Source organism: Cohnella xylanilytica, from assembly GCF_014212175.1.
Classification (GTDB): domain Bacteria; phylum Bacillota; class Bacilli; order Paenibacillales; family Paenibacillaceae; genus Cohnella; species Cohnella xylanilytica.
The window spans coordinates 1-55,990 of record NZ_JACJVR010000069.1; the positions used below are offsets into that span (position 1 = coordinate 1).

39 protein-coding genes are annotated in these 55,990 nt (G+C 51.6%); all 39 read right to left on the bottom strand.

Annotation, left to right across the window (positions count from 1 at the left end):
- Positions 1-688 (bottom strand): hypothetical protein (locus H7B90_RS17670; protein WP_376701737.1); only part of this gene is annotated, 688 nt, incomplete at its 3' end.
- A gap of 210 nt (positions 689-898) precedes the next feature.
- Entirely contained in the window at positions 899-1,666 is a 768-nt protein-coding gene (locus H7B90_RS17675) for a hypothetical protein (RefSeq protein WP_185137221.1), read from the bottom strand.
- A gap of 532 nt (positions 1,667-2,198) precedes the next feature.
- A complete protein-coding gene (locus tag H7B90_RS17680; protein ID WP_185137222.1) occupies positions 2,199-2,921 on the bottom strand; it encodes a response regulator in 723 nt (240 codons plus the stop codon).
- Positions 2,896-4,089, bottom strand: coding sequence for a sensor histidine kinase (locus H7B90_RS17685; RefSeq protein ID WP_185137223.1), 1,194 nt, complete (start codon positions 4,087-4,089; stop codon positions 2,896-2,898). Before H7B90_RS17685 ends, H7B90_RS17680 begins: the two co-directional genes overlap by 26 nt.
- A 159-nt stretch (positions 4,090-4,248) precedes the next feature.
- On the bottom strand, positions 4,249-6,942 hold the full coding sequence (locus H7B90_RS17690; RefSeq protein WP_260411095.1) for a stalk domain-containing protein: 2,694 nt from the start codon (positions 6,940-6,942) through the stop codon (positions 4,249-4,251).
- 218 nt (positions 6,943-7,160) lie between these two features.
- The gene (locus H7B90_RS17695; RefSeq protein ID WP_185137224.1) at positions 7,161-8,495 is read right to left on the bottom strand and encodes a sugar phosphate nucleotidyltransferase; all 1,335 of its coding nucleotides are present in this window, start codon (positions 8,493-8,495) and stop codon (positions 7,161-7,163) included.
- Positions 8,496-8,649: 154 nt separating this feature from the next.
- Positions 8,650-9,618 carry a copper amine oxidase N-terminal domain-containing protein gene (locus H7B90_RS17700; RefSeq protein WP_185137225.1) on the bottom strand — a complete coding sequence of 323 codons (969 nt, stop codon included), beginning with the start codon at positions 9,616-9,618 and terminating at the stop codon, positions 8,650-8,652.
- A gap of 9 nt (positions 9,619-9,627) precedes the next feature.
- Positions 9,628-10,161, bottom strand: coding sequence for a VanZ family protein (locus H7B90_RS17705; RefSeq protein ID WP_185137226.1), 534 nt, complete (start codon positions 10,159-10,161; stop codon positions 9,628-9,630).
- Positions 10,162-10,331: 170 nt separating this feature from the next.
- The gene (gene glf / locus H7B90_RS17710) at positions 10,332-11,498 is read right to left on the bottom strand and encodes a UDP-galactopyranose mutase (protein ID WP_185137227.1); all 1,167 of its coding nucleotides are present in this window, start codon (positions 11,496-11,498) and stop codon (positions 10,332-10,334) included.
- 102 nt (positions 11,499-11,600) lie between these two features.
- Positions 11,601-12,635, bottom strand: coding sequence for a hypothetical protein (locus H7B90_RS17715; protein ID WP_185137228.1), 1,035 nt, complete (start codon positions 12,633-12,635; stop codon positions 11,601-11,603).
- Positions 12,636-12,774: 139 nt separating this feature from the next.
- Positions 12,775-13,053 (bottom strand): acyltransferase, encoded by a 279-nt coding sequence (locus tag H7B90_RS33455; protein ID WP_185137229.1) that lies wholly within the window; start codon positions 13,051-13,053, stop codon positions 12,775-12,777.
- Between the two features lie 277 nt (positions 13,054-13,330).
- A complete protein-coding gene (locus H7B90_RS17725) occupies positions 13,331-14,626 on the bottom strand; it encodes a flippase (protein ID WP_185137230.1) in 1,296 nt (431 codons plus the stop codon).
- A gap of 37 nt (positions 14,627-14,663) precedes the next feature.
- The gene (locus tag H7B90_RS17730) at positions 14,664-15,581 is read right to left on the bottom strand and encodes a glycosyltransferase (RefSeq protein ID WP_185137231.1); all 918 of its coding nucleotides are present in this window, start codon (positions 15,579-15,581) and stop codon (positions 14,664-14,666) included.
- An 18-nt stretch (positions 15,582-15,599) separates the two neighbouring features.
- Entirely contained in the window at positions 15,600-16,637 is a 1,038-nt protein-coding gene (locus H7B90_RS17735; protein WP_185137232.1) for a glycosyltransferase, read from the bottom strand.
- Between the two features lie 15 nt (positions 16,638-16,652).
- On the bottom strand, positions 16,653-17,393 hold the full coding sequence (locus H7B90_RS17740; RefSeq protein WP_185137233.1) for a glycosyltransferase family 2 protein: 741 nt from the start codon (positions 17,391-17,393) through the stop codon (positions 16,653-16,655).
- Positions 17,394-18,848 carry a hypothetical protein gene (locus H7B90_RS17745; RefSeq protein ID WP_185137234.1) on the bottom strand — a complete coding sequence of 485 codons (1,455 nt, stop codon included), beginning with the start codon at positions 18,846-18,848 and terminating at the stop codon, positions 17,394-17,396. It lies immediately after the preceding gene.
- Complete coding sequence (locus tag H7B90_RS17750) at positions 18,820-19,941, bottom strand: glycosyltransferase (protein WP_185137235.1); 1,122 nt, start codon at positions 19,939-19,941, stop codon at positions 18,820-18,822. The genes H7B90_RS17745 and H7B90_RS17750 overlap by 29 nt, the downstream gene beginning before the upstream one ends.
- 33 nt (positions 19,942-19,974) lie before the next feature.
- Entirely contained in the window at positions 19,975-21,120 is a 1,146-nt protein-coding gene (locus tag H7B90_RS17755; protein WP_185137236.1) for a glycosyltransferase, read from the bottom strand.
- Between the two features lie 19 nt (positions 21,121-21,139).
- Positions 21,140-21,814 (bottom strand): sugar transferase, encoded by a 675-nt coding sequence (locus H7B90_RS17760; protein WP_185137237.1) that lies wholly within the window; start codon positions 21,812-21,814, stop codon positions 21,140-21,142.
- Between the two features lie 18 nt (positions 21,815-21,832).
- On the bottom strand, positions 21,833-22,516 hold the full coding sequence (locus tag H7B90_RS17765; RefSeq protein WP_185137238.1) for a CpsD/CapB family tyrosine-protein kinase: 684 nt from the start codon (positions 22,514-22,516) through the stop codon (positions 21,833-21,835).
- Positions 22,497-23,270, bottom strand: a complete 774-nt coding sequence (locus H7B90_RS17770) for a YveK family protein (protein ID WP_185137239.1) — start codon at positions 23,268-23,270, stop codon at positions 22,497-22,499. Before H7B90_RS17770 ends, H7B90_RS17765 begins: the two co-directional genes overlap by 20 nt.
- A 126-nt stretch (positions 23,271-23,396) precedes the next feature.
- Positions 23,397-25,553: an S-layer homology domain-containing protein gene (locus H7B90_RS17775; RefSeq protein ID WP_185137240.1), complete on the bottom strand. Its 2,157-nt coding sequence runs from the start codon at positions 25,551-25,553 to the stop codon at positions 23,397-23,399.
- A 95-nt stretch (positions 25,554-25,648) separates the two neighbouring features.
- Positions 25,649-26,431: a tyrosine-protein phosphatase gene (locus tag H7B90_RS17780; protein WP_185137241.1), complete on the bottom strand. Its 783-nt coding sequence runs from the start codon at positions 26,429-26,431 to the stop codon at positions 25,649-25,651.
- A 65-nt stretch (positions 26,432-26,496) separates the two neighbouring features.
- Positions 26,497-30,183, bottom strand: coding sequence for a SwmB domain-containing protein (locus tag H7B90_RS17785; RefSeq protein ID WP_185137242.1), 3,687 nt, complete (start codon positions 30,181-30,183; stop codon positions 26,497-26,499).
- A 185-nt stretch (positions 30,184-30,368) separates the two neighbouring features.
- Positions 30,369-31,571 (bottom strand): methionine adenosyltransferase, encoded by a 1,203-nt coding sequence (gene metK / locus H7B90_RS17790; RefSeq protein ID WP_185137243.1) that lies wholly within the window; start codon positions 31,569-31,571, stop codon positions 30,369-30,371.
- Between the two features lie 129 nt (positions 31,572-31,700).
- Complete coding sequence (locus tag H7B90_RS17795) at positions 31,701-31,973, bottom strand: alpha/beta-type small acid-soluble spore protein (protein ID WP_185137244.1); 273 nt, start codon at positions 31,971-31,973, stop codon at positions 31,701-31,703.
- Between the two features lie 120 nt (positions 31,974-32,093).
- Positions 32,094-32,591 carry a coiled-coil domain-containing protein gene (locus H7B90_RS17800; RefSeq protein ID WP_185137245.1) on the bottom strand — a complete coding sequence of 166 codons (498 nt, stop codon included), beginning with the start codon at positions 32,589-32,591 and terminating at the stop codon, positions 32,094-32,096.
- A gap of 69 nt (positions 32,592-32,660) precedes the next feature.
- Positions 32,661-33,500, bottom strand: coding sequence for a dTDP-4-dehydrorhamnose reductase (gene rfbD, locus H7B90_RS17805; RefSeq protein WP_185137246.1), 840 nt, complete (start codon positions 33,498-33,500; stop codon positions 32,661-32,663).
- A gap of 7 nt (positions 33,501-33,507) precedes the next feature.
- On the bottom strand, positions 33,508-34,494 hold the full coding sequence (gene rfbB / locus H7B90_RS17810) for a dTDP-glucose 4,6-dehydratase (RefSeq protein ID WP_185137247.1): 987 nt from the start codon (positions 34,492-34,494) through the stop codon (positions 33,508-33,510).
- Positions 34,495-34,514: 20 nt separating this feature from the next.
- On the bottom strand, positions 34,515-35,066 hold the full coding sequence (gene rfbC / locus H7B90_RS17815) for a dTDP-4-dehydrorhamnose 3,5-epimerase (protein WP_185137248.1): 552 nt from the start codon (positions 35,064-35,066) through the stop codon (positions 34,515-34,517).
- A 206-nt stretch (positions 35,067-35,272) separates the two neighbouring features.
- Positions 35,273-39,130 carry a fibronectin type III domain-containing protein gene (locus H7B90_RS17820; protein ID WP_185137249.1) on the bottom strand — a complete coding sequence of 1,286 codons (3,858 nt, stop codon included), beginning with the start codon at positions 39,128-39,130 and terminating at the stop codon, positions 35,273-35,275.
- Between the two features lie 198 nt (positions 39,131-39,328).
- Positions 39,329-39,802 (bottom strand): hypothetical protein, encoded by a 474-nt coding sequence (locus H7B90_RS17825; RefSeq protein WP_185137250.1) that lies wholly within the window; start codon positions 39,800-39,802, stop codon positions 39,329-39,331.
- A gap of 24 nt (positions 39,803-39,826) precedes the next feature.
- Complete coding sequence (locus tag H7B90_RS17830; protein WP_185137251.1) at positions 39,827-41,824, bottom strand: hypothetical protein; 1,998 nt, start codon at positions 41,822-41,824, stop codon at positions 39,827-39,829.
- A gap of 402 nt (positions 41,825-42,226) precedes the next feature.
- Complete coding sequence (locus tag H7B90_RS17835) at positions 42,227-44,659, bottom strand: fibronectin type III domain-containing protein (RefSeq protein ID WP_311772751.1); 2,433 nt, start codon at positions 44,657-44,659, stop codon at positions 42,227-42,229.
- A gap of 1,307 nt (positions 44,660-45,966) precedes the next feature.
- Positions 45,967-48,813 carry an S-layer homology domain-containing protein gene (locus H7B90_RS17840; RefSeq protein ID WP_185137253.1) on the bottom strand — a complete coding sequence of 949 codons (2,847 nt, stop codon included), beginning with the start codon at positions 48,811-48,813 and terminating at the stop codon, positions 45,967-45,969.
- Positions 48,814-49,319: 506 nt separating this feature from the next.
- Positions 49,320-53,042 (bottom strand): S-layer homology domain-containing protein, encoded by a 3,723-nt coding sequence (locus H7B90_RS17845; RefSeq protein WP_185137254.1) that lies wholly within the window; start codon positions 53,040-53,042, stop codon positions 49,320-49,322.
- A gap of 286 nt (positions 53,043-53,328) precedes the next feature.
- A complete protein-coding gene (locus tag H7B90_RS17850) occupies positions 53,329-54,459 on the bottom strand; it encodes an MraY family glycosyltransferase (RefSeq protein ID WP_185137258.1) in 1,131 nt (376 codons plus the stop codon).
- Positions 54,460-54,606: 147 nt separating this feature from the next.
- A complete protein-coding gene (locus tag H7B90_RS17855; protein WP_512699115.1) occupies positions 54,607-55,374 on the bottom strand; it encodes a WecB/TagA/CpsF family glycosyltransferase in 768 nt (255 codons plus the stop codon).
- A 6-nt stretch (positions 55,375-55,380) separates the two neighbouring features.
- Positions 55,381-55,990, bottom strand: a 610-nt coding sequence (locus H7B90_RS17860) for a polysaccharide pyruvyl transferase family protein (protein ID WP_185137256.1), incomplete at its 5' end; no start/stop codon positions are given.

A 55,990-nucleotide genomic window follows, 5' to 3' on the forward strand; every position in this document is an offset into this window, starting at 1 on the left:
GCAGTTGGCCGCGCAGCGCGGCCAACTGCAGCGCGCGAAGCGCCGCGGGCTCTTCGCGCAGCGAAGGCGCCGCCGCCTCGAACAAGGCGGCGATCTCCTCGCGAAGCAGCGAGCGGCCTTGCAGGCAGGCCGCTGCTTGCTCCGCCTCCCGAACAAGCGCCTCCGCCGCTATCCCCGCTCCGGCAGCCCACGCTGCCCCTACTCCCATACCGCCGCTTTCCCCCCAATGCCTCCCCGATTCCAGGGCGCCATTTCTTGCCTCGTCCCGGCCGGCTCCCTTCAGCCGGACCCCATCGACCGCCCACCCTCGTGCTGCACGATCCCCCGCTTCCTGTGCCGCCCCAGCTTCCCGGCCCCTCGTATCTGCCACTCCGAAGAACCGCTCTCTCCGCGGCTTGATCCTCCTCTCCCCCTTCAGCTCGCCTGCCGTAATCCACGCCAATTCCACGGCGCGAACCAGCTCTCGTTCGACGCTTTCCGCCGTCCACTCCCCCGCCTTCGGGTTCCGCAGCTCGGCCGCCAGCTCCTCCGCCGCGACTTCCGCCAAGCCGAGCGGCAACGGTTGACGGATCCGGCAGATCCGCCGTCCGCCTCTTCGCTCCCAGAAGTCGACGTCGACTTCCCAGGCGATGGAGAAGCGCGCGCCCCATCCCTCCCTGGTCTCCACCGCGTATACGACCGCCTTCATCCCAATCCCCTCCCGTACGTTCCAAACCCCGCCTTTTTAACTCCACCGCCCGCCACGCAACCAGACAACAGAAAAAGCACACCCGCGACCGCCCCTCGGGCAGCCGGCGAATGTGCTTCATTCGTCGCAACTATTTGTTTCCATTATACGCCAACCGCCAGAAGCAGACAAGCCCCATCTCTCGCCCGCTTCCCGTTCACGTCACATCCTTCATATAGGCAGCCGTTTCAAATCTTCCTCCTTGGACAGTTCCACCCACACCGTCTGCGTTCGATCCCGGCTATCGTTCTCCGCTCCAACTCTCCGCTCCGCTCTCCAACGGCCGTTCGAGTCCGTACCCTCGTCATGCGTGGCGCTTCGTCCCTCGCCGGAATCAGCGCCCAACTGATGATCGCCCTTCCTATTGGCATTCGCAACGAATTCCGCAGGTTCACCCGTGCTTTCCGCTTGACTCTCTTTGCCGGCCCTCGCCACTCCTGCATTCCCTGCCGTGCTCTCTGTCCCGTCCCCCACGATCCCCGCACTCTCATCCGAGCTTTCCGCCAATCCATTTATTCCTTCCCGTTCCATCCCGACGCTCTCATCCCGTTCCTCTATCCCATCTCGCGATGCCCCCGCCCCCTTGCGGAAGCCCGCCACGCCTCTATAACTCCGTTCCAGCCCCGCGGCAGCCTCCAAATTCTCGCGGCCGCCCCGTTGCCAAGCGATCCCGCTATCCCAGCCGCGGGCAAACTTCTCGACGATCGCCCCGGTGCCGTCGCCCGACTCCTCCAGCACGACCGTTACCCTAACGTCCGTGCCCGACCTGCGGGAATACGATTGGAGCGCTCTCATATACCATTCGATCCGATCCTCATGATTGCCGGCCACGAGCACATAGTGCTGCTCCAACGCCTCGCTCCGGCGCCGGGCCACCCCGTGGGCGCAAACAACGGCGAACGCGTAAACGGCCGCGATGCACAACAATTCGGCAAGCACGGAGGCCACCTCCTCTGACGGTCCGCGATGAAGCGACGAATCCATCTGCTGTTGTGACAATATATGCCGGCCCCGGGATGTTCGTTCCGGTATCCGCCTGTCCGCGCTCTCCGCTTATCCCTCTTCTCCCATCGCCGGCCGGTCTTTGTTCGCCGCCTTGGCTGCCTGTTAATCTCCATTTGCCCGCGACGCCGCCCCGCTCTCCGCTTATCCCTCTTCTCCCCGTCGCCGGCCGGTCTTCGTTCGCCGCCTTGGCTGCTTGTTAATCGCATTTGCCCGCGACGCGGCCCTGCTCTCCGCCTGTCCGCGCCGCCCCGCCGCCTCATCCTTCCGTTCCCGTCGCTTCCCTTTCCCCGTAACCCGCGTTGCCGTCCTGCTTACTCCCCCTCTCCGCCGCCGGCCACCTTTTCCCATTCCAACCAAAAACAAATCGCGGCTCCAACCGCCGAAATCGGCAACCTTGGAACCGCGAATGCTGTCTAATCCTATGTATGGGTCTTGCGTATTGCCTTCCTAACTCTGCAGCCTTGCCTTACAGAGTCACCCAGCCGAACTTGATCGAGTTGATGACCGCTTGCGTGCGATCGTCGACTTCCATCTTCTGCAGGATGCTGCTGACGTGGTTCTTGACCGTCTTCTCGCTGATGAACAGGTGCTCGCCGATCGTCTTGTTGCTCTTGCCCTCGGCCATCAGGCGCAGCACTTCGGCTTCCCGGCGGGTGAGCGGGTTGTTGCCGTTCGGGATGAACTTCGTGATCGTCTCGCGGCTGGCCGCGGCGCCGGAGGCGGCTCCGATCTCGTCGAGGTACGTCATCCGCCGCAGCTGGTTGATGAGCTTGCCCGTCACCTTCGGGTGAATGTAAGCGTGGCCGAGCGCGACCGTACGAATCGCGTTGATGAGCGCCTCCGCTTCCATATCCTTCAACAGGTAGCCGGTAGCCCCTTTGCGAAGCGTCTCGAACACGTAGCTCTCGTCGTCATGAATCGATAGAATAATGACCTTGATATCCGGGAAAATATCGCGAAGCCGCTCGGTAGCCACCACGCCGTTCTCGATCGGCATATTGATGTCCAGCAGCACGACGTCCGGCTTGATCCGGTTGCAGAATTCCAGCACCTGAATGCCGTCGCCGCACTCCCCGATGACCTCCAAGTCGGACTCCATATTCAGAATACGCTTCAATCCTTCTCTGAAAAGCTGATGATCATCGGCCAGCAGCACTTTGATCTTACGATTTGACGTCTTGTTCTCCATAATGTCCCAACTCCTTTCGCAGCTCAGCGTTAATAGGAACTTGTATGATAATGGTAGTCCCTTGACCGACGCCCGATTCGAATTCGATCGTTCCCTGCAGCAGGTCCACCCGTTCCCTCATTCCGATCAGCCCGAACTTCGAATACTTCTTCGATTGGGCCCCCACGGCATCTACCTGGAAGCCTACGCCGTTGTCCCGGATGACGAGCTGAATCGTCTCTTCCAAGAAAATAATGTCGAGAGAGACGAACGTCGCTTCCGAGTGCTTCTGGACGTTGTTGAACGCTTCCTGAACGAGCCGGAACATCGCCGCTTCGAGAGCCGACGTCATCCGCTTCTCCTTGCCGATGGCTTCGAACTTCGCGCGGATCGAGGTTCTCTCCTCGAAGTCCTGGACGAACTTGCGCAGCGTCGGAACGAGTCCGAGGTCATCCAGGGCCATGGGCCGGAGGTTGAAAATAATTTTGCGGATCTCGCCGAGATCGAACCGGATCTGGGTCTTCAAATCAATTAATTCGCTTCGAACGACCTCCAATTCCTGCGTCCCTAACATCCTTTCGGCGATTTCCGTTCGGAGCACGAGGTTCGCCAGAGACTGCGCCGGCCCGTCGTGAATCTCCCGGGCGATGCGCTTGCGCTCTTCCTCCTGCGCCAGGATAATCTTGAGCCCGATCATCTGCCGGTTCTTGGTCGACTCCAGAATCCGCGTCACTTGGGTCAAGTCGCCCGACAGGTAGTCGAGCACGACGTTCATCTGGGAACCGATCGACTCCGCGCGTTCGATCGACCTCTCCACGTTCCTCGCGCGGCTCTGGAGCTCGTCGCGGCGGGCCTTCAGATACCCTTCCTTCTCCCGGTAAACCATCAGATCCAGTTGGAGTGCGGTGGCCTTCTCGTAGGCAGCCTTGATGTCCTTCTCCGAATATCGCACGAAGTCGCGGCTCACTTCGGTAAGCCGGATGCGGGCCAGGCGGTAATCCCTCTCGATGCGGTCGACCTTGTCGATCGTCTCGCTCGTCTCCTGCAGGACCCTATCCAGCTCTTGGGTCAAGGATAGAAGCTCCCTGCGGGCCGCCTCGCATATCTCGAATACTTGCATCTTGCTGTCTTCCATGACCTTGACGGCATTCTGGATGACGCGATCGATCTGGTCCACACGGTATTCCACGCGTACGATTCCCCTTCTCCCATGCGCGTTCGTGCTTGCGACCGCACTCGCCCGCTTCCATAATCCGCCGGAAAGGCCTTCTTATGGAGCGGGCCGTTGCTTCCATCATACCATATTTGAGTGCGCCGTGTACCCGAGGTTAGGACTTATGAACGAAGATTAATAGATTGTAATCGACTTCTTCTTCGGGTCCCAGACGACCGTAAGGCCTAGCTGCTCCGAGACGACCCGAAGCGGAACGAGCACCCGTTCGCTCTTCACGAGCGGAGCCGCGGGAGACGGAACGCGCACTCCCGTCGCGATCAGCTCCGACTGGCCCGGCCGCAGCTCCAGCATCTTGTCGCCGCGGAGCACGGTGACCTTCTTCTCCTTCGGATCCCAGACCGTGTCGCCGCCGAGCGCGTCGGAGACGAAGCGCAGCGGCACGTACGTCGTCTGGTTCTGCACGAGCGGAGCCGTATCGAGCTTCGCCGCCTGGCCGCCGATCGTCGCGTTCTTGCTGCCGACCGTTAGCACCACGTTCGTGTTCGTGATCGCGACGTTCTGCGGAGGCACCTGCAACTTCAGATTGTCGAACGCGATCTGGCCCTGCAGCGCCCGCTCGTCCTGATCCTGGGCGAGGTTGACGACGTACAGCTTCGTCAGCTTCGCCGGATACGCGATGTTCGCGGAGGAGAGATCGACGCGCAGCGTCTTCCAGCCCGACCAGTCGATCGGATCGGCGAGCGTGACGTAGGCGAGCTTGCCGTTCGCGTCCTTGAACTCCGCCCGCAGCCAGTTGCTGCTGTTGTCGCCGGACACGTCCAGCGTCAGCGCGCTCGGGCTGCCGTCGACGGCGATGCCGTTGCCGCCGTTCAAGACCGCGTACGCGAACCGGTCGCCCGTTCCGTTCGTGAAGTCGTAATCAAGCTGCAGCGCCTTCGAAGTCTCGCGGCCCGGCAGACCGGTGACGATCGCGGCTTGCCCTTTGGTCTCGGCCGGCAAGCCCGTGAAGCCGACGTTGTACGAGACGTTCTCGAAGTTCTCGAGCGGCTTCTCGCTGCCCGGCGCCAGGACGAACATCGTCGAGAAGCCGTCGTAGCGCGCGATGGCGTAGCCGACCGTCGCGTTCGGGCTCACGCTCTGAACCGTAATCTTCCCGTCGGCCGAATTCGCCGTGAAGCCCTTGAACTCCCACTGGATCGACGAAGCCGGAACGGTCAGCTCCCGGCCGTCCTTCAGCCGCGCCTTCACCGGCACCGAGATGGAGGCCCCGGCTTCGAGAACCGTCGTGTTCGGCGAGACCGTCAGCTGATCGATCTGGTCGGCCCCGACAACTTCGATCTCGACCGAATCGCTCGCGCTGCCCGACTTGACCGTCAGCTTGGCCGTTCCCGTCTTCGAAGCCGTGAACACGCCGCCCTTGAACGCGCCGATCGGCTTGTCGATGCTCCACTGCGGAGTGAGGCCGCTCGGATCGATCGGGTTGTAGTACGTATCGTACGCCTTGAGCGCGTATGAAGCCTGCTGCCCGATGAACAGCGTCTTCGTCCCGCTCGCCACGATGCCCTTGATCGTGCCTTGAGGCGCCGTCGTGTACACCCCGATGCCGTTCGCCACTTGGCGCTGCGTCGTGCCGTAGGACGTCGGGTGAGCGAGCGTCACCGAGAAGTCCCCGAGCGGACGCGCCACCATCGTCGTCGATCCGCCGCCGTCGAGGTTGACGCCTTTGTAGACGCCGAGCTGGATCATGATCTGCTGCAGTTCCTTCAGCGGAACGCCCTTCAGCCCGCCGCTCTCCTCGACCGTAATCAGGTAGACGGTTTTGCCGTCCTTCGAATACCCGACGGCCGTGCGGGCCCGGGCGGCCGCCCCGCTCAGCCCGCTGATGTCGCGGGAGAACTTCGCCGCCGCTCCACCGTCGACGAGAATCGTATGCCCGCTCACCATCATCTGGAACGAGGTCGGGTCGTACGTCTTCCCGTTCGTCAGCGAGACGAGCTGATAGTTCGCCGAGACCTTCTGGCCGACCGCGAGATGATTCTTGATGAAGTCGGCCGCTTCCTTGTGGCCGCGCAGAATGTATCCGTTCTCCGGAACGGGCGTCGCAATCTCGCCGCTCGGGACGATCTCCGTCACGACGCCGTCCACGACGAACGCCTCCGTCGGCAGCGTGCCGCTGTTCATCGGGCGCTGCGGCGCCGTCCAATTGTCCGTATACATGTACAGCTTGTTGACGTGGCTGTACGCGCCATCCGGCTCGAACTTATACGCGCTCTTGTTGATGCCTTCGAGCTCGAAGGCCGTGCCGTCCTCCGCCGTGACGGTGCCGGAGAAGCCGAATTGGTCGACGATCGGCTGGCGGTCCGCCGTCACGCCGAACGAGTACATCCCTTGCAGCCGGGACGTGCTCGTCAGCACCTCGCCGGAGCGAATCTCCGCGCCGAGGGGCGCCCCTTCGCTCGTGCTCGTCGACGTGTTGAACACGTCGCCGTTGATGCCGGCGACCGCTCCCGTCTCCTTCGCCATCGCGCCCACGGATTGGCGCGCGGTGACGCTTCCAGCCTTGCCGCTCATCGCGTTCAGCTGGACATAGGGATTCGTGAGATCGATCTGGAGGACGTGAACGAGCTGGGTCGTTTTCGAAGAGTTCGAGGATACCCATTGGTAGTCGACCTGCTTGGCTCCGGAGGTGACGATAGATTCGCCTTGCTTCACGAGCTTGTAGCTGACGGCCGTCGCGGCCGCGGCGACAGGGGGATGCGCGAACGGCCAGCCCGCTCCGGTTACCGAACCGAGCAGCACGGCCCCCGCGACGATCGGGACGAGGCACTTGCGGCAGAATCCGTTCATGATATGCAATTTACGAGGCATTGTTATCTCCCATGATAAGTATGTATAGTCGGAGACGATGGGAGTTCTCTCCCAGATGTTCCTATTAAATAAGACTCAAAAACAATCAAAAAGTTACATACCGAAGCGAATTCTATGAAATTTTTCATTTTGAAAAACAGAAAAGCCAGCCCCTCTTGAGCCTTCCGACTCTGGGCCAGCCTATCTGGCAGGTTCTCGGTTCGTCCCGATTCCCCTCTCTATTCTTCCCGCTCCCAAATATCCTCGTCCGTCACTTCCGAGCCTGTTTGCACTTCGACTAGCTCCAATTCGGATACAGCACGGATCCCGTGCCGCACGAGCGGCGCGATCGTTACGACGTCTCCCGCCCGAACCGCTCTCGTCTCTCCGCCGACCGTCACTTCCCCTTCGCCGAACAGAATCGTCCACACCTCTTGGCGCCTCTTGTGATAGTGGGAGCGAATTTTCCGGCCGGCCGCAATGCTCACCCGCTTCGTCAGCATCTCCGTCTCTTCGCCGTATCGCTTGTAGTCGAGCACCCGATACCAGCCCCACGGGCATTCCTCGTACATCAGCCTCTGGTCAAACGTCAGCACTTCCTTCAGCCGCGGACTCGCCGCCTTGTCGGAGACGAGCACGCCGTCCGGACTGACCGCGACGACAGCATTCGGCACGCCGAGGATGGCCACGGGAATATCCAACTCGTTGATGAGGTGCGTGTTCTCGCTGTCGACCGAGATCGTGCCTTTGCCGATGAGCGGGGTGTCCATCTCCTCCGTCAACGTGTTCCAGGTGCCGAGATCCTTCCAGGAGCCGTCGTACGGCAGAACGGCGATATTCCCGGTTTTCTCCACAATCTGTTGGTCGAAGCTGATCTTGGGCAGCTCTTCGTAGCGGCCTTTAAGTTCGGAATAATCCGTCGGAAATTGAAGCTGCTCGATCTGCCGAACCAGCCAGCCGATCCGAAACGCGAACACGCCGCAGTTCCACAGCGCTCCCCGCGCGATCAACTCCGCCGCCACCGTCTCCACCGGCTTCTCGTGGAAATGGCTCACCTTCCGGAACTCCGCCGTCTTGTCGCCGCCTTCTTCCGGAACGATATAACCGTACTTCGCCGAGGGGAACGTCGGCTCGACTCCGATCAGCGCCAGGTCGGCCCCGCCTCCTTCGACCATCCGCTGCAATTGCAGCACCTTGGAGAAAAAGTGATCCTCCACGTAAGAGTCGACCGGCAGAACGGCGACCGCCTCGTTCTCGCCAGCCTTCAGCTCGCTATGTATGTAAGACACCGCCAGCGCGATGGCCGGGAACGTATCTCTGCGTTCCGGCTCCATCACGACAGGAACGTCGTGCCCGATCTGGTTGTGAAGAATATCAACCTGGGAGCGGCTCGTCGCCACGATCGCGCTCGATTGCAGGCCAACTTGTTCAAGCTGTCTCCACACTCGTTGAACCATCGATTCCAGCCGATCTTCCGGCCCCGCGAGCACCTTCAAGAACTGCTTCGACCTCGAATCGTTGGACAACGGCCACAGCCTCTTGCCCGAGCCTCCGGACAGTAGAATTAATTTCATAGGTCCTCCCTCATGTATGCCTAAACATTAGTCCCTTAACATAATTACTCTATTCTAATCCATTCGTTCCTAGAACCTATCAAAAAATGATAACTTTCAATATGACGCCATAAAAGTGGCTGCCCGCCGAAAGGCAAAGCAGCCATCATTGTTATTACAGTTTAATCCCTAGATATTGCTCCGCAAGTTCTCGCCATTTCTTGATCTCGGCGTTGTAGGTGTCGCGATAGCCTTGAATGATCGTTTGAACCTCGGTATCGGTCGCACCAGCAGCTTTCAGCTTGGTCTCTGCACTCTTAACCGTCGATTCAAACTTAGTCTGGCAAGCGTTGAGCTTCTTGTTGGCCTGTTCGATCAACTTATCGCCTTCATAAACACCGACCAGGTCGATGATCGATTCTATACAGCTGTCACGCATCACTTCCAGCGTCTTTTCCGTCTGAGCCGCGATCTCATCGACCGTCTTCGGCGTTGCCGCTCCTCCACCGCCCGCAGAGGTACCGCCTCCTTCGCCGGTCGTTCCGCCTCCAGTGCCGTTTCCTGAACCAGAATTGCCATCCGTACCGTTGTACCCCTTCGATTGGCCGATGACCGAGCCCGTCTTCGAATCCCAGTTAATTGCCGTTCCGGCCGATTCGGAGATGAACCGTACCGGCACATAGATCGTTCCGTTGAGGCTGAATGCCTGCTGTCCTTCCGGAAGCTTCTTCTCCGAACCGTCGAACAAGAACTTCACGTTCACTGGCGTGACTTTGATCTTGCCGGTCGCGGCCGACTTACCGCCGTTTGCCTTCGCCGTCGCGGCAGAATTCATCAGATACTCCTTCAATATGACAGCTTGGGATGACGTCGGCTCCGCTATTGTCACCGTCGACTTCGTTCCATCCCATACGACGTTCTTCTGCAGAGCGTAGGAAACGAATCTCAGAGGAATATAGACTCTAGATTGATAAGTGAAAGCTGCTTGTCCAGTCGGAAGAGCAAGCGTCTGACCGTCAAATTTCATCGTAACGGCTTGAGTATCGACTGTAACCGCTTTGGCTGCGGCGGCAGCCGACAGAGGCGCTACGGCCAGAAGCAACGACAACGCGATTCCCGGCAATGTGAATTTGCTTTTTCTCATAGGCGTTGATTACTTCCTCTCTTGTTTATTCGACATTCTCCTGTCCATTTTACCCCATACCAATCTCTTAACCAACAAAAACAGAGAAATCGCAACTATCGCCCCAGCCAGATCGACCCCAACGTCCTGAATCGCCGAAGTCCGTTCCGCAACATAGGACTGATTCCACTCATCTGCCAGAGCGGCCGTGGCAACGAGAACGAGCGCCGCCCCAAACCGCCACACCCGCTTCTTAATCAGAAACAGCAACAGATAACAAAGGATCCCTAGCATGCCATACTCAAAAAGATGAGCGCACTTCCGGATGATGAATTCCATGAATCCGTAAGGGTCTTGTTCTCCTGACACGATTCCGTTATGATAACGGAACGTAATGTCCGGGACGATCCGCTCAGCCGCGATCTCCGTAATGAACCTTCTTAATGTCGGTCGAAGGTTCTGCTTTTGGTATGGTTGCGAAGAGAACCCGAAAACAACAAACAACCAACCGATTAATACTACAAGTATTGCCCATCTCCAACTCCTAGCCCTGCTTACATTCAATTAGAACCTTCTTTCCATGCGGAATTGATCTGAGTTAACGCCTAGTGGCTTAAATCAAAGCTCACGATCAACCTCGCATCTTCAAACCCTTGTTTGGCATCGTCAGAGCCCAGTTAAGCTCTTAAGTCGGGAGAGTCACTAAGTTAGCTAGAACTTAGTGTTATAAGTTACTACTCCATTTTTCCTTCTGGTAAAATTTTTTCATCAAAAATTTTTAATGCTTTTGCAATTACCATGTCCATATCATAGTATTGATACTCAGCAAGCCGACCAATTAATATAATGTTGTTCATATTTCTAACTTCATCTTTATATTTTCTATAAAGTTCTTGATTTGAATCGTTCTTTATCGGATAGTATGGTTCATTTTTTCCCGGCACATAATCTTGAGAAAACTCTTTAACTATTGTTGTTGATGAAGCAACTTGACGAGTTAAGTGCTTAAACTCCGTGACTCTTGTATAATTATAGTCACTTGGGTAATTTATTGTTCCTACCTCTTGAATCAAGTCGGAGTCAAATTGTTCGAATAGAAATTGCAACGAACGATACGGTAACTTCCCGTATTTATAATCTAAGAAGTAATCGAGTGCTCCAGTGTATATTAATTTCCCTTTAAAAATATTATTAAACAACTTTATCTCGCCAGTATCAAAATCAATCTTGATTACCTCTTTATAGTCAGTATTTAACATTACTTTAATATTTTTGTTGAACAACATGTTTTCAAATATTTTAGTGTAACCTTCCTTTGGCATTCCTTGATAGGGATCCTGGAAATATCGATTATCCTTACTAATATATACAGGCACTCTCCCCGTAACAGATGGATCTAGTTCCTCTGGCGTTATACCCCACTGTTTAAGTGTATACCCTAAGAAAACTTTGTCATATATATATTCAGCTAGAAATTTTAAATCCTCATCATCTGATTCTTTCAGCTTTAATATAGGAACCTTTTTATTATAACCAAACGTATTAATTAATTTTTTTTCTAACGTTTCAGCAATCGTCCCTGGAAAAACCTGATGGATTGAGTTGATATTGAATGGAATCGGTACTTTCTGGCCATCGATTAATCCCAGAACTTCATGATGATAATTAATCCACGATGTAAATTTAGATAAATAATCCCATACTTTTTCCATTTTCGTATGGAATATGTGTGGGCCATAATTGTGAATTAATATTCCTTTTTGATCAAATGAATCAAACGCATTCCCTCCAATATGATTTCTCTTTTCTATAACAAGTACTTTCCTTTGAGTTTGAGATGCAATCCTTTCAGCCAAAACGCTTCCAGCAAAGCCAGCCCCGACAACAATATAATCAAACATTCGACTTCCTCCAAAACGCATTTAATATTTGGTGTTCGATAAGACAAACAAATGTAAACTTAGTACTTTTCTAGATATACGGATTAGTAAATTTATAAAACCTTATTTCGATGATGTTTTCCATACCGATAGAATTTGAGAAAGAGCTGTACTCCTTGCTTTATTTTTGCTTTGTTCATATTGCGTTTTGAAGGTATCCAACCCTGAGACATCTAAACTTGAGGCTTCATATTCTTTTTGCGCTTCGGATAATATCTTTTCAAATTGTTGATCAGTCTTTGATTCAGCGTCTGTAATATCAGATAAGAAATTCGCTTGCAAATCTGAAATAGTTACCTCTTTTCCTTCTTCTCGTGATTTAAAAATATAATCCTTTACTGCTTCCGTTAAACTATCAACTTCAATCTGAGAATTTTTCTGCAAATTACTGAATTTTTCTGTATACTTAGCATCTAATTTCTTCTTTAATAATTCTTGTTCATTTGTCTCCGCATTTTTCTGAGGTGGCTTTTCAGAAGGAACTGGCTGCGTAGGTTCAGCAGTTGAAGCATTTTCTTTGGCTTGATCTAACTTCTTTTCTTCCAATTCTTTAAGAATTCTCTCTCTTTCCTTTTCATCTTGAACACCTACCAGCTCTATTGGGTAGTTCGGGTCCAATATAACTAGGTACTTCCCGTATTGGGAAGTTATTGAGCGTAAGGCTTCTATTTCTTTAGGAGACAATTTTTTTAATAATAGATCCCTGATCTTTTGCTTTTCTTCTGTTGTTAGATCGCTTGTTGAATTACCAGTCAAATATGACATCTCTTTTAAACTTAATCCCGAATTCATTAAGATAGCTGCAACATCTATTGCATCTTCCGAATCTATCTGCTTATCAGTGAGCGAATTAGCTTTTTCTAAAGGCTTCTCGAGTAAATTAGGGATGTTAGAATCCTGATCCTTTTTCGAGTCTGAATCATCTTCTATATTTGCAGCAGTATTGACATTATGCTTAGCAATAATTTCATCCAGATCTACCGTCTTAACCCTATATATGAAGAATATAACTAAAAAAAGAAAAATCAAAGCTATTAAACCACTTATTCCAAACGTCCATTTTTTCCAAGTTTTTAATCTTAACCATCTTTGAATCATCTAGATCAGTCCTTTGCCTCTTATATACACTATGGGCCGTGAGGATAAAATTAACACAGTGCATATAATAATAACGATCCGAAAGTATAAAAATGTTGCACTTCATTATTTCATCTTATCGGATCTACTGTCCAAAAATTTATCTAACCAACTCATCATCAATATTAAATACAGAACTTTCAGGATCTCTATATCGTATTAATCGCGCTGGATTGCCAGCATAGATACCAAATGGCTCCGTATTTTTATTGACTATTGAACCCGCTCCCACAATACAACCTTCCTCTATTATAACACCAGGTAAAATAGTAACATTGCAAGCAATCCAACATTTGTCTTTTATAATAATAGGTAAAGAATAAGCTTTATAATTATCTGTCCTGTGAGTGCCTGTAATAAACTTAACGTCATTTGCCACAAAGCTATTACATCCTATATTGATGCCAGCGAAATTCGAAAACGTGCAACCTTTTCCAATAAAAGTAGAGTTTCCAATGGTTATATTTCTTTTTTCTGGAAAGAATATGAGTACTTCTGAAGCTATATATGCAGAAGGAGGTAACTTCGAAAAAAAAGATTTCAACAATAATGACTTATATCTAGCGGTGGCTTGTGGGTATCCCTCATCCCACAATACGTCTCCAATTAGCCTTATTATCTTATATGATATACGTACGACAATTAGAATCACTATTTTATATAAAATCTTTAGATGCCTTATTTCTAATCACCTCAACTACATTATTTATATGCCACGGAGTTAAGCGCATCTTAAATAAATAGATTGCCGAGGAAACAACCACAAAGAATTCAGATATAATAACAGTCCAGGCCATCCCCTGTTCCTGAAACATTTTAGCAAACACAACCGCAACAATAATGTTCAAAACACCTGCACCAATAGTTATATTATTCAATTGTCTATCTAAACCTAAAGGTAACATCCACTGAGTACCTATACCTAGAGCTACAGAAACTATGAGCGTTAAAAATCCGAAAATCCTCAAAATCGGTACTGCATCCTTGAATTCTGCACCTAAAAGAATATTAATAATTGTTGGAGCAAAAATAACAAGCACAGTTCCCATTGTTAGCCCAACTAAACTAATTAATATGATTCCATGAAATGCAGCTTTACCTCCGTTTTCTGTATCTTGATACATAAGCTTATTAATCTTTGGATATAATACCTGGTTTATTGGGTTTAGAAGACTAATAACAGCTTTATAAATCTTTTCAGCGCCGGCATAATACCCAACATTAACAGGATTTGTGAACATACCCAGTATTAAAGCATTGCTTGTAGTGTATAGACTTATAGCCGCTGTCATTATAAACAGGCTAAAACCTGATTTTAGTTGATCAGTAACAGCTTTATAACTTGGAACTTTAATGTGTATTAATTTTTTGACAACAATGAACGATATAATTAATGAAGCAAAAGAGGTTATACACTGAATTAATAAAACAATGATCCCATCATTAGGGTGGCGTACAAAAACAAAAGTTAAGATTGTTGAAAAAAACCGCGAAATAATATCCACAATACTAATAAACCTAAGCCTTTCAATCCCTTGAAAATACCAAGTAATATTAAGTCCTTGAATTATTGAAGCAATTGTCGCCATCCAAAGCAAACTTGGCGTTTCCTTTAATAAAGGGAATAATAACTGAACAACTATAGTAATTAGAATTACAAATATTGAAAGTAGACCTTTTGCCCCCATAATTGAAGAAAATATATCCGAAGACTTACGATTGTCGTTAGATAATATAGCTATCTGTCGAACACCGGATAAACGAAAGCCATATTCAATTATCAGGATTATATACGCACCATATGCTTGAACAATTGCGAGATGCCCCCAATTCTGACTCCCGAGTACTCGAGTTAAATATGGGATTGTAATCAAAGGAAGAGCATATCCCGTTAGTTGAATTAAATATAAAAGATAAACATTTTGAAGTAATATACTATATTTTTTTTTCATTCGAACCGACCTTTAATGATAACTATTGTTTTGCCTTCTAAGGTGAAACAGTCTTGCCCCTTATATTTGTCAGGCCGTCTTTAAAAGCTTTAAGTAACAGTATATATTCTCTAAAACGCAGACGATTAATTCGTTTTAATAATCTTATATTTAGTTTCATAAATTGAACAAATGTACGTGAAACAAATATATAATTTCCGCCATATCTCCTATCTAACTCAATTCTATTTCTTACCATATAGTAATCTTTCCAATCAAAGATTTGTTTCTTATTATTATGCAATGAAAATCTACGAAGAATGGCATTTCTTGCTACAACCGCTTTAAAACCTTTGCGATTTGCACGAATAGCATAGTCAGCGTCATCACAAATAATAAAATAAGTGTCATCAACCTCACCGATATTAGTTATAACTTCGCGATGAATCATTGGTCCTTCAAAGGGAAATGAAACAATTGGGTGATAATCTGCACTTATTTGATTGGGATTGATTTCCTTCACAGTTTCTAATTTAAAGGGGTTTTTAAAATTAAATTGAGTTGTATATTTAAAAGGTTCATTAGAATCCATATCAACTCTATTAGCTTGGATTATTTTATATTTACCTTGTGTTATTTCTGTAATCTCTAGTAATTTTTCAAGACAATTCTGATCAGCGAGAACGTCATCATCCATAAGCCAAACCCACTCATGTCCCAAATCATATGCTTGTTTCAGTCCGAAGCGGAAGCCCCCCGCTCCACCAGTGTTAGTTTCTAGTTTAAAGTACTCTATCGCTTCATGATCAATTAATCCTAATTGCTTGATATGTTCAAAAGTTCCATCATTCGATGCATTATCAACTATAATTATTTTTGCTAATGGGACTGTTTGATCTAATAAAGATTGCAACGCTTGCGAAAGCAGATTTTTACGGTTGTATGTAACAACAACTGCAGCAACAGATTTTGACATCTCACACCTCTTCATGCTTTAAATCGCTCTTTTTATATTCGCACAAACTTCTTCGTAGATAACTTTTGTATCTTGGGCAATTTTTCTCCAATTATAATTCTTAATTATGTGTTCCTTTAAGCGACTATTCCCTTTCGACTCCCATGCTCTTTTAATTTTTTCTTTTATATCCATTTCATCATTTGGGTCTATGTACCATGCAAAATCACCGAAATAGTCTTCGGCCCCTCCAACCTTTGTAACAACTACCTTCGCTCCTGCAGCAGCTGCTTCTAACGCGCTCAATCCAGGGGTTTCGTAAAAACTCGGTAAAACAAATAAACTAGATGCAGTATATGCAGATGCCAACTCAGCTGAGCTATGAGGAATACTCTCAATAAACCTTGTATTTTCTGAGGCTAAATTTTTGCATTTTTTAACATAGTCTGCATATTCATGATTGAAGCTACCTACAATCACAAGGGGTATTTTAAGTTCTTCTGCTGCGTAGATTAATTTATCCGTATTTTTTCTTGGTTCTATTCTCCCAACGTACAACATGAAGTTATTACTAATACCATATTTATCTCTAAAAATCCTGGCATCTCCATTGCTAAACCGTTCTTCGACTCCATTAGCGATTATCTTACAGTCATTTTCAGAGACATTAAATATATGTTTAAGCATTCTTTTTTCAACAGTGGTATTAGGAGCTATTATATCTGCTAATTTTATAATTTCCCTTTTATCAACAATATGATTTCTAAACAGTTTATGACTTGGCCAAAACTTAGAGACTAGCCTCCAGAGATTAGGTGATTGCAATGGATAAAAGACGGAGCTTAATACAATTTTCAGACCCATGTTTTTGGCAAACCTTATGAGCCTTATATTTTCTGGATCCAATCCAAAGACATGTACAACATCAACTGCTTTGAGATCTGTCTCCCATTCATTATAAAGTTGCACATCTAGCCCGAGGTTTTCTAATTCATGCATAGTACGTATCATTTGGAGTTCCCTTCCACCGAACTGGGCCTTTGCAAGCGTAGAATTACCAACCATTACAACTCTCATAAATGCCTCCCCCCCTTATTTTAAGTTCTCTCGTTCAAGTAATTTAGCAACAATCAAATAATCATAGAGTACTAGAAATATTGAACTAGTTAATCCTAACCACCCATTTCGGTAACCCTTCTTAAAAAAGTACTCATGAATAAACTTCAACATTGGCCTAACTAACAAATGGTAGAGGAGGAATTTTGGAACCTTCTTCCCTTGGATCTCAAGTGTTGTATATTTATTCACTTTGAATAAATAATCATGTAAATCTTTGTATGTAAAATGATTAATAACTCCTTTTAACATTCCAATTTCTCCATTTATATTTACCCGTTCATGAACAGCACCATGAAAATAAGCTCCTTCTCTTTTAAAAAGCCTTAATTGATAGTTAGGGGTAAATCTCTTTGACTTCAGCCACTGATCTCCTATATAATTTTTCATCGAGATCATATAGCCTGCATTGGTTGCTCCACTATTTAACAGACTTCGAATTTCTCTTATTAAATCTTCAGTTAGTTCCTCATCAGCATCAATAACAAGAATCCAATCACAAGTGGATTTCTTGAGCGCTTTGTTTCTCTGCTCTGCATAGTTTGACCATTCTTCTATATAAATGTTATTTGTATATTCTTTGCAAATACTTATAGTGCTGTCTGTCGAGCCTGAGTCAATAATAATGATTTCATTAGTCCAACTTACACTATCTAAGCATCTTTTTATATTACTTTCTTCATTCTTTGTGATGATGTTCACACTCAAGGTTTCCATTTAATCACTCACCTGTCTATTTCCCATTTGCAAACCAATTATTACTGCTAATAACCCAGTAGCATTGGCCTGCAAAGCAGCTTCTGAAAATAAGCTTGCAAGAAAAATCCCAACGATAGCAAAAATAAAGTAGTAATAAACTACATTATTATTAATTTGTTTAAGCAATTGAGCATTTAATTTAATTAACGTGTATAAGAAATACAAAAATAGTGCTAAACCCAATATTCCCATTTGTCCAACTATAACTCCCAATAGACTCTCGCTGAGCTGAGGCAGTCCACTTTGAATACTAACGGTATTTGCTAAATTCCCAACCGATCCCAGTCCTCTTCCTACTGGATAACTTGGAAGATATCTAAAGTTATCGATTAATCCAGAAATATGATTCGACGCTCCTGCAATATCTAAGGAGAATGGAATTAGACAAATAATAAAAACTATTATCAGAAAAGTCATAGTCTTATAATTTAGTTTAAGTTTGAAAAAGTATTGTGCAGAGAAAATTGTAAAGGCGAGTATTAATCCTGTTTTCCCAAAAGTAAAAAAGCAGCCAATTAAATTTAAAATAACTAAACTCTTTTTCTTCGTTATTAATGAAATAAGTATAAATATCGCAAATAACATTGACATTGCGACTGGATCTAATAATAGACTTGAATTTCTAACAACACCCCCCATTAAAGGGAATTCAGTAAAAAAGTTTCCAGGTAAATTTTCTATTATCTGCGATGATTCAGTTCCATAAATCCCTTCATTGGCTAATTGCATGAGATTAATGTAACGAATAAAACCCGCATCAATAATTAAACTTCGACCATTAACGTAAAACCAGACAATCTCAATTAGTGAAGAAATCACGAAAAGCACACTAATCAATAACATTCTATTGTATAATTTCGGCATACGCTTTTCAATTAACCATTGTCCCGAATATAAGGTTCCAACTATAAACAAAATTACAAAGTCAAAAATTTGTTTAAAAGATCCTATCTTTACAGCTAACGAAGCACTTCCGATTGGCAGAATAAGATAGGCAATTCCCAAAGCCAGAAAATACCAAGCAGCTTTGTTTTTAGAAATAATTAACGGTTTTCTATTCATGAGATGATCAAATATGGTTAAACCTAAGAAAAAGTAAATTGCACCCTGTCGACATACTGTATATATTAATTTATAAAAGGCAGCGTGCTCCATTGGATAGTATAATGAAATTAATGCAAAGAGAAAATTTAATAAAATTATGTTTAAGAGAAGGATTATAAGTCCAAACTTCTTTTTAAATGTAAGAGTGATTATTGAGAATAGAGTCAAGGGAAAAATTATAATAATCTTATAATTCGCAGTCAAGGTTAAGCCTAAACCTATTCCCATAATAATTGCAATTGAAAAAATTAGTAGTTTACGTGTTCCTAATAAATTATATTTACTTATAAAGCCGTCCATAAATCTCAATCACGTCCTCCCACTGCTCTGCCCCATATGAATTAGAACTGCTTCTACCATAATACTCATTTAGCGCATCTATCATACCGGAAATATCAGAAGGAGCAACAAAATAAGAATTTCTATTTGAATCATAACCTTTTTCATTGTTTTCAAGTGTAGTTGTAACAATAAAAGTACCTTCATTCATTATTGCCTTTAAAGATCCATTCTTAGTTGAATACCCAGAAATAAATGGTAATACAAAAGCGCCGCATGACCGTATGGCAACAGGAACTTCTTCTTCTTCCAAATAACCTGTTACGGTAATTCTCTCTTTTAAATTTTCGTTTTCAATTCGCTCAAGAATTCTTTTTCTGTAGACATTATCAGGAACAATTTCACCAACATATAATAAGTTGTAATTTGTTTTTTTGACAACCTCAATAAGATCCTCAAAGCCCTTTTCTTTGAAAAGAAAACCAAAAAAGCCAATCCATTTACCGCTATTCATTTTGAATTTACTTTTAAAGTTTTCGATCTCTTTATTTGACACTTCTCTTTTATTGATATTCGAAGGAATATCAATTTTTTCAATTTTCTCCCTCACCCTCCTTGACATTAGCTTGCTATACGTATCATCCACAACTACTACCGAATGTATTTTTTTGTGAAAAGCTTTGTACAATAATCCAGCACACCAGTCGATAGGAATTCGAATAATATTTACTAAACTAATATCCTTCCTTTTAAGAGCCTTTAAGCCAATAGTCCAGTTCGGATACTGATGATAGGTCAAAATAATTTTTCTATTATTTGATTTCGAATAATATGGCAACAAATCATAAGAAAGACCATTTTTGATTATTTTATGCGGGGAGTATGCAATATGAAAGTGTAATACATCCGGGTTAATTTTTTTTATTAAATCCTTCAAATATTTTCTTTTTGCTTTTGTGTCTACCGCAAAAACTGTTGTATTGTCGGCTTGTCCATTAATCATTCCAACATATGAACGAATTCCACTTTTTCTCTCGTACGTGATCAACTTTGAAACATAATCACCAACTCCACAATGAAACGGAGGATAGTTTTCAGTTATATGCAATACTGTTGTCCCCATTTTGCTCCTCCAGAACAAATACTACAAACACTGTTATAATAAAGTATCGATCTCGGCATCAATTTGTGCTACGCAATGTTTCCATGAATACTTTTCGGCAGCAACTTTTGCTTGTAGCGATATCTTTCTTGAAAGTTCTTTATCTTCCACTACCATATTCATAGCTATTGCAAATTCTTCAGGTGTGTCTTTACATAGAATCCCAGTCTCCCCGTTTTCCAGTATTTCGACTGGTCCTCCTCTTGCGGTTGCAATCACAACTTTACCTACTGCCATCCCCTCAACTACTGCAATACCAAAATCCTCATTTGGTGGAGTAAATAGTATTGCTACTGAGTTTTGGTATAGTTGAAGTAGTTCTTTATCGCTTGGATTTATAACAAAATCAATTTCTTCTTCACCCTCAGAAATTCTTTTTAAAAATTCCAGATAAGAGCCACTTTTTTCATCAACCATTCCTGCAATTTTTAATTTATATCCTTTAATTGACAGATTGGAATGAATAAATGCCTTTATTCCTAGCTCAATGTTTTTTGTCCACATGATACGACCAGCAATGAGAAAGTACTTTTCAGAAGTATTAGGTAAATATTCATTGAAAAACTTTGAACTAACTCCTGGATGAATTACTTTTGACTTCCCTTTATATAGACCAGCATTAAATATACGTCTTTGCACTTCTTTGCTATTACAAAGCACTTTATCAAATCGCTTCCAAGCATGCCTATCTACTATATTAAATATACCTGTAAAGAACTTGAAAAGGAATCGACTAATTTCCCCATGAGTTTCCATCCAACGTTCTTTTGTTTGCTCATCATGGACCACCTTAAGGGGTGTATGGCAATAAGCCATTATGGGCTTAGCATTATTTCTAAGTCCCACCAAATCCCCCAAGCCTTCACTTGAAATCAACAACACATCGACATCTTCTAGAGGTAAACGTTGTGTTAAGATTTTTAGAGCACCAATTCCCGAAGAAAAAAAGTTTCTTCTCACCGAAACCCTGTTGATCTCAATAACATCAAGGGTTGAAAATTCATCAAATGTGTTTTCTTTGTCAAAATGGTTTGTGATTATTTTCCACTCATGTCTACTTGAAGTAATAACTTCATAAATAAATCTTTCAGCTCCGCCTTTTAGATAAATCCAAGGGTGATAAAGTGCTACTTTAGCCATAACTTCCTCACGATTAATATTAGAATGCATCCTTAGAACCGAATAAAACTCTTACCGTTTTAAACATAATTTTGATATCTAATCTAATAGATCGTTCTGAGATGTACTTTAGATCAAGCCCCACCATTTGATTAAAGTCCAAGTTGTTCCTCCCGCTAATTTGCCATAAACCTGTGCACCCGGGAGTGACCGATAAGCGCTGCATATGATAATCAGTATAATCTCGAACCTCTCGTTCTAACGGGGGTCTAGGTCCAACTAGACTCATTTCTCCTATAAGTACGTTCCATAATTGGGGTAATTCATCTAAACTAGTCTTTCTTATAAACCTACCAACATTTGTAATTCTAGGATCATTTCTCATTTTAAACATTGCGCCTTCAACTTCGTTTTGACTCAATAATCCATCTAAAAGTTCTTCTGCGTTAGTTACCATTGATCTAAATTTATACATTTTAAATTTTTTGCCGTCTTTCCCAACTCTTATTTGACTAAAAAAGATTGGGCCTCTAGGATCTTCTAATTTGATAAGAGCCGAGATCACAATCATTATAGGCAAAAGTAAAATGAGACCGGGAATCACAAGAAAAATATCCATTAGCCTTTTTGATACCTGATATTTAGTTTTAACCTTTTCAAGGTTTTCAACTTCAGCCCTCTGGAGATTTATGGCATTTTCATTAAAAGGAGACATCTACTATCACCTTTCTATTCAAGAATTCCCGTAATAATAATAGTAGCCTTCGTTCTTTTGACGTTTAATATTATTTAATACAACGCCAAGTATTCTTGCCCCAACCTTATCTAGCCCCGATTTGGCCTTACGAGCAATATCTCGTTTCACCTTACCTTGATCCATAACAAAAATAACTCCATCAACTTTGGTAGAGATAATTTGAGCATCCGTAACTGCAAGTAAAGGGGGAGAGTCAATCAAAACAATATCAAATCTATTCTTCAAATCCTGTAGCAGCGTTTCCATTCTCTTTGATGCCATCATCTCCGCTGGATTTGGCGGAATAGGTCCAGATGTTATGATGGATAGATTTTCTATATTGGTTGCCTGAATTGCATTATCCAAAGAACTTTGTTGAGAAAGAATAGATGACAACCCTATACGATTAGAAACATCAAATGTGTGATGTTCTGTTGGTTTTCGCATATCGGCATCTATTAGAACTACTTTTCGTTCGGATTGAGCATAAGTTACTGCCAAGTTGCCAATCGTTGTCGACTTTCCTTCGCCAGGGCCAGCCGAAGTTACAAGAATAACCTGGATTTTTTCATCAATAGACGAAAAGTCTATATTCGTTCTTAACGATCGATATGCTTCCGAAATCGGAGAACGAGGATCAGCAACTGATATTAAAAACCTCTTATTTTCTTGTCGTGACATGGGAAAGTTCACCTGCTTTGCTTGAAGTGATTGACGTTTTATAATTCTCTCTCGTTTCTTTCATATCCACCTTTGAAATCATCGCTAAAGTCGGAAGTTCAAGATAACGTTCTACATCTTGTTCCGTTTTTATTGTGTCATCCAGATATTCTATTAAGAAAGTGATACCGATAGCTATAACTAATGAAACGATAAATGCGATTAATACGTTTAACTTTGCATTGGGCGATACAGGTTTCGGCTCATTAATATTGTCAATTTTGGCTTTATTGAGTATAGAAACATTCTGCACGTTAAATAATCCGGGGATTTCCTGTTTAAAAGTTTCTGATACAGCATTTGCTATTTCTGCGGCAAGTTTGTATGAATCATCTCTTACCACTACCGTCATCACTTGAGTGTCGTTCACTGAGCTAACGGCGACTTTTTCCATGAGCTGTTCTGCCGTTTGCCCAAATTCAGGATGTTGTTCGACGACCTTATCTAATATTGCCGGAGTTTTGATAATTTCTTTGTACGTATTAATCATTCGAATATTTGTATTTACTTCTTCACTATTTAATTGTTGGACCCCATTATTAACTTCCGCAGAACGATTTACAATAATTTTTGTCGAAGCTTCATAAATAGGCTCTTTAAAGAATTTACTATAAACGCCACTTACAATAGTCACAAGCATTACGAAGCCAACAATCAACCATACACGTTTTTTAATGATTAAAAAATAGTCCCTGAGTTCCAATTCATTGGACACTTAATTTACCTCCAAAGTTGACACAGTCAAGAGAGTAAGTTTTACCATTTTTTGAGGCTAAAGTAGAACATCCTCCTCCCATCTAGATGAGAGGAGGATGATTCTTTTTTTCACTGCGACTCTAGATTACTTTACGTTGATAGCGCGATAGATGATGACTGCCGCTTCTGCGCGGGTAGCGTTGTCGTTCGGACGGAACTTGCCGCCGTCACCGATAACGATGTTCTTGCTTGCTGCCAGAGCTGCACCGGCTTTGAGCGAGGAGATAATCTTGCCTGCATCGCTGAATCCAGCAAGAGCAACATCGACGTCCTTAACGTCTTCGATACCTTTAACCGTCTTAAGCGCGCGAGCGATCATCGTAGACAGTTCTGCGCGAGTGATCGTAGCCGTCGGATCGAACGTCGTAGCGGAGCGGCCGTTGATAATGCCCTTCTCAGCGGCTACTGCAACGTAAGGAGCGAACCAATCGGTCGACTTCACGTCGGAGAACTTGTCAGAAGTTGCATCGGCGTTGTCCAGGTTCAGAGCCGTTACGAGGATCTTCGCGAATTCACCACGCGTGATGTTATCCTTCGGCGCGAATACTCCAGCAGCCTTGCCTTGGATAGCACCCTTCGCAGCGATGACTTCGATTTGGCGACCTGCCCAGGATTGAACGCTAGCGATGTCGTTGAAGCTAACTTTGTTCTCAACTACTACGTAGGAAGAGAAGCTATAGCGAGGCTCAACGATAACCGAACCATTGACATCGCCGCCTTGGAAGGACAGAGATCCGTTGGATTCGATACGTGCGACAGACAGCAATTCGCTGTCCAGACCTTCCGCATTAACCGGGAATTGGATAACGACCGGCTGTGCGAACTTCTCGACGTCAACGCCACCCAACTTCAAGGAGAAGTTGTACACGTCCGAAGCAGCCTTCAGCCCCTTCGTTTGCTCAGCGGTCGCAGCGGACTTGCTAACATTGAACTCGATGCCCTTAGCGAATTCTCCGCCAACCGGCAGAGTAGCCGTCAAACCATTAACAACGAATGCTACATGACCGACACCAACATCAGCAAGTTGCTTAAGAACAGCTTCGGCTGCGTTAACGGCTACATTGGATTGAGTCACCGTTCCAAGATTGAAGCTTGCGTCAGCAATAACCAGACCTTCGGAAGTTCCAATTGCATCAACCAACGCTTGCTTAACGTCTTTAATCGATTGTACATAGCTAGAGATTGCCGACTCCGGGATCGTTACCGTTGCTTTATCTCCATCCACCGAGATCAGAGCAGACACATCAAGAGCGGCAGCCTTAGCAAGAGCAGCGGATGCATCCTTCAATGCTTGAGCAATCAGTTGTTGCTTCTCTTCTGCAGTTGCAGTAGCCAACTTCTCCTTCAATGCGGAAAGCGAGCTGATGAAGTCGGAGACTGTTCCGGTAGAGACCGAACCACCGCCAACTCCTCCACCGCCGCCGCCGATAGGCTTGTTAGCTGCCCAGTAAGCAATAGCCAGCTTAGAAGCCACTTCAACCTTAGCTGCCTTCAGATCATCAGGCAAATGGCCGTTGACGTTGTTGTACACAAGCTTCAAAGTATCTTTGAGTTCTTGCTTGTTGGCGAAGTATGCCGGCACAAGCGCGCTGTACAGAGCTTGAGCTTCAGTGGAAGAAGTCCGATCAAACTCGGCGTCGACCGCTTCTTCAACTACTTTCTTTAACGCATCCTGATTTTTGACGATGTCTTTAATCAGTGTATTGCTAAGTTTACTGTTCACTCGGTTCAAGACATTCACTGCAAACTTAGCCGTAGCTTCTACCGTAACGTCCACTTTTGCCGTTTTCTCAATTTGCTTAATGATATATGCTACGTCTTCATTTTTAAGCAATTCGACATATTTGCTCGTTACGATCGGGAATTCGAAATCCCCCCAAGTAGCATAAACCAAATCTAGAAGAGCGATCTTCTGATTCTCATCGAGCTCAATTGCGCCTTCCAGCTTGTCAGTCAGCGGTTTAATAGCATCAAGCTTCTCTTGCTTGGTGATCCCATTCGTGTAGAAATCGTTAAATGCGTCAATTTTAGCTTTGACGCCCGCTTTATCTTCTACAGCCTTCCATACAGCTTCTGCTCTGTCAGCAAGCTTGTCCAGGCTAGGAGTCGTGGAAGCAGCCGAAGCTACGCCTACGCCCAACTTCTCTGCCAAGCCTTTGCTGCTGAGCGGGAGACCTGCGAATGCGGTTACCGCCAAGCTGGTTGCGAGAGTACCGACGAGAACTTTTTTCTTCAACGTCATTAGAGTCACCTCATATGTAAAATTTAAAAAATAGAAAAGCCATAGAAATAATTCAGTATATCATGTGATATCTTACCACTTCTATACCACAAGAGTCAACATTTTCGGAAAAGAGTTGAAAATTTATCCCATAGACTGACATTTTTTGTGCTTTTTTCAACCAATTCGATGACATCATTAAACAGGACCGCGGTCGCATTTTGTCTAAAGATTTCCTCAAATCTTCCGCCTAGCTGCTGGCCGATCCTTCGATAGGCTTCTTGCAGGCGAAACCCTCTCAACTCGACGTGATGAGCGTCGGAAGAGACGATATGAATGAGCCCTTGCTTGCACAGCGACCACGACGATTGCTCGATCTTGCTCCCGAAGCCTCCAAGGAGGGAGTGAGTCGTTACCTGGGCGTACGCCCCTGCTTCGATCAAGGCGGCGAGGCGCTCCGGATGACGGGCGACTTCCGCGTTCCGCTCCGGATGCGCGATGATCGCCGTCAGCCCCATGAGACGCAGCTCGTGGAGGAGATCCCAGATGCCGGAAGGGATCCGGGAGGACGGCATCTCCAGCAGAACGTAGCGCGAATCCGCCAGGGACAGCAGCTCCTGCCGCCCCCAGGCATCCAGAAGATCGTCGTGAATCCGGATCTCCTGCCCCGTCTTCACGACGAGAGGAATGCCCTCCGTCGCCATGCGCTCGTTGAAGCGAGCGACGGCCTCCTTGACGACAGCGGCCTCGTTGAGATAGGTGCCGTTGGCGTGATGAGGGGTGGCGATGATCGTCTCGATCCCTTCCGCCACCGCCGCCTTCGCCATGGCGATCGCCTGATCCCAGTCAGGCGCGCCGTCATCCAGACCAGGAAGAATATGGGTATGAATGTCGATCATATTTTTTTATCCCTCTTTTACTTGGAAGGCCGCCTCCTCCCCCCAATCCTGCTTGCCCGCCAAGATCATCCTTCGAACAGCTCGACGTACTCCAGGAATCTCTTCACCATAGCCGCCGCTTCGGCTCTCGAGGCGTTGGCCTTCGGCTTGAACTCGCTGGAGGAGACGCCGTTCATAATCCCGGCTTGTACGTTGGCGGCTACGGCGCTGCTCGCCCAGCTGCTCACCTTGCCGCGGTCGGAGAACCGGGACAGCGAGGAACTGGAGCCGGACGGTTGAACGCCCGCATAGGTCATCGCCCTCAGCATCATCGTCGCCATCTCTTCGCGGGTAATCGAAGCCTTCGGGTTGAACTTGCCGGACGAGTCGCCTTGAACGATGCCGGCTTGGCTGACGGCTCCGATATAGGCGACTGAAGTGCCGAGTCCGGCGACATCCTTGTACTTCGCGGCCGAGCTGCTGTCCCCGTTCAAGCCCAATCCGCGGGCCAGGAATTCGGCGAATTCCGCCCGGGTGATGCTCTTGTCGGGAGCGAAGGTCGACTGGGTCGGCCCCGTGACGATAAACTTGGTGGCCAGCGCCGACACGTCGGACTTGGCCCAATGCTTCGTCATGTCGCTATACGTCTGCTGGTTCTTGCGAACGGCCGCGTACACGCTGTTGCTCTTCCGCTTGAAGTTGACGTACAAGGTGCCGTTCGTCGTCTCCGTCGTCGTCGGAACGTATGAGACGTCGCGGTACTCGGGGTCGTAACGGACGACCGAGATCTCCGAAGGCGACGCGGTGCCGGCGGTCAGAGCGAACGTTCTCGTCACGTAGGAGTTGAAGCTCTTCACTTCCCGCTCTCGCCCGCTGGACAGAATCGACACGGTGAAGTTTGCCGGAGACCCCAGCAGCTGCGCCCCCTTCGAGCTCAAGGCCGCGTTAAGGGAAGCATCCGCTACCTTCTCGATCGCGAGATAGAGCTGGGCGGAGGAGGTATCTCCCCCTAGCAGCGACAGCTCCTGGCTGTAGTTGATCGCCGTTAACGGAAGCGTGAACGATACGGTGCCGTACTCCAGACGGAACGTGCCGTTCGAGGCGACCGTAGCCGCATTCAGCACGGAGGAGATCGGAATCGAGACGAGCGCTCCCGCTTCGGTAGTTGGCACGGAGAAGCTGACTTGCGGCTCCGCCGTAGACCCCGAATTCTTGATCAGGGCATAGGCCTGCACGAACTTCTCTCCGCTGATGACGTAGCGCTTGGCCGGTTGACCGGAAGGCGTCGTCGCGGCGGCGATCGTAGCTCCTGCGGGATCGAGCACTCCCAAGACGTCGCTGCCGGGATTGGACGGATTCGTCGTGCCGTTCGATTGATTGGAGACGGCGATTCCGTCCAGCGCGCCTACTTGCTGATTCGACGAATCCAGAAGCGGCGTACCGGAGCTGTAGTAAGTCAACGTGACCGTCTGGCCTGGTTGAACCGCGGCCCCCAGCATCAGCGTCACCTTGGAACCGGAGATGGAGACGCCATTGACGTTGATGTAGCCATTGTCCGCCTTAACGACGAACTGCATCGCGTAAGGAACCGAGTTCGCGTTCAAGGTCGAAGAATAGGTCAACGTCAAGGTCGTGCCGGACACGACGGCCGACGACAGCGTCGCCGCGCTGCTCGAACCGGATACGACTTGATAGTTGCTGACCGATGCGGCCGCGTTGCCTGCCAGGTCGCTGATCGGCGGATACCCCTGGATGTACGTCACCAGCACGACGCTGCCCGACGCGACCGAAGCCGACAAGGTCAATTCCACCTTGTTGTTCGTGACGGCCACGGAAGACACCGTGCCGGCCTTGCCGTTGATCAGCACGGAGAAGCTCGACTTCAACGGAACCTTGGAAGCGTCAAGGCCTTCGTTGTAATTGAGCGTCACCTTGCTGCCCGAGACCGTCGCGGACGAGAGAGACGGAGGCGTCGTATCGCTCGAGTTCTGCACGTAGAATTCGGCGAAAGCCGCCACCCCGTTGCCGCTCAGATCCAGCAGCGGGTACGAGCCCGGCGTGTAGCTGACGGAGACGGACTGACCGGTCGTCACGTTCGAAGACAGCCGGATGACGGCATCCGTTCCGCTGATCGTGACGCCGCTGATGCCGCGCGAGGAGCCGTTCACTTTGACCGTAAATTGGGACGATGCATTCGAAGAGATCGTCTGCAATGTCTTATTGAACTTCAAAGTGATCGTGCTGCCGGATACCGTGCCGCTCGTCGGCTTCGGCAGCGTCGTGCTGGTCGTGTTCGAGACCGCCCGGTTCGAGAAAGCGACGACCTTGTTCCCCGACTTGTCCTGCAGCGGCCTGTCGCCGACCGAGTAAGACAGCTTAACCGTCTGACCTACGGCGACGCCCGCCAGAAGAGTCAGTCGGACTTGCGTGCCGCTAACCGCCACCTCGCTGACCTGTCTCGGCGTATCGTTGACCGTGACGTAGTAATTCGACGCGTAAGGAACCGAATTCTCGTCGAGCTCCTCGTTGTACGTGAGCTGAATGACAGCCCCGTCCATCGTCGCGTTCGACAGCGAAGGCGCCGTCGTATCCGAGCCGATCGTCTGCAGCGTCCAGCGATAGTCGTTCAGAATGCCGGGGAAGTTGTTCCCCGCCGCATCGGCGATGGCGTTCGCCGGCACGTGGATGATGTACTGAAGCGACTTCGAGAACGACTTGGTCGGATACAAGGTGACGACTCTGGGATCCGGATCGGACGCGTCGTCCGGTCCGATCGTCAGGGGAACCGATCCGGTCGCGCCGGTCTTGGGAATCGCTTCTCCCATCGCCCCGGGCGCGATCTTCACCGGTTCGCTGAACGTCATCTTGAGTACCGCGCCGGTCAGCGGCAGATAATTCGAGCCGGACGCCGGAGACGTGCTCACGAGCTCGGGCGGAGTCGTATCCGTCGTCGTCGTGAATCTCCAGGTCGAGATGTCCGTCGAAGCGATCCCCTTGTACAGATTGCCGGAGAGGTCGGAGAAGGCGTTCTCATCGATCGTCACGGCGTAGACCATGTTCGGCTTGAAGCTCTGGTAATGGCTGATCGTGATCGTATCGGTGCCCGCTCCGGACACGTCGCTCGAATCCGCCGGGATCGTCTGCAGCGGCACGCCCGCGGACAGATCCCGGATCACGATGTTGCCGTCTCCCGGAATGACCGGTTCGCTGAATTTCAAGACGAGATCGCTGCCCAGATCGGAGACGTTCGCGCCCTTCGCCGGCGAATACGAGATGGCGGTCGGCTTCGTCGTATCCTTGGAGCTCGTATGGAAGTTCCAGGATTGGGTGTCGCCGATGCCCGCGTACGGTTCCCCGCCGCTGGCTCCGACGAACGCGCCCGCATCGATCTGAACGTAATAATCCGCGCCGGACTTGTAGTCGGTCGTTGCCGGAGGCTCGATGACGACATTCCTCGACTGGCTGAGGCGAACGTTTGACTCGTCCCTTACTTCATACGCAGCAACGGTCGAGAAAGTTTTGGAATCCTTGATAATAATATTTCCATTGCCGACTTTGACGTCGTCTTTGAAGCGGATAAAGAGCTTGCTGTTCACCGGAACGGACCGGGCGTCGTCCGCTGGAACGAACAGCTTCGCTTCGGGAGCGGAAGACGCCGCCGCGATCCGCACTTCGGTTCCGGATGCCGAAGCCGCGAACGCTCCGGCGGCGCTGACGGACTGCATGACGAGCAAGGCGGCCAAGGCCCCTGTCAACTTGTGAAAACGGCGCAAAACAATTCCTCCCACAGATATCGGTTAGAAGACACACTTGTACCTTATATGTCGGTCGGGGGTCGGTATATTTTTAGGGACTAAACTCACAGATGGCCCAAATAACGCACAAAAAAGCCGCCCCTTCGGTCCGGAAACCGAAAAAGAGCGGCTGCTTATCTTGTTGCCTCTTGTTGCCGTGCGGATTAAGCCAGCGCGCCTTGCTTGAGAGCTTCGACGCGGTCGAGGCGTTCCCAAGGCAGGTCCAGATCGCTGCGGCCGAAGTGGCCGTACGCGGCCGTCTGCTTGTAGATCGGACGGCGCAGATCCAGCATCTTGATGATGCCGGCCGGACGCAGGTCGAAGTTGCTGCGGATCAGCTCGACGAGCTTCTCTTCCGCGACTTTGCCCGTGCCGTACGTATCGACGTTGATCGATACCGGGTTGGCGACGCCGATGGCGTAAGCGAGCTGAATCTCGCACTTGTCGGCCAGGCCGGCGGCGACGATGTTCTTCGCCACGTAGCGGGCGGCGTAAGCGGCGGAACGGTCGACCTTCGTCGGGTCCTTGCCGGAGAACGCGCCGCCGCCGTGACGGGCGTAACCGCCGTACGTGTCGACGATGATCTTGCGGCCCGTCAGGCCCGCGTCGCCTTGCGGTCCGCCGATGACGAAGCGGCCGGTCGGGTTGATGAAGAACTTGGTGTCCGCATCCAGCCATTCCGACGGAACGACCGGCCGGATGACATGATTGCGAATGTCGTCCTGGATTTGCTCCAGCGTGATCTCTTCCGAATGCTGCGTGGACACGACGATCGTATCGACGCGGGTCGGCTTGCCGTCGACGTACTCGATGGTCACTTGCGTCTTGCCGTCCGGGCGCAGGTAACCGAGCGTTCCGTTCTTGCGCACTTCGGACAGGCGGCGGGACAGACGGTGCGCCAGAGCGATCGGCAGCGGCATCAATTCCGGCGTCTCGTTTGTGGCGAAGCCGAACATGAGGCCTTGGTCGCCGGCGCCGATGTCGGCGTTCTCCTGCAGGACGTCCTTGCCGTCGCGGCTCTCGAGAGCGGCGTTGACGCCTTGGGCGATGTCGGCGGATTGTTCGTTAAGCGAAGTCAGGACGGCGCAAGTGCTGGCGTCGAAGCCGTACTTGGCGCGCGTATATCCGATCTCCCGGATCGTGCTGCGGACGATGGCGGGAATATCTACGTAATCCGCGCGGCTGCTGATCTCGCCGATAACCAGAACGAGACCGGTCGCGACGGAGACTTCGCAGGCTACGCGGGCATGAGGATCCACTTCCAGAAAGGCGTCGAGCACCGCGTCGGAAATTTGGTCGCAAATCTTGTCCGGATGTCCTTCCGTGACCGATTCGGACGTAAAGAGGTGTCTTCCTTGAATCGACAACTCCCCAGCCTCCCCTACACAAAAAATGAACCTTTTCCGGTAGGAAAAGGTTGTCAGACAGACCTTCAGATGATAATGATACCGGAATTGTCGAGGAGTGTCAATGGACCTTCGCCTATTCGAAATGCGTTACAACAGCGTCTGCTGGGCCTGCTGAACGAGCCGCTTCGTGATGCCTCCGCCGACTGCTCCCGCTTCCCTGGCCGTGATGTTCCCCAGGTAAGGCGTGCCTCCCGCCGCTCCCGGAACGCTGCCCAGTTCGCCGGCAAATTCCGCGTCCAGCGATCCCGTCCCCGGCTGCCCGAACGGCACTCCAAGCTCCGAAGCGATCTCGTACTTCATCTGATCCAGCGCCTTCTGACATTCCGGCACCAGCTTGCGGTTCCTGCTTCTGCTTGCCATCTTCCTCAGGCACCTCCTTTGAATGTTGACGGTCTTAGTATGCTCGGGACCGGTTCATCGGAGGCGTATGACATTATGGAACCATGGGGAAAATGTAGAAGCTGCGGCGCCGCCGCCCGTTCAGCCGGCGCTCTTGGCGTTCTTGTCGCTGAGCTTCTCGAACTCGACTTCCAGCTTGAAGACGCGCTTGTTCAAGGTCTGGACTTCGTACTCCTTCTCCTGGGTGTTCGCGTCGACCCGCTTCAGCAAGGCAATGACGTCGTCATTCTGATGTTCTTCGATGCGGCGAACGACCTGCAGAACCTCGCGCTGGCCTTGCTCGAGCGTCAGCTGTCCCGCCTCCAGATGGCCGAGCCGGGCGATCACCCGCTGCTGGCTCGCTTCTAATTCGGACATGCGCCCGACCATCTGCTGCTGCCCCTCCTCCAGGCCGGCGACCCGCTCCTTCAGATCGGCTACATCCGATTTTAATCCGCCTACTTCTGCCTTTAAACCAGCTACATCCGTCTTTAATCCCGCTACATCCGTCTTGAGCCCCGCCACGTCCGTCTTCAAGTCCTTGATGTCCGCCTGAATCGTTCCTAGCGAGCCCATGATCTGCTTCAGAACTTCCTCCACGTGTTCATCTCCCGTCTCGACTTGTTTGCTTGTCTTTATTGTAGCATAAGTCGGCGGGAACATACATTCCTATTTTCTAGGTTTTAAAAAATCTTCCAGAGCCGCGCGCCAGTGCCGCAGCTCCTTGAAACCGTTGCGAAGCAGCGCCCGCTGCCCCAATACGGAGTAGGCGGGCCGAGGCGCCGGACGCGGGAATTCCTCCGTCGTGCAAGGGATCAACCGCACATCGATGCCGCTTATCTCGAAGATCGCCTTGGCGAACTCGTACCAGGTGCATTCTCCCCCGTTCGAAGCGTGGTACACGCCGTAACGCTCCGTCCCAGCCAGCTCCGTCAAGAAGCAAGCCAGGTCGTATGTGTACGTCGGCGATCCCCTCTGATCGTCGACGACCCTCAATACCGAATGCTGGCTCGCCAGCTGAAGCATCGTCCGGACGAAGTTCGCTCCATGCGCGCCGTACACCCACGACGTTCTCGCGATGAACGTCCGCGAGCAAGCTTCCAGCGCCAGACGCTCCCCCTCCAGCTTCGTTCTGCCGTATACGGTACGGGGATTCGCGGCATCCTCTTCCTTATAGGGCTCCGTCCCCTGCCCGTCGAACACATAGTCCGTGCTGACGCAGACGAGCTTCGCTCCGACGGCTTCCGCCGCTTCCGCCACGTGCCGCGTTCCAAGCGCGTTAACCCGGTACGCTTCTTCCGGCTCGCTCTCCGCCCGGTCGACCGCGGTATACGCCGCCGTATGAATGATCGCGTCCGGCCGGATGGCGGCAACCGCGGATCGGCACTGCTCCCCGTCGGCCACGTCAAGACGGCTGCGATCGAGGCCGATCCATTCGACGTCCTCCCGCGGAAGCCGCACCAGCTCCTGCCCGAGCTGGCCTCCGGCTCCGGTTACCATGATTTTCATCCGCCGCTCACCCATCTCTGCGATACTCTCCCGTCTCGATCCGGCGAAGCCACTCCTCGTTGCGCAAATACCACTGAATCGTCTCCTTGATCCCGATCTCGTACGGATACTGCGGGGTCCACCCGAGCTCCCGGCGAATCTTGGAGGCGTCGATCGCGTAGCGGCGGTCGTGACCGGGCCGGTCCGACACGAAGGAGATCAGCGATTCCGGCTTGCCCAGCTCCTTCAGAATCGTCCGAACGACATGCAGGTTCGTTCTCTCGTTGTTCCCCCCGACGTTGTAGATCTCCCCGTTCCGCCCGTAGTGGATGACCAGGTCGATCGCCCGGCAGTGGTCCTCCACGTACAGCCAGTCCCGCACGTTGAGGCCGTCCCCGTAGACGGGCAGCGGCTTGTCGGAGAGAGCCCGGCCGATCATAAGCGGAATCAGCTTCTCCGGGAATTGGTAAGGGCCGTAATTGTTGGAGCAGCGCGTAATGTTGACCGGCAGGCCGTACGTCTCGGAGTATGCCCGAACGAGCAGGTCGGCTCCGGCTTTGCTGGCGGAATAGGGACTGTTCGGCGCGAGCGGCGTCTCTTCGGTGAACAGACCCTCGTCTCCTAGAGTTCCATACACCTCGTCCGTCGATACTTGCACGAAGCGTTTAACGCCGTATTGCTTCGACAGCTCGAGCAGGGTTTGCGTCCCCAGAACATTCGTTCTCACGAAGAGATCCGGCTGCGCGATGCTGCGATCCACGTGGGATTCGGCCGCGAAGTTGACGACGACATCGAACCCTTCCTGGAAAAGAGGCTCCAGCTTGCCGCGATCGCCGATGTCTGCGCGAACGAACCGGTAGGCCGGCAGCTTCTCGACTTCGGCCAGATTATCCAGGTTGCCGGCGTACGTGAGAAGATCGACGTTGACGATCTCGTACTTCGGATAGGCGCGCGCCGCGTATTGAACGAAGTTGCTGCCGATGAAGCCGGCTCCTCCCGTAATAAGCAATCTCAATCGGTTCACCCTCTAACCCGTTAATAGACGAAGTCGATCTCCGCGTCGGCCAGCAAGGGATGCCGGGAATCCTTGGCGGACAAAATCGGCTGCGCCGTCGGCCAATCGATGCCGAGCGCCGGATCGTCCCATGCGATCCCCCTGTCGTGAGCGGCGGAATAAGGCGCATCCACCTTATATAGAACTTCCGTATGGTCTTCCAGCGTGCAGAATCCGTGGGCGAATCCTTGCGGGACGAGCAGTTGCCGCTTGTTGTCGGCGGACAGCTCGTAGCCCTCCCATTGGCCGAAGGTAGGAGACCCTCTGCGGATATCTACGACCACGTCCAGGATGGAACCCGCCACTACCCGGACCAGCTTCGTCTGCGCGAACGGCTGCAATTGGTAATGGAGCCCTCGGAGAACTCCCTTCTGCGCGGAGAGCGAATGATTGTCCTGAACGAACTCCATGTCGATTCCGTGGAGCCGGAATTTCTCCTTGCTGTAGCTCTCCATGAAGAAGCCCCGCGAATCGCCGAACACGTCCGGCTCGATCAGCTTGACTCCCCGCAACTTGCCCTCGGTTACTCTCACCGGCTAGGTCACCTCGCTTCGTCGCATCGTACATGTATATGCCGGCAGCGGCTTCCCGTCCACGGAATCTCCCCAACGAAGAGGCCCATTACGCGCACAAAATGAAAGAGACCAAGCCGCATCTGGATGCGACTTGATCCCTGGAGGATTCTGATGGTCTTGCTATCTCCTCTTGGTCTTCCTTTTGAGCTTACTTCCTTTTGACCTTACCCTTTGATCTCGACGGTTACGATATTGGACGTTCCTTCGCTGGAGCCGCCGGTTACTTCGACCAGGAAATAGTAGATTCCCGGTTCGAGGTTGCTAATCTTGGCCGAGGTGGAAGACGGGCTCAGCGTCCTATCCAAAGCCGCTTCTTCCCAGCTCGCCTGATCCGCCGATTGCTTGACGACGATGCCGTCCGCCTTGGAAGCGCCCGGCCAGCTGAGCGTCACGGCGTTCTTGCTCACGGAAGCCCGGAGCGACTTGATCGGCGTCGGCGCCCGATCCGACGTTACCCGGATGACGTTCGAATCGCCTTCGTTGTCGCCGCCGGCCACGACGAGCTTGAACTTGTACTTCGTAATCGCTTCGAGACCGGTCACCGTCGCGGTGGACGTTCTTCCGTCCGCGCTGACCTCGACCTCTCCCATCGCGGATGCGATCCAGTTCTCCCCGCTGCCGTCGTCCGGCGATTGCATAATCGCGACGGAGGACGCATCGACGGGTGTTGTCCATCTGAAAGTCGCTTTGCTATGCGTCTTGAGCGTATTCGCGAAGTTCTTCACCGGCGATGCGGCGGTCTTGCCTTCGACCTTGTTCGAGGTGCCCGAATAGGGGCCGCCTTCGACCACAACGTCGAACACGTACGTATGGTTCGGCCTCGGCAGACCGGAGACCGTCGCCGTCTTGGCGGAAGACGATACGGTCGTCGACTTCACCTTGGTGTCGCCGTCCCACGCTTCGACCGTAATTTTCTTGGCGTTTTTCGTTTGCGGCCAGACCAGGGAGACGCTGTTCATGGTCGATTTGGTTACGGCCAGCTCCTGGATGGGAACATACGGCGCATCGGTCGTTACGCTTGCTTCCTTGGAATAGACAGGTACGGCTCCGCCCTGGAGCGCCAACCGGAAGACATAGTCGCGGCTCGGCTCCAGATCCGTGACGGTCGCTTCGGTTGCGTTCAATGCGATCGTTCCATGGGCGGCAGGCACCCAATCGTTTCCTGCCTTCTGTTCGATCGTGACCGACGTATAAGAGCCGGCCAACCTGGACCAGCGGAACGACGCGGTTCTGTCCGTCTTCGCCGAACTCGAGAAGGAGGCGATCGGAGTCGCGGCCGTCGTCGCGGCCACTTCGTTCGACGTTCCGTTGTTGGCTCCGCCGGTGACGACAAGACGGTAAGAGTAATTCTTGTTCGACTCCAGACCGCTTACCGTTACGCTGACGGACGGAGCGGAGATCGTCGGTCTCTGGAGCGTGGTCCAGTCGGTCGTGTCGGTCTTCTGCTGCAGAACGATCGATTTGGCATTGACCGCTCTCGTCCACTTCAGCTGCACGCTCGTCGTCGCGGCGGGACGGGCGAGCTCCAGCGAATCCATCGGCGTCGAAGGAGTCGTGAAGGCGATCGTCGCGTTGGAATACCCGGCGTTCTCGCCTTTGGTCACTTGCAGCCGGAATTGATAGTCGGTGCCCGCCAGCAATCCCTTTACAGTGGCGCTTGTCGCCGTTTGATTCTGGGTCGCCGCGTTCGTCCATTTCTTGCCGCCGTCCGTGGACTGCTGGACGTTGACGGCAGACGCTCCCACAGGAGCCGTCCAGGCTAGATCCGCAGTGCTGCCTCCCTTATAGGAGGCGCTCAGATCCTGGATCGGCTTCTCCTTCGTCTTTACCGTTACCTTGTTGGAGTCGCCCTCGTTCCTGCCGCCGGTCACGCGCAGCTTGAACTGGTACGACTTAAGGGGAGCCAGTCCCGTGACCGTCGCCGACTTCGCGTTCTTCTCAAGCGATGAGTTCGTCTGCGACACGGTCCACTGAGCGCCGTCAACCGACTGCAGAATCTCGACCTTCTCCGCTTGCTCGGCCGGACTCCAGGCGAAGGAGGCTTCGGCTCCGACGACGGACGTGTTTTTGAAATTCGTAATGGCGATGCCGGCCGTTCTTACGGCTTGCGCGTTCGAGGGGCCGCTGTTCAAGCCCCCGGTAACGTTCAGCCGGAACAAGTAATCCGTTCTGGGCGCGAGCCCGGTGACGGTACCCGTCTTGGCGCTGCCCGGCAGGGCTTTGGTCAGCGCGTTCGTCCAGGTCTGTCCCGAATCCGTGGACTTCTGGATCATGACGCTCTCCGCCCCGTCCAGCGCTCCCCAATTGAAGACGGCTGTCGTAGAGTTCGCGGATGCGAGCGCGAAGTCTTCGGCCGGCACGTACTCTCCGACTCCGACTTCCAGCCAGGCGTCGCGTACTTTGCTCGTGATCGTATCCTTCTTGGCCTGAGTCAGCCCCGGAAGAGTCTTCACGGCTTCGATATAAGCGTCCTTCGCTTCCACGAAATTCGCCGTCGGGGACAGCAGATGATAGTTCAGAATATTGTAGGTGAGCTGTCCAAGCACTTTTTTTCCGTTCAGCCCGATGTTGGCTTTGTCGATCTTCGTCGCGATCAGGTATGCCGCGTGATTGGGAATGCCGCTGTTATAATGAACGCCGCCGTTATCATGCTGCTCGTCGTCGGGCAGGTAGACGTATTCGCTCATAGCGGCAGGCTGGCCGTACTTCCTCGGATTAGCCAAGCTTCTCGCCGGATTGCCGGTGTTCTCGCCCATCTCCCAGTCGTCGGAGTCGATGACCGATGCCATAATGTCCGAGATCGCTTCGTTAAGCGCTCCGGACTGGTTGCGGTATTCGAGACCGACCGTATATTCGGTTACGCCATGGGTCAGTTCGTGGGCGACGACGTCGAGAGAGCAGGACATGCAATTCACTCCGCCGTCGCTTAGATCTCCGCTGCCATCCCCATAAAACATGGCATCCCCGTACCAGAAGGCGTTGTCCATCGGTTGGCCGTTCGCGTCGACATGAACGAAGGACAGAATATCCATGCCTTTGCCGTCGATGCTCTCTCGCCCGTAATTCGTCTTGTAAAATTGGTAGACGAGATTCGTGTTAAAGTGAGCGTCGACCGCGGCCGGGTCGTTAAACGTATTCGTCTTGCTGTTGATGAAGTAGTATTCGTCGTTAGCGGGGTTCGGATCGAAATAACTGTTCTGGTAATCGAACGTTCCCATGAACGAGGGGTTCGTCTGATCCGCCATGATGTAGAAAGTTCCGTCGGTGTCCAGCACCTTGGCGACTTTGAGAGATTTTGACTTGCCGTCATAGCCTCTGCCGGATCCCGATGCATTGGACATGGCGGCTTCGTTCAGCTTGTTGTATTGATCGATGACGGCCCCGCTCGCCGCGTCGACGTAGCCGATCCAGTCGCCGAACTTCGGCTGTACGAAGCTGAGAGAGACCTCGTAAGCCAAGTAGTTTTGGCCGTTGTAAGGATAAATGATCAGCTTGGCCGTCGGCTTCGGAGTCGCGATCTTGCCGAGGCGGGTCTCCAGCTCGATCGGGGAACCCAGCTCCGCTTCCAGACTCGTCTTGAAGGTCTCGATCGCTTCGGAGGATGTCAGCTCGGGAGTCGCGCTCACTTCCGATAAATCCATGGCCGCCGAAGCGCCGTTCTGAACGGAATAGACCTTCTTGGACCCGTTCAGATTTACCTGCATGTATTCTCCGTAAACCGGAATGTTCTTATAGCTTCTCTGAAGCAAATAATGCGTCTGACCGGTCGAATCTACTTTTTTGTTGCGAACCATGAATTGAGGGCCCGCTGCCGTCCGTGCATTCGTTCCCGCGAACCTGCTCGCGGCGAAGTTCAGCACGTCCTGATCCTGAGAGAGGAAGCCCGATTGCACGCCTTCGGTTAACCCTCTCTTAAGAGGTTTGGCCGAGGTCGATGCCTCTTGCGCGCTTGCCGTGCCGATAGGTACTGCAAGGGCAAGAGATAAGAGTAGTGCGATGATGAATTTCGCCTTGGTGGACATGGACTTCCCCCTACTGGAATCGACTAATAGATTACACGATTAATATACCATCTTCTAGGACGTTCGCTAGGGGGAAAAATACCTAGTTTACCAAAAAAATATGACTTTCGCCGGATAAAAAGAACCGCAAGGCTGAGAGACAGCCCTGCGGTTCTACTTGGCGTATTCGTATTTAGGATAGCTTGCTTGCATCCATGCCTACTGCAGCTGGTAGCTTCCCCGAACGAGCACGATCAGTCCGTTCTTCTGGTTCGGATCGGGCTGAACTCCTCTTCCGCCCCGTGGGAATAAGATCAGGTGGTTCGCGGCCACCGGCTTGCCCGGCGCGATATCCAGACCGTCCGTCATGTCGGAGAGGCCGTTCGCGTCCGTGCTGTAAGCGACCGCCTTCCCGCTGCGAACGATGAGCTCCCCGCCGTCCTGCACGATAATCTTCTTGCCCGCCGGCACGGTGACGACTTCCAGCTTGCTCGCGGCCGCGGATCCGGCCCCCGTTCCTCCCTGGATCTCCGCCAGCTTCTGATCCACGTAGGACTTCGTCACGATCGGATCGTCGGTGGAACCGGGGGTGGCCGAGTTGGTCTCGGCGTCCGAATGCCAAGGTCTGTAGATGAGCGTAGCGGCGCTTATGAGCAGCAGAGCGGCCGCCACCCCCAGGAATCGCTTGAACAACGCGTTAACCTCCTAAGCTGTCGATCAGTTGGAAGACGCAGTTGAATTCTCTTTGGTCCAGTCGTTCTCGAAGAACCATCTGAACTCCTGCTCGGCTACCAACTTCTTCGAGTTCTGAGTGACTTCATATATTCTAGCATAATAGACATAATCGCTGTAGAACGTATCGTAATTCAAGTCCTTGGTAAGCGTAACTTTATTGTTCGTTCCAGGCTTCAGCGATTTATCCTTGTCTCCGTCGATGTCCAGATCCTCGGAATAATACGTGTACGTCTTGCCCTCGTCCGGATCGAAGCCTTCAAGCGCAAGAACCAGCTTATGATCCTTTGGAACGGCATTTACGGTCATATCTTTATCCAACGTATAGTTCAAATCCAGATTCATCGTCGGCGCCAAGACGTTCGGCGTGAACTTATTGATCGTCAACTTGTAGTTGAGCATCGGAACGTCTTTCAATCTGGACAACGTTCTCTGCTCGACCGGCAAGTTGAATTTCACGGTATTCAGATAGGCATCCGGAACAGCCGTACCCGTCGAATACTTGGTGTCCGTTATGCCTTCACCGATGATCAGTCGAAGATTGGACGTCGAATAATTCTGAGGAAGCACCGTGGTGAAGCTGATCAGCGACTTATTGTTCGGATTGATGTTGCCTTCTCCGGCATTCGTCGTAGCCGGGAACGTATCTCCGTTCTCGTTCACGAAGTAGCCGACCAAATTCGAAGGAGTTATCGTCCGAAGCTCGTTGTTCGTAAGCATTACTTGTACGTCGAACACCTTCGAAGTCGTGCTGTTATAGATATTGACCGTCTTAATAGTCGCCGTCGACTTGCTTCCGACTCTAGCGATCTGATAGTTCCGATCGACGGCATAGACCGGAATAGCCGTCTGAGAGGACGTTCCGAGCAGTTCTCCGGCCTTGGTCGACGTCTTATCGTCCTTCTGGTCGTTAATGATCAGCTTCGCTTTCGTGAAGCTATAGTTGGTTGGCAGCTTGGCATAGACATCAAGATCTACATAGGCTCCGGCGTTCAGACCGAACGTGTTGTCCGTCGCTACCGTCTTGAAGTCCAGCTTCACCTTGTCATCGAGATAGAAGTAGCCTGTAATGTTCGGGATGGCAATAGAAGTTGTCGACTTATTCGTAATTCGAACTCGGGCGGACAACACGTCCTGGGTCCCCCACGGCTGTCGGGTGAGCTGCGCGAGATTAAACTGATAGGTTCCATTGCTTGTCGCGTAATTAAACGTATCGGTAGCCGTCGAAGTCGTCGGACCTCCGAACTGGATCTGGTAGGAACCGACAGGAAGATTGATGGTAGCGTCTTCGCCGTTGCTCTTGACGATAACCAGCTTGGCCCCCGTCGTCTTCACGGTGGATGGGATGGTTGCCGTTAACTTGAACTCCTTGCGCTTCAGCGGATCCATGACCAGATCTGCGGTGTCTTCCGGGGTCGCCTCATACATCTCGCCGCCCGCCGCGACTATGTAGTACTTGTATTTGCTCAAAGTGACTGACTTCTTGCCCATGTTGTTGTATACAAAGTTAACCGTAACAAATGTATCGTCGCCGGACGAGCCGACAGTAGCGGAAGCGATCTTGGAGTATAGGGTCGTATTACTGAAATAGATCGGTTTAATCGCGCCGGCGGCAGTCACGTTGGTGAAGGCTGTCGGGAACGTGAACTTGCCGAGGCTGCGCTCGTAGTTCGCTGCCGAGAAGTCGAACTTCACGATGTTCAGCGAGAGGTCGGACAGCTTAATGTATTCGCCTACTTGCGCATACACCGTGATGAACGTCTTCGTCTTGGAAGCGACCTTCGTGACCTTGGCGTCGGCGGCGGCCGTCTTGATCGAATAAGTGCCCCCTACGGAATTCTTCAAGCGGAACCAGTAATCCATCAAGTTGAGCTCGGAAGCTCCGCCGTTATAGATGCTTAAAGTAAACGCTGCAATCTGGCCGTTGTCCGAAGGAACCAGCGAGGCGTCGACCAAATTGATATAGCTTGATCCCGATAACATGATCGGCTTGACAAACTTGGAGATTGTCGAGATCTGTGAAGTAGCGGCTGTCGCCGCAGATGCCTTGTGTTCGCCTGTGAAAGAGATAAGCGGGGTTGCAACCAACGCGAAGGCCGTTACGCTTAGCAGTAGCTTCTTGCCTTTGTCTGCGTGGTTCCGAGCCTTCGGATTGTTCTGACCGTTCGTACGTTGATCCATCGGTACATAGTCCTCCCTGATCATGATTGCATCTAGTATAGACTTCCAAAATGAATAGAACGTGAATGAATCCTGAAAATGGTCTCAAAGCAGATTTTGGCACTCTATGTACTATATACGTCTTGATTAGGCAAAAAGTTGTAGCGATGCAGTAAAAACAAGCCAGGGCTATCTACATAGCCCTGGCTTGTTGACGTTCCGGAATTACTTGGATTTGGTGTAGATCTGGATCTCGTCGGATTCGCCCTCGTTGGCTCCTCCAATGACGACAAGTTTAAAGCGGTAAGACTTCTCGGGAGACAATCCCGTCACTGTCGCAGAAGTAGCCGTATTGCTAATCGGTCCCGTTGCCGCCGCAACCCAATCGCCGCCGTCATACTGAAGGAGGGTGACGAATTCCGCGCCTTTCAGCGACTTCCAACGCAAGGTGACGCTCTTGGATGTAATATTGCTCGAACTGAGCTTCTCGACCCGATCAGCATAAGTCGTTACTTCTACGGGATCGGATGTTCCGTCATTCGGACCGCCCGTAACCTTGAGAGTAAACAAATAAGATTTGTTCGGAGTCAGTCCCGTAAAGAGATAATTTGTCGAAGTTTTGGCGGTAGACGTCCATCTCCACGTCTTGCCATTGTCTTCGGATTTGCCGACTTGAACCGTCTTGGCATTGGTTGGGATCTTGCCCCATACCAACTTCACGGAATTGATTCCTCGTACAAACGTGAAGTCGTTGATTGGCGCTCCGGACGTCGTGACGGACAGCTCATTGGACGTTCCCTTCCGGTCGCCCATCGTCACTTCCAGCTTGAACAGATACGTCGTTCCCGGAGATAATCCGTTCACCGTTGCCGATGTCGCGCTGCCGTCTACCGTAGCCACTGTCGTCCAGGTTCCGCCGTTATTCGTTGACCTCTTCACTGCGATGCTCGTCGCGTCCGCAACGGCCTTCCAGGAGAAGCCAATGCTTTTCGGTCCCTTGGTAGGTGCCGACAACGTGGTGACCTGCTGCTGCAGAGTCTTCAGTGTTACATAGTTCGATTCTCCAGCGTACCTTCCGCCTTCGACGTACAGTCTGAACTTGTAGCTCGTATCGCCTGTCAGACCGGTTGCCTTCGCCGTCGTAGCCGTCTTGCTAATCGTTCCGGTATTCGCGTCTATCCATGCTCCTTGCGCCGCGTCCCAGTACTGAATCTTGAGCGACGTTGCGTCCGCTACGCGATTCCACTTGAACGAAGCGGTCGTATCCGTACGGGCCGTGTAGGCAAGGGATTCGACGTGCAATCCATCCGTTGTCACTTCAATCGGATCGGATGTTCCTTCGAACGCCCCTCCCGTGACCTTCAATGCGAACAGATACGTCTTGTTCGGAGTCAGCCCCGTAAACGTGTAGCTCGTTGCAGTCTTCGTAATCGTGCTCCATCTCCAGGTCTTCCCGCCGTCCTCCGACTTGCCGGCTTGGACGGTCTTCGCGTTGGTCGCAATCTTGCCCCATACCAGCTTGATCGAAGTCGTGCCCGGCACAATCGTGAAGTCGTTGATTGGCGCTCCGGACGTCGTGACGGACAGCTCGTTGGACGTTCCCTTCCGGTCGCCCATCGTCACTTCCAGCTTGAACAAATACGTCGTGCCCGGGGACAATCCATCCACCGTTGCCGATGTCGCGCTGCCGTCTACCGTAGCCACTGTCGTCCAGGTTCCGCCGTTATTCGTTGACCTCTTCACTGCGATGCTCGTCGCGTCCGCAACGGCCTTCCAGGAGAAGCCAATGCTTTTCGGTCCCTTGGTAGGTGCCGACAACGTGGTGACCTGCTGCTGCAGAGTCTTCAGCGTCACATAGTTCGATTCTCCGGCGTACCTTCCGCCTTCGACGTACAGTCTGAACTTGTAGGTCGTATCGCCTGTCAGACCGGTTGCCTTCGCCGTCGTAGCCGTCTTGCTAATCGTTCCGGTATTCGCGTCTATCCATGCTCCTTGCGCCGCGTCCCAGTACTGAATCTTGAGCGACGTTGCGTCCGCTACGCGATTCCACTTGAACGAAGCGGTCGTATCCGTACGGGCCGTGTAGGCAAGGGATTCGACGTGCAATCCATCCGTTGTCACTTCAATCGGATCGGATGTTCCTTCGAACGCCCCTCCCGTGACCTTCAATGCGAACAGATACGTCTTGTTCGGAGTCAGCCCCGTAAACGTGTAGCTCGTTGCAGTCTTCGTAATCGTGCTCCATCTCCAGGTCTTCCCGCCGTCCTCCGACTTGCCGGCTTGGACGGTCTTCGCGTTGGTTGCGATCTTGCCCCATACCAGCTTGATCGAAGTCGTGCCCGGCACAATCGTGAAGTCGTTGATTGGCGCTCCGGACGTCGTGACGGACAGCTCGTTGGACGTTCCCTTCCGGTCGCCCATCGTCACTTCCAGCTTGAACAAATACGTCGTGCCCGGGGACAATCCATCCACCGTTGCCGTTGTCGCGCTGCCGTCTACCGTAGCCACTGTCGTCCAGGTTCCGCCGTTATTCGTCGACCGCTTCAACGCGATGCTCGTCGCGTCCGCGACTGCCTTCCAGGAGAAGTCGATATTCCTCGGCCCCTTGGTTGGCGCCGACAACGTGGTGACCTGCTGCTGCAGAGTTTTAAGGGTCACATAGTTCGATTCTCCGCCATACTTGCCGCCTTCAACATACAGCCTGAACTTGTAACTCGTATCGCCGATCAAATCGGTTGCTTTGGCCGTTGTGGCCGTCTTGCTGATCGTTCCGGTATTGGCATCTACCCAAGTGCCTTGTGTTTCGTCCCAGTATTGAATGATCAGAGAAGTAGCATCCGATACGCGATTCCACTTAAAAGAGGCTGTCGTATCCGTACGGGTCGTGTACGCGAAAGAATCGACGTGCAACCCTTCCGTCGTCACTTCGACCGGATCGGCGGTTCCGTCATTCGCACCGCCGGTTATTCTAATCGTGAGCAGATAAGTCTTGTTGGGCGTCAATCCCGTAAAGGTATAGCTGGTGGAAGTCTTTGTAATCGATGTCCATCTCCACGTTTGGCCGTTGTCTTCTGAACGGCCCGCTTCTACCTTCGTTGCATTCGCCGGCGCCTTCGGCCATACCAACTTTACCGAAGTCGTTCCGGGAACAACAGAAAGCTCGGTGATGGGATTGCTAGTCGTCTTAACGCTGATCAGATTTGAAGTTCCAGCATTAGCGCCATTACTTACAATGAGTTTTAGTTTATAGGTGGTATTCGCAGATAAATTATTGATAACGGCTTCCGAAGCTTGCGGATCCACTTGTTGAGAATACCAGGTCGATCCATTCATCGACCGTTCCAAGGAGATCGCCGTCGCTCCGACCGCTTGAGTCCATTTCACTTTGATGCTGGTTTGCGTCGCTTCTACTTGCTCCAAATCCGCAATCGGTCTTGAATCCGTTTGGACCGTTAATACTTTAGATTCGCCTTCATATGTTCCGCCGGTAACAATTAACTTAAAGTAATACTTCGTGTAGGTCTCTAGATTGGTTACGGTTGTCCCCGTAGAAGTGGTATTCTGAGTGGCGGCAGCCGTCCAATCCGCTTCATTCGTAGACTGCAGAACTTCTATATTGGTGGCATCTCGGGCCGAACTCCACGTTAACGTGACCGAGTTCGCTGTTTTCGAATTTAAATATAAGCCGATTTTCGATATGACAGTGTCTGCTGATACAAGGCCGCTTGCAACGCTAAACATTAGCATTATCGCTAGCATAAATGCTATTGATCGTTGTCGGATGGTTTTCAAGACTCAACCTCCTCATTTCATAGTATATTTCCTTTTTTGGAAACCACCGATTTCCTCCATCATAACATAGGGTGAGAGAGAACAAAAATTCCATGAAATGAAATTATTTTAATCTAATTTCTATAGAAAAAGGGGCGAGCAGATGCTCGCCCCTTCTCTAGATCTTAGGATAATTACTTAACCGTGATTTCCGTATCAACCTTAACCGTATTGCCGTTCTTGTCTTGGATCAGATCGTCCGCAGACACGAACTTGATAACGATTTGTTGGGAAGTCTTGAATACGGAGCCTTCGGTCGATTGAATAACAACATCGCTGTTGCCAGTCGAGACAAGCTCGTAGTTGGCGCTATCCGCTTTGTTGCCGTTGATGTACACTTCAACGCCGCTTGCTGCCAGATCGTCGCTCGCAGTCGTTACATCTTCGCTGAAGGTAACCTTAACTTGAGTGTCGCTCAGCAGCGTGGCCGATTTAGCCTTCGGTGCAACGTTCTCGGTGAGTTCGATCGTCTTGGAGATGTCGCCAGACGTACCGCTCAGCGTGTTGCCGTCAGCATCAACCAGGTTAGCTACTTTGATCGTGCGCTTGCCGGTCGTCTTGATCGTTCCTTCCGGAAGCGTGATGACAACCGTCTTACGGTTGGTGATGAACTCGATCTTGGAGTCGGACGGGATCGTCGTACCGTTGATCAGGAAGTTCTTAGCAACCAGTTGTTCCAGCGTCAGTTCGCCATTGAAGTGCAGTTCCAGCTTGTTGTTGTTGTCCGGATCTTGAGCAACAGGAGTCTCGTCGTCAGCGTCGTATCCAAGCTTCAGAGAACCGCTGTTCGTGCTGGAGTTAACCGTGAACGACAGGGATACCGAAGAAGGATTCGTAGCGTTGCCGGCAACGTCGGTCAGACCTGCAACCTTAACCGTGTACTTACCAGCTTTAAGCTTTTCGTTCGAACCTACATAGTCCGTATCCTTGATCTTCAGAACTGCGTAGCTCTTGTCTTTATTGTCGTTAGCGTTAACGTCATAACCGATCGCGAACTCGAAGTCGGTCAGAGTCTTCTCAGGAGTTACAACGCCGTTCGTAGCCGTGTAAGTGATCTTAACGGACGTCGGAACCGTGTCGGCCAAGTCTTCGCTGAACTTAGCGTAAACCGTTTGGCCGCTAACCGTCGTGCTGGACAGCGTCGGCTTCGTCGTGTCTTTGGACAGCGTCAGGGTCTTCGTTACCGTAGTGCCTTCGTTGCGAACAAGGTCGAAGAACTTGGAGACCTTGAACGTAACCGTCTTGAAGCTGTTCTCGCCAAGAATGTCCGACAGGTCGAACTTAAGGGTGTACGTGTCTTTGTTGTATTCGGTTTGCGTTTGCGGTTCGCCGTCGACAGTCAGCGTAGCGCGGATCGCGTCTGCATCGTTCTCGTCGTCAGCGTCTTGCGGAGCCAGAGCTTCGCTGAACTTAACGGATACGATGCCGCCGTTGGACGTTACGGAAGTAATCGTCGGGTTCGTCGTATCGTTCGGTACTTTCAGCGTTGCGCTGTAATCCGTCAGGTTGTCGTTCAGGTCCGTAGCGCCAACGATGTCCAGATCGTAGGAAGCGTCTTTTTCAAGGCCCTTCGTGATCTTGATCGCGGTAACGTCGCCTTCGGCATCCTTAACAGCTTCGTAAGCGAAGTCGCCATAAGGAAGCTCGGTGCCGTTCAGGGATACAACGCCTTCGTCTTTCAGCGGCTCGCTGAAGGAGATTTTAGCAATCGTACCTTCGAACGTGGTGCCCGTTACGGAAGCTTTCGTGCTATCGGAGATGTACACTTCTTTCTTGTAGGAAGACAAGGAAGAGCCGCTTACGGACTTCAGATCGCTGCTAACTTCGAAGTTAGCGTAGTGATCCTTCAGGCCGCTAATCCTAGCATCGCTCAGATCGAACGTCAGGGTAACCGTCGTTTGATCATCGCTGATCGAAGCGCGCTTAGGCGCGATGCCGTTCAGCTTGAAGTAGGACTTAGTAGGGTCTTGACCTTCGCCGAGGCCATATGCATGGCCGCCTTCAGCGTCGCCCTTCTTAACGCCCTTATTGAACTTAACTTCAACTTGCTTCAGGTTCAGTACGGATACGGAAGATACTCCGAAACCGTCGATCTTAGCGGACAGCTCGGTGGAAGCCAGCGAAGCCGTGCCTTTGTAAGCCGTAACCGTCAGCTTGTAGTCGCCAACAGCTTGCTTAGCCGTCGTGTAGGTGAAAGTGCCGTCAGCGTTCAGCGTAGCGGCAGCAGCTTCAGCCGTACCGATAGCAACCTTAACGCTGTCAACGCCGCCAGCCGTCTTACCCGTTACGGTAATCGTGTCGTCTGCGTTAACAACAGCCTTAGCGTCGGACAGCGGCTTCACTTGCAGAGCTTGGTAAACAGCGTAAGCAAGATCGATCGTTTGACCGCGCGTAGCGTTAGCCGTGTAGTTCGTCGGAACCGGCAGGCCAGCGTCTTGAGCAGCCTTGATGTAAGGAGCAGCCCAAGCAGCAGCGCCGTCAACCGTAGCGCCTTCGACCGGAGTCAGCTTAGCGATGGCAGCAGCAACTTTAACGATTTCTTGAACCGTGATCGTTGCCTTCGGCGCGAACAGTCCGCCGCCTACGCCTTCGACGAAGCCAGCTTTGTTAGCGGCCGTGATAGCGCCCGTGTGCCATTCGCCGGCTTTAACGTCGGAGAATGCGGAAGCCGTCGTGGTGTCTTCGGCTACGCCAGCAACCGCGATAGCGATCGTAGCGAATTCTGCGCGGGTCAGGTTATCTTCCAGATGCGGCTTGCCATCCGGCTTACCCTTCAGAATTTTGAGGTCAACCAGTTGTTGAAGCTTTTGTTCGGTAGTAAGTGCGGTGTCGGCTGCAGAAGCCATGGAGGCAAACATGCCGAAGACCATAGCGAGAGCCAGAAGAAGAGACAAACTTTTCTTCATAACCTTTTTTTCTCCTCCTTGAACAGGAATCTGTAGTTTTGCATGTTTGGAAGATTTGTAGCTCGAATCTCTCATCGGCGTTTCACCCCCTCTCCGGAGTTGAGCATTGTCTATAATTGATGTCTGCATCATGTCGCCTAATTAGGTAGAAACATGTCGCAGAAACTCGTAAACACACAGTAAGAGACGCAAAATAGGCAGGGTAAATTATGCCACTTTCACCATTATACATTGGGCGTACCCAAGCGTAAAGAGAAATCTCTGCGCCATTGCTAGAGAGTAAGGCTTTAGTCCCTCTTATTAAAGACATGATGTTAGACGCACGGCTCGAGAAAAAGTTGCGCTTATTCCGAAATTCATCACACTTTTTTTAACCTGGGCCGCATTCTTGAAACACCGCTTCTTATGTAAGGAGGTTACGTGTCTAAGTATAGCTTGTAGCAGGCATTACGTCACCGCTTAACATTTTCCTGCCGACCCAAGATCGAACAACCTATATATAGGTAGCGAAAAGAAATCCCGGCTCGTCCCTTCGCCTGCCAGGAGGCGATCGGGACAAGCCAGGATCCGGCCATCGCGCCTTACAGCTTCTTAAGCTTCTTCATGACCCGTTCCGCGATGACCGCCGCATCGGCGCGGCTGAGCATCGAGTTGGGCTCGAACCGGTAAGTCGGCTTGCTGCCGTTCGTGGCCGTATTCGGAATGCCCGTAATGTAGCCGGCTTTCGTAACGGCCAATATGGAGCTCATTCCGTAATACTCGGCTTGGTTGGCGTCCGTGAACAGCTTCTGCAGGGCCGCCTTGTCCTTAGCCAGGTCCGCGTTGTTCTTCACCAGGTTCAGCGCTCGCGCGATCATGATAGCGGCCTCTTGCCGCGTCAACGGATCGTTCGGCAGGAAGAGCTTCGGCGACCGGCCGCGAATGAAGCCTTTCTTCACCGCGGTCTCGACATATCGGTAATTCCACAGCGCGTCCGGGAAGTCGATCGGAAGCACGTCGTCGAACGTCATGTTGTTCGGATTGTATTCCAGCGGAATATCGAGCATCTTGACGAGCATCTGGGCGAATTCGCCGCGGGTGATGTTGTCGTAGACTCCGAACGAGTTGTTATCCTTATTCTTCATGATGCCGTGCGCGAACATCGCCTCGAGCGCCAGTCTCGCATAATCGTGGCTGACGACGTCGCTGAAGCTGTAGCGCATCGACATGACGGTATAGTAACCGAATCCGTAGAACGGAGCCGTGACGGTGTGGGCGGACGTATTCACGACGCCCCCGACGTTCTCCCACCCCGTGGACGTGTAGCGCCATACGCTCAGGTAGCGCGCAGCGGCGTCCCGAATGTTGGCGTCGTACTTAATCGTAATCGTGCCGCGCTGAGACGGTTCCAGCCACTTGCCCGGATTCCGGACGCGGGCATAGAAGACGTCGTCGGGATCCGCGCTCGTCTCATAAGGATGCTTGGCATCGATAAGCTGATAGTCGTTGACAAGACCCGTGCCTTTGAAGTAGCCGGCATCGATCCAGAACAGGTTCGAAGCGTAATCGAAATTCACCTTCGGAATGAGCAGATTAGCGCCGTCGCTGCTGTAAGGCACGTCGATCAACTCGCCGTCCCGGAAGTTGCCGTCGACGTCCTTCTCTCCGACTCCGTTGTACCTCTTCACCGTACGGCCGTCCGCACGATCCGCGATACCGAAGTACAGCTCCTGCGCGTCGAACAGATCGATCGTCTTCACGTCTTGGCCCGGATTCACGTTAGCCTGGCGAAGGAACGTGTTCTTCGGGAACGTCAGGCTCAGCTCGCCTTTGAAGATCGAGAACTTGCCGGACGAAGCGAGCTTGGCTTTGTACTGCGCTCCCAACGAATTGTCGGCGGCATAGTTGACGCTGAATTGGCCGTTCGTCTTCTGCGTGCCCGTCTGAACCGTGAACTTGATCGTATTGACGCCCGGCTTCAAGTTCTTCATCTCGTATCGGAAAATGTCGCCTTCCCCTTTGGTCATCTCCACCTTGCCGATCAGAACCTTGTCGGCGCCTTCCGCCTTGATGCTGATCTTCAGGAAGTTGGAGTTGATGACGCTCTGGTTAGGAAGCCTTGGCGACAGAACGATATACGGCGACAAGTCGCGAATGACCGTAATCGTTTGGGTGACGCTGGTCGTTCCCTTGCGGACGACGATCGTAAAGTTCGTGTTGCCGGATTGGGGGAGCTTGTATCCGGCCAGACGAAGCTTGAACTTGAAGTCGGCGACAGTAAGGCTAGTAACGGCTTTGTTGGTAGCCGGGTCTTCGATATAAAGTTTGACCCCGGCTTCGGCGCCTTTGGCGGTTGTCGTCGCATCCATCTTACCGACGCTGTCGACTACCGCGGTTCCCAAGCTAACGCCGTTAACGAGAAGATCGAGACTCGACAGATCCTTAACGTCGAAAAGCAAGTCCAAAGTCTTCTCCGTCGTCGTAAATTGGTTGTCGTCGGTCGGAGCGAACTTTAACTCCGGGTCGTTGAAATAACGTTTAAGATCGGTGTCGATGCCCGGATCGATTACATAAGGCACGGGACGAACCGTTTGAATGGCCGGATTGTCCTTCGAGAAGTAATAGATGACGAACTTGGTCGTTACGGGCACCCCGTTGGCGACCCCTTCGAACACCAGATCGTTCGAGCCCGGAAGAAGCGCGAACCCGGCAGCCTTCGGGTCGAAGGTGAAGGTTCCGTCGCTGTCGTTGATGTTGGCTTTCCCCACTTGCACTTTCTTGCCGTTCAAACTGATATAAACCGAATCCTGATCGGGAGCGCTAGCATTCAGATTGAAGTTATAGAGTCGCCCCTTGATGATATTGTTCTCGAACTCGGCGCTGCTCTCGAACACTTGGCCGTAGTAGATCGTGCTGACTTGAATTGAAGGTGCGGGGACAAACGTAATATTCCGCTTTATGGTGTCCGTTGGCGTTCCGCTTCCCGGTACGGCAAAGGTGAGCTCTACTTCGCCAGCCGGCATGTTGTCGATCTTAATAGCCGTAACATCGGTCGCCGTTCCTACGGAGTACGTAGTGTAAGTAAATTCCGGACTTACGACCGCTGCGCCGTTTTGTTTGGCAGTAACGACTACCCCCCCGGATGCGTTGTTGCCGGACTCAAGCATTAGCCACAATGGAGCGGTTGTGACGGTCGTATTATCGTTGAACGAAGCGGAGGAAGTATAAGAGACGCTGCTGCCTTCCGTCACGCCGTAAATTTGCTTGATGTCCTTAATAAACGCCGATGACGAATCCCGGTACGAGAACGGGAGCAAGAAATACGGAGAGCCGGTTACGCTAGTGTCTCGAACCCGAATGAAAAACTTGCCGTTCGTATTGAAAGACAAACCGGATGTCTTGATCGAATAAATGTTGTAGCCGTTGGCCGTATCCTTCACCGTCTCGGCGGGAACGTAGGTCGCTGCGGAGGAAGCGACCACCGTCGTCTTGTCTTCCGCCAGAATATCCACTTGGAACGTAGGAGCCGCCACATCGGAATCCAGAATGACCTTGGCGTTGATCTCGCCGCTCAAGGCCGTCCCGTAAGTCGGATTCCCATCCATCGGATTCGTGCCCCAAGTAACGTTATAAGCCGTCAGATCCCCGTTGTAATAGACGATATAACGAGTCAGCTCGTACGTCTTGGTAGCGTTCTTCGCGAGAATGACCAGCTTGTTGTAGCCCTTCTGCAGCCCCAGGTTGTTCAAAATGTAAGTAGAACCGCCGCCGCCGAACATCTGCGTGCCGTTGATGGTCACTTCGGTCGCGTTCGGAGCCTTGACCGAGACGGTCTCGTTGGCGCGGGTCGACACGATCGCGGCGCCTTCCGGCAGCACGCGGCCATCGGTCAGCTTCACATCGGAGATGACCGGCACGTTGGAGAAGTTGACGTAAGCTTCGCCGGATACGACGTTGCCCGAGTTGTTGACGCCGAGCACCTTCAACCGGTTCAGGCCGTCGTAGATGCTTACTCCCGAGAAGCGGAAGTTGTTGCCGTTCGTGATAATCGGCTGCGTCGAACCGTTGGAAGCCTCGACGACGGCGCCGTTGACGATCTTCTCGACGCGGAACGAGAGCGAGGTTACGCCGTTAAACGTACCGGCGAGCTCGATGACGTTCGTGTTGACTTCCGTCGGAGCGCTCTCCGACGTGCTGAAGTCCTTGAAGTTAAAATAGACGGACGGCTCCGCGGCCGCCGGCTTAAGCGAGGCCACGGGAAGAAGAGTAACGATCAGCGCGGCGACCAACAGCCGGCTGATAATGCGCGATAGGGATTGACGCAAGGGATTACATCCTCCTTGTAGAGCTGATTGTGTATATAATCGTCGCTGACGGGCGTCGGGTCGATGGGGGCAACCCCGTTGCTTAATCCTCCTTCCGGTCCCAATTCGGTCTTCCTGGTAAAAGCATACTTACCCTTAATATCGGCGACCGGCTTCCAAATGTTTAGACAATGCCGCCCAAAACATTCCTCGCGCGCCGATCGATTCCAACCGGCTTCCCCATGCGCGCGAAAAAGCCGAAGCCCGGTCGGAACCGAGCTTCGGCTATTGATCTCTTTATTTTCGACTACTTCGATCGAGTATTCGTCTGCTGCTTCAGGAACAACCGGCCCACGAAGTCGATGACCGGCCGCTTCGTCTTGTCCACGATGCCGATAATCTCGGCCCCGATCTGGAGAAGGAACATCAGCACGCAGATGACGACGAACGTCACCCAGTTGCCCATGCCCGAAGTCGTCGCCACCGATTGCACGATGGCGCAAGCGCCGAAGAAGGCCGCAATTCCGTAAATGATGAGGACGGTCTTCCGATGGCTGAAGCCGAGCTGCTGCAGGCGGTGGTGCAGGTGGCCTTTGTCCGGGGCGAAAATCGGCTTCTTCTGCACCCAGCGGCGCACGATCGCGAAGAACGTATCCGACAGCGGAACCCCGATGATCAGAATCGGCGTCACGAACGAGACGACGGTGATCTGCTTGAACCCGAGCATCGACAGCGTCGCCAGCGCGAAGCCTAGGAACAACGACCCCGAGTCGCCCATGAAGATCTTGGCCGGATGGAAGTTGAAGAACAGGAATCCGACCACGCCGCCGAGCAGAACCGCCGACAGCAGAATAACCGAGCCTTGGCCCATGAGAGCGGCCATGACGAGGATCGTGCCGATCGCGATGCCGGATACGCCGGCCGCGAGCCCGTCCAGCCCGTCTATCAAATTAATAGCGTTCGTCACCCCGACGATCCAGAAGATCGTCAGCGGAATGCTCAGCCAGTCGCCCATAGGCTGCATGGCGGAGCCGAACGGAATGTTCACGAGATTGATCTTGATGTCGAAGCCGAAGACGACGACGCAGGCGGCGGCGATCTGAACGAGGAACTTGAGCTTCGCGTTCAGTTGGAACCGGTCGTCCAGCGCACCGAGCAGCACGATCATCGTGCCGCCGACCAGAAGCCCTCGGATGAGGTTCTCGTCATGGTCGCTCAGGAGACGGTCCGGCAGCCATGGCAGGAACAGCAGAATAGTTGCGGTGAATGCGGCATAAATGGCCAACCCGCCCATACGGGGCATGATCCGCGTATGAACCTTGCGATGATCCGGCACGTCCATGGCGCCGATCTTGACGGCGAATTTCTTGACGAGCGGCGTAAGCGCAAGAGACAGCGCGAGCGCCAATGCGAATCCGGCGATTCCGATTCCTACCAACCAGCCTGTCGGCATCTACAACTCCCCTTTGTGTGTATACCGGAATGAATTATACTCCGGTCACACGGAATTCAACAAGGCAATTTTACGACCGAATTCCGGCGTATTTCCCCGTTTCCTTCACTTTCACGTTTTTTTCAGGAGGATTCATCTTGTTTTCAAGACGTTATCTCCGTCTTTGACCACTTTAAGCGCGAATTGAGGGAGAACCAGCATCCTCCTGGCCCTCTTCGGCTCTTGAAGAAGCCGGTAGAACCACTCCAACCCCATCTTGCGGAAAAGAGCCGGGGCTCGCTTCAGCTTGCCCGAGATGACGTCGAAGCTGCCTCCGACCCCCATCATGACGGGCACGCCGAGCTCTCTCTCGTGCTTCGCGATCCACGGCTCCTGGTTCGCCACCGAACGGGCGACGAACAGCATGTCGGGCTGCGCCCGCCGGATGTCGGCGACGACTTCCGCGTCGTCCTCATCTTTGAAATACCCGTTGCGCTTGCCGACAAATCGGATGCCCGGGTACTTCTCCGCCAGCTTGGCGTGAGCCGCGTCGAGAATCTCCTGCGTGGTGCCCAGCAGATAGACGCTCCACCCCCGCTTGTCCCCGACGGCGAACAGCTCGTGCATCAGATCGAAGCCGGCGACCCTCTCCGCCACCGGCTGCTTGAGCCGCCGCGCGGCCCATACGACCCCGGCGCCGTCCGGAACGACGAGATCAGCCGTCTCGAGCACCTTCTGGTACTTCGGATCGGCGAGCCCCGTCATCAGCATGATCGGGTTGCCCGTCACGACGCGATGCGGCTGCTTCGCTTCGATGGCGCGCGTAAGGTACTCGACGGTCTGCTTCATATTCATCTTGGAAAAGGGCACTCCGTATAAAGAGACGGTCGGATATGGCCTCAAGTTGCTGTCTGCTGACAAATCAAGTCACCCTCTGTCTCGTTCGGTCAATAATTGAAGGATCCGCTGCGCCGGCCGGGCCGCCTCTTCCTTGAGACGCCGAATCGCATCCCCCGCGGAAGCGCGCCATCCGGCCGGATCGTCCAGCAGGCCGGCCGCCCGCTCCGCGAAGCTCTCCGGATCGAGAGCTTCCGTCGTTCCGGCCGCCTTCTCCCCGAGCCAACCGAGGAACTGGTCGATCTTCGGGTCGTAGGAGATGCCGAGCAGCGGAACCTCGCGGTTCGCCGCGTAGATCAGCGAATGCAGGCGCATCCCGACGAGCAGGTCGCAGCCGTCGACCTCGCGCAGCATCGCCTGCGGCTCCTCGTGCGCCGGGGCCAGCTCCGCTTCGGCCCCGGCTCCCGCCAGCCGTTCCATCACGTACCGCGAGGCCTCCTCGTCGGAGCCGCGATGGAACGGCAGCAGGCGCAGCCGGACGCTTCGCCGTCCGGCCAGCGCCGCCAGCGCGGTCGCCGCGCGGTCCAGGTCCGCGCGGTCGCCGCGCCAGAACCGGACGGACACGCCGACCAGCGCCGGCTTGTCCGCCTCCAGCCCCGCGCCGCCCCCGGCGGGCGCCTCTCCCGTCGCGGCCCGCGGC

Coding starts and splice junctions, on each gene's coding strand:
- H7B90_RS17680 (WP_185137222.1), bottom strand. CDS start 2,921: ATGGAGAACAAGACGTCAAATCGTAAGATCAAAGTGCTGCTGGCCGAT.
- H7B90_RS17690 (WP_260411095.1), bottom strand. CDS start 6,942: ATGCCTCGTAAATTGCATATCATGAACGGATTCTGCCGCAAGTGCCTC.
- H7B90_RS17695 (WP_185137224.1), bottom strand. CDS start 8,495: ATGAAATTAATTCTACTGTCCGGAGGCTCGGGCAAGAGGCTGTGGCCG.
- H7B90_RS17700 (WP_185137225.1), bottom strand. CDS start 9,618: ATGAGAAAAAGCAAATTCACATTGCCGGGAATCGCGTTGTCGTTGCTT.
- glf (WP_185137227.1), bottom strand. CDS start 11,498: ATGTTTGATTATATTGTTGTCGGGGCTGGCTTTGCTGGAAGCGTTTTG.
- H7B90_RS17715 (WP_185137228.1), bottom strand. CDS start 12,635: ATGATTCAAAGATGGTTAAGATTAAAAACTTGGAAAAAATGGACGTTT.
- H7B90_RS17725 (WP_185137230.1), bottom strand. CDS start 14,626: ATGAAAAAAAAATATAGTATATTACTTCAAAATGTTTATCTTTTATAT.
- H7B90_RS17730 (WP_185137231.1), bottom strand. CDS start 15,581: ATGTCAAAATCTGTTGCTGCAGTTGTTGTTACATACAACCGTAAAAAT.
- H7B90_RS17735 (WP_185137232.1), bottom strand. CDS start 16,637: ATGAGAGTTGTAATGGTTGGTAATTCTACGCTTGCAAAGGCCCAGTTC.
- H7B90_RS17740 (WP_185137233.1), bottom strand. CDS start 17,393: ATGGAAACCTTGAGTGTGAACATCATCACAAAGAATGAAGAAAGTAAT.
- H7B90_RS17750 (WP_185137235.1), bottom strand. CDS start 19,941: ATGGGGACAACAGTATTGCATATAACTGAAAACTATCCTCCGTTTCAT.
- H7B90_RS17755 (WP_185137236.1), bottom strand. CDS start 21,120: ATGGCTAAAGTAGCACTTTATCACCCTTGGATTTATCTAAAAGGCGGA.
- H7B90_RS17760 (WP_185137237.1), bottom strand. CDS start 21,814: ATGTCTCCTTTTAATGAAAATGCCATAAATCTCCAGAGGGCTGAAGTT.
- H7B90_RS17765 (WP_185137238.1), bottom strand. CDS start 22,516: ATGTCACGACAAGAAAATAAGAGGTTTTTAATATCAGTTGCTGATCCT.
- H7B90_RS17775 (WP_185137240.1), bottom strand. CDS start 25,553: ATGACGTTGAAGAAAAAAGTTCTCGTCGGTACTCTCGCAACCAGCTTG.
- H7B90_RS17780 (WP_185137241.1), bottom strand. CDS start 26,431: ATGATCGACATTCATACCCATATTCTTCCTGGTCTGGATGACGGCGCG.
- H7B90_RS17795 (WP_185137244.1), bottom strand. CDS start 31,973: ATGGCAAGCAGAAGCAGGAACCGCAAGCTGGTGCCGGAATGTCAGAAG.
- rfbD (WP_185137246.1), bottom strand. CDS start 33,500: ATGAAAATCATGGTAACCGGAGCCGGAGGCCAGCTCGGGCAGGAGCTG.
- H7B90_RS17820 (WP_185137249.1), bottom strand. CDS start 39,130: ATGTCCACCAAGGCGAAATTCATCATCGCACTACTCTTATCTCTTGCC.
- H7B90_RS17830 (WP_185137251.1), bottom strand. CDS start 41,824: ATGTTATCGGGATCAAGCTATATCAATTTGGTCGACGCCTCGCTGGTT.
- H7B90_RS17840 (WP_185137253.1), bottom strand. CDS start 48,813: ATGAGAGATTCGAGCTACAAATCTTCCAAACATGCAAAACTACAGATT.